The organism is Streptomyces sp. B3I8 (assembly GCF_030816915.1).
Classification (GTDB): Bacteria; Actinomycetota; Actinomycetes; order Streptomycetales; family Streptomycetaceae; genus Streptomyces.
This window is the reverse complement of record NZ_JAUSYN010000002.1, coordinates 57,508-115,178: the sequence shown is the minus strand read 5'-3', so window position 1 is coordinate 115,178 and position 57,671 is coordinate 57,508. Positions and strand designations below refer to the sequence as shown.

The following is a 57,671-nucleotide window of genomic DNA, read 5'->3' as shown; positions in this document are numbered from 1 at the left end:
ACCGCCCGACCGGCGGAACGAACCTCCCACCCGGCACGCATCGCCCCACCCGTGCCGGGCGGACGGTTCGTCACAGGCCGGAGGCGGCGGCCTCGACCTCGCCGAGGACCCGCCGGGCGAGGGCGCCGAACTCCTCGGTGCCGCCCGCCCCGCTCCAGCGCTCGTACGCCGTCTTCAGCGCGAGCGCGCCGAGTTGGGCGGCCACTTCCGCGGTGAGGGCGGCCACCCCGCGGTCCGTCAGGGCCCGGGTCATTGAGGCGGTGAGGTGCAGGCCCTTCAGGGCCTCGCGTTCCTGGAGGTCGTCGTGGGCGTCGATGACGGAGCGCCGGCGGGCGACGAAGGGGTGGCGGGCGGGGGTGAACACCTCCTGCCCGAGCGCGTCGAGACCCTGCGCCACCGCTTCGAGCGGAGTGGCTGCGGCGGGCGCCGCGGTGATCCCGGCGACGAGCGGCCCGGTGAGCGGGTCCTCGCCGAAGAGCACCTCCCGCTTGTCCTGGAAGTGGCGGAAGAAGGTGCTCTTGGCGAGTCCCGCGCGCTGTGCGATGTCGAGCACGGTCGTGTGGTCGTACCCGCGCTCGTCGAACAGTTCGAGCGCGGCGACGGCGAGTCGTTGCGCGGCATTGGGTTCCCAGCGGGCCATGGACACAGCTTACGGGCCACGGGACTCGGTCCCATCGCCGTGTACAGTGATGGGACCAAGTCTCATCACTGATCGCTTCGCGTGGAGGTATGTCATGAGTCGAGCCGTTGTGCACGAGACGTTCGGGGGCCCCGAGGTGCTGGAGCTGCGCGAGGTTCCGGAGCCGCACGCGGGCCCCGGCCAGGTGCGCGTGCGGGTGACCGCGGCCGGCCTCAACCCCATGGACTGGGTGCTCACCTCCACACCGCCGGTGGCGGAGCGGTTCGGCCTCTCCCTCCCGGGCGGCTTCGGCACCGACTTCGCCGGTGTCGTGGACGAGGTGGGCGAGGGGGTCGCCGGATTCGCGGTGGGCGACCGGGTCCACGGGGGCGCGACCGGCCGCGCCGTCGCCGACCTCGTGGTGGTCGACCCCGCGGCGGAGTGGCTCTTCCGTACGCCCGAGAAGGTCGGCGACGAGGTCGCCGCCACGCTCTCCGTGGCGGGGCTGACGGCGGCGGCGGCGCTCGCCGCGATCGACCTGAAGGAGGGCGACACCGTCCTGGTCGGAGGCGCGGCCGGCGGTGTCGGTGTGCTCACCGTGCAGCTCGCGCGACGGGCCGGGGCCCGGGTGATCGGCACCGCCTCCGAGGCCACCTTCGGCTTCCTGCGTGAGTTCGGCGTCGAGCCCGTCACGTACGGCCCCGGTCTGGCGGACCGGGTGCGCGCGCTGGCGCCCGAGGGGGTGAGCGCGGCGACGGACCTGTTCGGCACCGAGACCGCCGAGGCGGCGCTCGCCCTCGGCGTCCCCGCCGCGCGGATCTCCACGATCGCCGCGGGCACCGACGTGCCCGAGGGGGTGCGCCCGACCGGCGGCTTCCAAGCACGGCCCGAGGACCTGGAGCGGATCGCCGCCGCGGTCGCCGCCGGTGAGATCACCGTGCCCATCGCCGCCACGTTCCCCGTCGAGCGGGTGCGGGAGGCCGTGGAACTCCAGGCGGGCCGCCACGTCCACGGCAAGGTCGTGGTCCTCCTCTGATCCCGCGCGGGTACGTGCCCGACGTGGGCGGTGTCCTCGTCGGGCCCCTGCCGGGACCTCCTCCGCCGTGCCCCGCCGGCGGGATCCCGTCGGCTCCCGGGCATCCGGTACGTTTGTGCCTGCCGGCGGTGGCCAAGCGGTGGAGGGAGAGGTCGTGAGCGAGGTCCGCACCTTGACGGCCCGTGGTGCCGCGCGGCGTACCGCGTTGCTGGACGCCGCCATCGCCGTCGTCGCCGAGGGCGGTTCGGGCAGCCTGACGCACCGGACCGTGGCGGCGACCGCCAAGGCGTCCCTGGCCTCCGTGACGTACCACTTCTCCTCGATCGAGGAACTGCGCCGTGCGATGTTCGAGCGGGCGCTGCAGATCGTCAGCGACCAGCTCACCGAACCGCCGCCGACCGTGACGGCGGAGGAACTGCCGGGGTTGGTGGCGGACTACGTGGTCTCGCTGGTCACGGAGCACAGGGACGCGGCCGCGGCGGTGCAGGAGATGGTGGTCGCGGCCACCCACGACCCCGCGCTGCGGCCCACGTTCCACGAGTACCACGCGAGGATCGCGGAGATGATGGCGCCGTGCGTCGGCGGGGTCACCGCAGGGTTCGCGATGGCGGCCGTCCTCCAGGGTCAGGTCCTCACCGCTCTGACCTACCCCGATCTCGACATCGACTGCTTCCACGCGTCCGTTCTCGACCTGATCCGGCGCCTGGGCGCGCACCCGGCGGCGTAACGGCCGAGGGCGCGCACGCGCGCTGTCCGGCACGTGCCGGTCCTCGTGTTCCCCGGCTTCCCGTTTCCCTTCGCGCCCCGCGCGGTGCGGCGGCGTCCCGCCTTGGGGGCGTCCGCTCGCGGTGCCTTTCCGTCCCTCCTGCTGTGCTCTCCCCGCCGCCGCGCTCCGGCTCCTTCGCATACCCGCGACGCGCACCGGTCTTCTTCTCCCGCGCTCGACTCCGTCACGTCGCCGACCCCCGGCCTTGCATCTGTACATCTGTACCTGTTACATCTGTACCTGGTACATGCGTACCAGGTACAGATGTAACAGGTACTGCGGCAGCAGACGCATGAGTGAGAGGCCGTTCCCGTGGCACAGCACCTTTTCGATTCCTTCGACCTGCGAGGTCTGCGGCTCCCCAACCGCGTGGTGATGGCGCCGATGACGCGCGCCCGGGCGCTGGAGGAGGTCCCCGACGACCTCACCGTCCGTTACTACGCACAGCGCGCGAGCGCCGGTCTGATCGTCTCGGAGGGGGCGCCGATCTCCAGGGAGGCGACCGGCTACCTTTTCACGCCGGGCCTGTACACCGCCGCGCAGGTCGCCGGCTGGCAGCGCGTCACCGACGCCGTCCGCGACCGCGGCGGCCGCATCTTCGCCCAGCTCTGGCACGCCGGCCGGGCCTCGCACGTGTCCCTGCAGGCGGACGGGCGGGCACCGGTCAGCTCCGTGGCCAGGGCCTCGGGCGACGTGGCCTTCGCCTACGGGCCCGACGGCACCCCGGGGAGAGTCCCGGCATCGACACCGCGCGCGCTGGGCACCGCCGAAGTCGGCCGTGTGGCGGCCGACTTCGCCGCCGCCGCGGCAGCCGCGGACAAGGCAGGCTTCCACGGCACGGAGCTGCACGCCGCCACCCAGTACCTGTTCGAACAGTTCCTCAACGCCGAACTCAACGACCGCACGGACCGGTACGGGGGCCGCGACGTCGCCGACCGGATCCGCTTCACCCTGGAGGTGACCGACGCCGTCGTCGAGCGGATCGGTGCCTCCCGGGTGGGCATACGGTTCTCCCCGTTCAGCACGGTCGGCAACATGCCTGCGGACGACCGGACCGAGGAGACCTACCTGGCCCTGGCCGAAGAGCTCGCGGCCCGCGACCTCGCCTACGTCCACGTGCACGACACGAGCGGCTTCGCGGACGACGGCGGCGAGCCGCGGAAGCGGCTGCGCGCGCTGCTGCGCGACATGCGTGCGCGGATGCCGGGAACGCCGTTCGTGCTGGCAGGCGGCATGACCCGGGAGAGCGCCGACGAGCTGATCGGCGCCGGCATCATCGACCTGGCGGCCTTCGGACAGCCGTACATCAGCAACCCCGACCTCGTCGAACGGTTCCGCACGGGAGCCCCGCTCACGCCCCCGGACCGCACGACCTACTTCGGCGGCGACGCGACCGGCTACGTCGACTACCCCGCGGTCACCGACCCCGGCGCATGACACCGGACGGCGCCGGGCGACACGCGTCGGGTATCCGCCGATGCCCGATGCCCGATGCCCGATGCCCGATGCCGGGCCCCGCACCGCGCACACCACCGGCACACCGCACACGGCACACAGCCGGAACGACACCCGACCTCCCACACCGCAGCCCCACACCCTCGCAGGAGCGAACAGCGTGCACATCCTCGTCATCGGCGCCACCGGATACGTCGGACACCGCGTCTCCGCTGCCCTGGCCCGCGCCGGACACACCGTCCTCGGCCTGACCCGCGACGCCTCCGGCCCTGCGGCCCGTGAACTGATGCGGGACGAAGTCACCCCGGTACAGGGCGACTTCGCCGTTCCCGAGACCTGGCGCGAGCACCTGGACGGCACGGACGCCGTCGTCCATCTCCTCCTGGACATGAACGACCCGCTGGGCACCGACCGCCGGCTGTTCGCCGAACTCGCCGCCGCCCAGGAGCGGTCCGGGCGCCGCCACCACCTCGTCTACACGACCGGCATCTCCTCCTACGGCCGTACGGGCCTGCCCCTCATGGACGAGAACACCCCCGGCAACCCCGAGAGCCCCCTCGGCTTCCGGTTCCTGCTGGAGAAGGAACTCGCCGCCGGCCCGCTCGCCCACACCGTCGTGCGCCCCGGCTTCGTGTACGGCGGCCCGGCCACCACCTCCATGACCGGACACTGGTTCGTCGCGGCCGAGGCCGGAAAGCCCGTCTTCTACGGCGACACCGCCAAGCGTTACAGCTGGGTCCACGTCGACGACCTCGCCGAGGCCTACGTCCGCGTCCTCGAGAACCCGGCGGCGGTCGACGGCGAGGTGTTCGTCATCGCCGACGACCAGCGCCTGCGGACCCTGGACGTGCAGCGGTCCGTGATCGGGGCCGCCGGCTGCACCGAGGAGATCGGGCTGGAGCCCGCGGAGGCGGGCGGCATGATGCACATGGCCGCCGACCAGGACGAACTCGTCTCCAACGACAAGGCCCGCCGCCTCCTCGGCTGGCGCCCCCGGCACGTCGCCGTCACCGACGATCCCGCGCTGCTGTACCGGGCGTGGAAGGCCGGGCTGCGGGACGACTGACCGGTCCGGCGCCACGCCCGACCGGACCGCGGGCCCGGTGGTCACCGTCGGCCACCGGGCCCTCTCCATGCGCCGCGGAACGGGAACAAGAACCGCGACCGGAACAGGAGCCGCGACGAAACGACTCAGCCCAGAAGCTCGACGTACCCCTCGCTCCCGTGGACGCGGATCCGCTGCCCGTCCCGGATGAGCCGGGTGGCGCCGTCCACGCCCACCACCGCCGGCAGGCCGTACTCCCGGGCGATGACCGCGCCGTGGGTCATCAGGCTGCCCACCTCCGTCACCAGCGCCGCGATCCCGACGAACAACGGTGACCAGCTCGGATCCGTGAAGACGGTGACCAGGATGTCGCCCGCCTCCAGCTCGGCCTCCGCCATGTCGCGGACGACCCGCGCCCGGCCCTCGACGGTCCCGGTGGAGACCGGCAGGCCCACCAGGGCCCCCTCCGGCACCCCCTCCCGTCGGTAGGAGGCGGTGACCGACTCGCCGTCCGAGGTGAGCACCCGCGGCACCGTCAGCGCGTGGTACGACCGGAACTCCTCCTCGCGCCGCCGGATCAGCCGCTCGTCCACCCGTCCCACGCGCACGGCCTCGTGGAACTCTCGCAGGGTGAGGTGGTAGACGTCCTCCCGGTCGGTGAGCGCGCCGGCCGTCACGAGCCGGTCGGCCTCGGCGAGGAGCGCCTGCCTGTACAGGAAGAGGCGGTTGACGATGTCGTACTTCGGGTACTCCCGGTAGCCGACGAAGGTACGGACCCGGTCGATCACCACCTTGGTCTCGGCGGCCTTGCGTTCCCCGTCCGGGAGGGCCCGCAGGCGTGTCAGTACGTCCTGTTCCTTCCGCCGCGCCTCCTGCCGTCCCTCCTCGAAGCGCCGTGCGGCGGCGCCCGGTGCGGAGTTCCTGACGTGGTCGAGGAGGACGGGCAGGAGGGTGGAGGGACGCTCGCTCCACCGCTCCCTCGTGAGGTCGATCTCGCCGACGCAGCGCATGCCGTACCGGTCGAGGTAGGCCCGGAGGGCGTCCCGGGCGGCCGCCCCGCCCGGAAGATCCGCCAGCCGGTCCAGGAAGCCGGCGTCCTCGGCCTTGTCGACGGTCCGCAGGAACGCTGCCACCTCCGGGTGCGGGCGGATCACGTCCGCCACGTCGAGCAGGGCCAGCCCCATCTCGGAGGTGATGTTGCCGGGGGCGGACAGGATGAGCGTGTCGGCCGCGTTCTGTTCCCCCAGCCACTCCAGCAGCTTGTCGTTCAGCCACCACGTGGCCTCCATCCCCGCCATGACGACCCGCATGCTCGGCGGATGGGACAGGACCCGTTTGTGCTCCTTGACGGCCACCTCCAGCAGGTAGTCGAACAGCGCCGGCCCGCTCTTGTCGGCGAGGTCGCGCCGGAGGGCGGCCAGTGACGCCCTGCTGTGTTCGACCAGCTCGGTGAGGAGGGCCGGATCGGCCGGCGGCGGGGGCGGCGGGGTGCTGTCGGCCGCGGGCCCGGAGGGGGCCTCGTCCGGCAGTGTCGGGAGGAAGCCGTCGCGGTCGAGGACGGTCTCCAGCGCGTCCCGGGTCACCGGATCGGACCTGCCGACCATGTCCAGGAAGGCGGCACGGCGTGCGGGCGGGATCAGATGCGGGGTGGCGTCGACGAACAGCCGGCCGCCGGCCTCCAGCATCGGCGCCATGGCCAACAGCTGCCACACCGAACGCCCGAGGGCCTTCATCGGGTCGGTCATCATCTGCTGGTGGCCGACGGAGAGGTAGACGTGGTTCCCCCCGTCGACGTTCTCGGGGAGCGGGAACAGCGTGGTGATCGGCCGGCTCTGCACGATCGCGAAGCCGCCGTCGGCCAGGCACCATTCGATGTCCTGCGGCCGGCCGAACCGCGCCTCGATCCGCCGCCCGAGCCCTACCAGTTCCCTCACCTGGGCGTCCGTCAGGGCAGGCTCCTTCTGCCGCCGCGGCTCCACCTCCACCGTCCGCGTGCCGCCGCCCGGCACGGCGTGGACGGCCCGTTGCTTGGCGCCGATCGACCGGGCGACGACATCGCCGTGCCGCACCGTGAACACGTCCGGGGTCACCGTGCCGGACACCAGCGCCTCGCCCAGGCCGTAACCGGCGTCCACGGTGGCGACCGTGCGGTTTCCCGTGACCGGATCGGCCGTGAACAGCACGCCGGCCGCTTCGGCGACGACCATCCGCTGCACGACCACGGCCATGCCGACCGCCCGGTCGTCGATGCCGTGGTGTCGCCGGTAGGCCACGGCCCGCTCGGTGAACAGCGAGGCCCAGCACCGGCTGACGTGCCGCAGCACCTCCGCCGGCCCCAGGACATTGAGATACGTGTCCTGCTGGCCGGCGAACGACGCCGTCGGCGAGTCCTCCGCGGTGGCGCTGGAGCGGACGGCGTACGCGGCCCGCTCACCGGTCCGGGCGAGCGCCCCGGTGATCGCCCCGGCGACCTCGTCCGGCAGGGGCGTCTCCTCGATCGCCCGGCGGATCCGCGTGCCGAGTGCGCGGAGCGTCTCCCGGTCGTCCGGGTCCACGCGCGACAGCCGCTCGATCCCCTCCCCGACCCACGGCGCCCGTTCCAGCGCCCGCCGGAACGCACCGGTCGTCACGCAGAACCCCTCGGGCACCCGGACGCCCTCGATCCGGGACAGTTCGCCCAGGTGCGCTCCCTTGCCTCCGACGAGTGCGACGTGTTCCCCGTCGACCTCTCGCAGATCCCACACGTACCGCTCGCTCACTGCGACAGCTCCGTTTCCGCAGGTGGTGGCCTCGGCCGCAGATTGTCCGGTACGACGGGGGCCTTGCCGCAAGCCCCCCGGTGAGCTATACCTTGTAAAAGGCGAGGAGAAGCAGACTCCTCGCCTTCGTCGTGCCCCGGTGTCCACCCGTGTTCCTCGGGCACCCTCAGGTCAGCACCAGTCGGCGGCGGCCGTCGATCAGCTCCCGGACCGCGTCGAGATGGCCGACGTGACACGCGGTCTCGGTGATGACGTGCAGCAGGACGTCGCGCAGGGTGTGCAGGTGCGGTTCGCCGAACAGGTCGTGCGGCCACCAGACCGGGGCGGCGTCGGCGGAGGTGACGGTGATGAGGGCGTCGGCGAGTTCCGCCTCCCGCCGGTACCGGTCGAGCACCTCGGCGGCCGGCAGCTCCGGGGCCACCCGCCACGCCTCGTCGCCGCTCGGCAGGGCGCGGATGACCTCCTCGTCCCCGGCGACGACCGCGCGGAACCAGAACCGCTCCACATCGAGCGTCAGATGCTGGACCAGCCCCAGGCAGTGCCACCCGGAAGGCAGCACGGGCCGTCGGAGGTCCCTCGCGGCCAGCCCGTCGAGGGTGTCGAGGACATGGCGTCGCTGCCCGTCCAGACTCCGCAGGAGCGCCCGCACCTCGCTGCTCGCCGCACCGCCCGGAGCCGTGTCCCGTACGTTCTCGGTGTTGTCCGCGTTTGCTGTCATGGTCACCCAGCATCCCCCACGCGCCGCCGCCGCGCCGGTGGTCGGCCCGGATGCGTGACGCCCGTCGGCGGGCGCGGGCTCAGGCGGTGGGTGCCAGGGCGGTGACGCTGCCGCCGAGGGCAGCCGAGAAACGGTCCGTCACCTCCTCCAGGGCCCTGGCGGTGGGGGCCGGGACCACGAGCGGGTCGGTGCCGCGGGCGATGTCCCGGTCGAGGGTGAACCAGCCGGGCACGATGTGGGTGGCGCCCATGGAGCTGAGGACCGGGCGCAGCGCGTAGTCGATGGCCAGGACGTGGGCCTGGCTGCCGCCCGTGGCCAGGGGCAGGACGGTCTTCCCGCTCAGCGCGTACTGCGGGAGCAGGTCGAGCAGCGACTTGAGCAGGCCCGAGTACGCGGCCTTGTAGACGGGGGTACCGATCACCACCCCGTCCGCACGTGCGAACAGCTCCGCGACGCCGGTGATGGCCGGGTGCCGGACGTCCGCGCCGAGCAGGACGTCGGCGGGCAGGGTGCGCACCTCCAGCGGTGTCACCTCGTGCCCCTGCTGCCGCAGGCGTTCGTCGAGATGGCGCAGGAGGCGGGTGGTGCGGGAGGTGGGGGAGGGGCTACCGGAGACGGACAGGATGGCGGCCATGGGGTTACCTTCCGGGGCTGGGGCTGGGGCTGGGGCTGGGGCTGGGGCGGAGCGGGAGGGCGAGGGGTGCGGGGCGGCCGTTCACCACGCGCTGGACTCCACGGTGACCAGCGGCCGCAGGCCGTTGCGCACGGTCTCCAGGAAATCGACGAGTTCGGCGGCCACCGACCGGTGCTGGAGGTCGTTGAGGACGTCGTGGTGGGCGCCGTGGACGACCGAGAGCCGGGCCCGCGGCGCGGACTCCGCCGTGCGCCGCAGGCTCTCGTGGTCGGCCAGGGGGTCGGCGTCACCGACGAGGAACAGGACCGGCAGATCGGTGCGCACCTCCAGGGCCGCCGCCGACACGGTGTCCGGCAGGGCCCGGCCGAGCGAGCCGCGCCGGACGTCCGGGTCGTCGGTGAGCGTGCCCCGGTGGGTGGGGCAGGCGGTGCGCACGTCGAGCTCCTCCTCCCAGCTCCCGGCGGAGCCCGCGCCCCGGCCCGGCAGACCGGCCAGGACCAGCGCGTCGGGCCGTACGGTGGCCGCGGTCCCCGCCCGGCCGAGGAGCGCGGCCACGGCCGCGGCCCCCGAGTCGGCGCCGACGACCACGAGCGGCCGTACGACGTCCTCACCGCCGGCGCTCCCCTCCGCGACGGTGCCGGTGACGGCGGCCTCGAGCAGGGTGCTCAGCTCCACCGTCGCGTCGTCGCCGTCGAGGGCCGGGGCGTTCAGGACGCGTACGCGGTAGGCGTCCGCGGCGAGCCGCCTGCCGAGCCGGCCGTAGGTCGCCAGGGTCTCGCCGCGGCCGGGGACGACCACGACCGTGCCGCGCACGCGCAGGCCTTCCGGTGCGAAGAAGTCGCTGTACTGGGTCATGTCGAACTCCCTGCGGGTGCGGGAACGGGAAGGCTGGAGTGGGCGGGCGTCCCGCCCGGGGCGGGTGCGACCGCGGTCGTGATGAGGGACGTCGTCGTCCGGCCCCGGCGCCGGGGCCGGCGGCCGGGCCGGGAACGGGGTCCGTCGCTGGTCATGAGCACGTCTTTCGTGTCGGGGGCGGCCTCAGCCGGCCGCGAGCGCCCGCTCGCGGGTGTGGCGGTTCGCCGGGACGGGCAGGCCGAGGTTGCCGCGCAGGGTGTCGGCGGTGTATTCGGTACGGAACAGGCCGCGCTTCTGCAGCAGGGGCACGACGCCGTCGACGAAGAGGCTGAGTTCCTCCTCGGTGCGGAAGGCGAGATTGATGCCGTCGAGGGTGCCGGCGTCGAACCACCGCTCGATGGTGTCGGCCACCGTGCGCGGATCCCCGACGAACGGCGACCGGCGGAACTGGTTGACACTCTCCGCGACTTGACGCAACGTCAGATGCTCGGCGCGGGCCCGCTCGATGAGCTTCGCGGCGCCGGTGCGGCCGCCCTTCTCGGCGAGGTGGGCGACGTCCGGGAAGGGCGCGTCCAGATCGTGCACGCTGAAGTCGTAGGCCCCGAAGGAACGGCCGAGCAGCGCGAGGTTGCGCGCGAAGTCGTTGTCCTCCTCGAAGATCTCCCGCTCACGGCGCCGGGCGGCCTCGTCGGTGGCGGCGACGATCGGCCCGCCGTGCAGGAAGATCTTGATGTGGTCGGGGTCCCGGCCGTACGCGGCGGTGCGCCGCTTGATGTCGGCGTAGTACTCCTGCGCCTGCTCCAGGGTTCCGCCGGGTGCGTAGATGCCCTCCGCGACCCGGGCGGCGAGGTCGCGGCCCTCCTCGGACACCCCGGCCTGGAAGATCACCGGCTGGCCCTGCGGGGAACGGGACAGGTTCAGCGGACCGGCCACCGAGAAGTGCTCGCCCACGTGGTCCAGGGAGTGCAGCCTGTCCGGGTCGAGGAAGACACCGCGCTCGACGTCGGCGGGGAAGGCGTCGTCCTCGTAGGAGTCCCACAGCCCCCGGGCGACCTCGACGAACTCCAGGGCGCGGCCGTATCGGGTGGCGTAGTCGAGGTGCTCGTCCAGCCCGAAGTTGCGCGCGGTGCCGGTGTCGAAGCTGGTCACCACGTTCCAGCCGGCCCGTCCGCCGCTGATGTGGTCGAGCGAGGCGAACCGGCGGGCCAGGTTGAACGGCGAGTTGTAGGTGGAGCTCGCCGTGCCCACCAGCCCGATGTGCCGGGTGTGGGTGGCGACCGCGGACAGCAGCGTCAGCGGTTCGAGACGGTTGAGGTAGTGCGCGGGGTAGGTGGCGTTGATGAACTGGCTGTCGACGATGAACAGCGCGTCGAACAGGGCGTGTTCGGCCGCCTGGGCCAGCCGGATGTAGTAGTCGATGTCGATGCTGGCGTTCTTCGCGACGCGGGGGTCCTTCCACAGGCCGTGCTGGCCGGGGCCGCCGACGCCGTAGGGGTGGAGCGCGAGGTGCAGGGTGCGGGGCATGACAAGGTGTCCTTTCCTGGTGAGTCTCAGGTGTGCAGCAGCGCGCGCAGGGCGTCGCGTTCGGCGCGGTCCGCCGGTGCGCCGCGCAGGGTGGGCGCGGACCCGAGGAGCAGCCGCGTGTACGGATGCCGGGGCGCGGTGATGACGTCGCGGGTGGCGCCCGCCTCGACCAGTTCGCCCCGGTACAGCACCGCGACGCGGTCGGCGACCCCGGCGACGGAGCCCAGGTCGTGGGAGATGAACACGAGGGCGACGCCGTCGGCGCGCAGCCCCTTGAGGATCTCCAGGACCTGTACCCGGTTGGCGGAGTCCAGGGCGCTGACCGGCTCGTCGAGGATGACCAGCCGCGGCCCGGTGACCAGGGCGCGGGCCACCGCGACACGCTGGCGCTGCCCGCCGGACAGCTCGCCCGGCAGCCTGCCGAGGAGGTCCTCGTCGAGCCGGACGCGGGGGAGGAACTCCCGCACCCGCGCCGCCGCCTCCTCACGGGTGGCGCCCCCGATGAGCAGGGGCTCGGTCAGGGAGGTCTCGATGCTCAGGTCCGGGTCGAGACTGCGCAGCGGGTCCTGGAACACGTACTGGACGACCCCTCTGCGGCGCAGCGCGCGCCACTGGCGGGTGCCGTGGGCGGTGACGTCCTCGCCGTCGACCGCGATCGATCCGGCGGAGGCGCGCACCAGGCCGAGCGCGGCCCGCGCGAGGGTGGACTTGCCCGAGCCGGTCTCGCCGATGATGCCGACGGTCTCCCCGGGGGCGACGCTCAACGACACGCCGTGCAGGGCGCGCCGGCGCCGGCGGCGCACCCCGTAGTGCACCTCGAGGCCGTCGATCTCGAGCACGGGACGGTCCGGCCCGGTGGTGGTGTCGTCGCTCACGCGTCCTCCTCCGGGGTGAGGAACTTCTCCAGGCCGTACTGCTGGTGTTCGGCGATCAGCAGCCGGGTGTAGTCGTGCCGCGGACGGTGCAGGACCTCCTCGGTGGGGCCCTGCTCCACCACCTCGCCCCGGCGCATGACGAGCACCTCGTCGCACAACTGGGCGACGACGGCCAGGTCGTGGGAGACCACCACGAGGGCGAGGCCGGCGCGTGCGCGCAGTTCGGCCAGCAGGTCGAGGATCTCGGCCTGGACGGTGACATCGAGGGCGGTCGTGGCCTCGTCGGCGATCAGGACGCGCGGGTCGGCGGCGACGGCCGCCGCGATGAGCACCCGCTGGAGCATGCCGCCGGAGAGCTCGAACGCGTACTGAGAGTAGACGAGTTCGGGGTCCCGCAGGTGTACGGCGCGCAGCAGCTCCAGCGTCCGGTGGCGGGCCTCGCGCCGGCCCGCGCCCTTCTTGACCCGGACGACCTCGGCGACCTGCCTGCCGACCGGGATCGAGGGGTTGAGGTAGGAGGCCGGGTCCTGGAAGACCGCGCTGATGGTGGCGCCGCGCAGCGCCGTCCACTCGGCGGGCGTCAGACCGACGGTGTCGCGGCCCCCGATCTCGACCGAGCCACCGGTGATCTCGAAGTGCGGGGGCAGGATGCCCAGCGCGGCGCGGCAGGTGAGGGTCTTCCCGCTGCCGGACTCGCCGACGATGCCGATCGTCCGGCCGGGGGTGAGGGTGAAACTCACCCCGTGGACGATCTCGCGGTCCCCGGCCCGGTCACTGATGCGCACATCACGCACGGCCAGCGCGGGAGCCACCGGCGGTGCGGAGGCGGGCGGTGGTACGGGGGGTACCGGTGACGCGGGCGTCACCGGTGGTGCGGGGGCGGGCGGCTCGGCGGCGCGGTGACCGGCGGCCGGCTTCCGGGACAGGGTGCTCATCGTGCGCCTCCGGCGGGAGCGGGATCGGCCTGGTCGATCCGGCGGGCGGCGCGCGCCCGGCGGCTGCCCAGCAGCGCGCGGCCGGCCTCGCCGGAGACGTCGCGCAGGACGTCGGCGAGGACGTTGCAGGCCCAGACGGTGACCATGATCAGGAGTGCGGGGGTGACCGGCGCCCACGGCCGCTGGCCGAGATAGCCCAGGTCGGAGGCGAGCAGCCCGCCCCACGTGGGCGCGGGCGGCTGGACGCCGATGCCGAGGAACGTAAGGCTGGAGACGATCACGAAGCCGGTGCCGACGGTCTGGGCGAGCGCCACCGCGATCGGCGGCAGCACCTTGACCCAGACGTGACGGCGTACGACCCAGCCGATCGTGGCGCCGGAGACGAGCGCCGCCTCCACGTACGGCGACCGCGCCACCGCCAGGGTGGCTGCCCGCGAGACCCGGTAGAACAGCGGGGAGACCAGCACTCCGGTCACCAGCATCGCCTGGGTGATGCCGTTGCCGAGCAGGGCGACGACGGCGACGGCGAACAGCAGGAAGGGCAGCGCGACGAGGGTGTCGGCCAGCCGCAGGGTGATCCACTCGAAGGCCCGGCCGAGGTACACCGACAGGATCCCCGGGACCACCCCCACCACCAGCGCGGTCAGCGCCACCTCCAGCGAACCCAGCACACTGACCCGGGAACCGTCGAGCAGGCGGCTCAGCACGTCCCGGCCCAGGTAGTCGGTGCCCAGCCAGTGGGCGCCCGAGGCGGCGGCGAGGGGGTGGTCGCCCCCGGCCAGCGGATCCTGCGGGGCGAGCAGCGGGCCGAACGCCGCGAGCAGCGCGATCACCGTGAGCACGCACACGGCGACACGGCCGGACGGCAGGGACAGCACACGGCGCACCATGGTTCACACTCCCCTCTGCGACGCGGGCGTCACACGCGCCAGCACCAGGTTGACGACGAGGTTGAACGCCACGACCAGGACGATCGACACGACCAGCACGCCCTGGACGGCGGGCACGTCGCCGGACTGGGCGGAGTCGTTGGCGAACCGGCCGAACCCCTGCAGCCCGAAGATCCACTCGGTGACGACGGAAGCACCCACGAGCGAGGGGAACTTCAGCCCGAGGGTCGCCAGCGTCGGCCCGAGGCCGTTGCGCAGGACGTGGGTGAAGAAGATCCGGCGCGGACTCAGGCCCCGCACCAGCGCGCCGGTCACGTAGTTCTCGCGGTACGCGGCGACGAGACTCGTACGCAGTTGGCGGGCGACGTCGGCGACGACGTCGAAGCTCAGGGCGACTGCCGGCAGCGTGATGTGGGCGAGCCACGGTCCGATGCCCTGGCCCGGCTCGACGTAGCCGGCGGAAGGGAACAGCCCCAGCCCGACCGCGAGGACCGCCACCAGGAAGATCCCGACCACGAAGGCGGGCATCACGGAGATCACCGTGACGAAGCCGGTGACGACGCGGTCGACCCAGGTGGTGCGGCGCAGCGCCGCGAGCGTTCCCAGGGCGAAGCCCGCGACGACGCCGATGGCCAGGGCGAGGACGGCCACCGACAGACTCACGCCGAGGCCGAGCCCGATGAGGGTGGAGATGTCGGCCCCGTTGGTCCAGCTCGCGCCGAGCTGTCCGTGCAGCACGCCGCCGATCCAGTCGCCGTACTGCACCAGGAAGGGACGGTCCAGGCCCCACTGGGACTCGACCCGGGCGATCGCCTCGGGCGTGGCCTGCTCGCCGAGCTGGATCCTGGCCGGGCTGAGCCCGCTGAGCGAGCGCAGTGCGAAGGTCACGAGGGTCGCGACCAGGAAGACGGGCACGAAGAGCGCGGCCGACCGGGCGACGGTGGCAAGGACGCGGCCCGCGGCGTGCCGCGCCCGGGTCCCGGCGGCCGTGCGGCCGTCGGCGGCCGGGGCCGGTTGCCGCGCCTGCGCCTGTGTTGTCGTCATGGGATGCCCCCTCTCGAAGTGGGCTCTGGGCGGGTGAACGGTGTGCGGGGATGGGACGGGAGTGGGGGACGGGGTGTCAGTGGCCGCCGATGGTCACGCCGGTCCAGTCGAGGTGGGCCGGGTTCTTCGGCAGGTCGGAGACGGACGTGCTCTTGGCGATGAGGTTGGGCTGGGAGTAGGTGAAGACCAGCGCCTTGCTCTTCAGCCCGGCCCGGGTCGCCGCGCGCAGCACCGTGGCGTAGTCCGGCGAGTTCAGCGGCGTCCGGCGCACCTTGGCCGCGGCCGCCTCGAAGCCGGCCGGCTCGTAGGGGGAACTGAGGTTGAGCGGTCCGTGCGGGCCGAAGTGGGCGGTGAGCGTCTGCAGCGCCGAGTCGCGGCCGGTCGTCGAGTACAGCGAGAACGCCAGGTCCTTGGCGAAGAACGGGGTCGCCCAGTTCTTGTCGATCTTGATGGTGACTTTGATGCCGACCTTCGCGAGCTGCGACTGGACGATCTCCGCCTGCGGGTCCTCGGCCGGAACGACCAGGTCCAGCTGGAGATCGCCGGCCTTGTGACCGGCCTCGGCGAGCAGTTCTCTCGCCTTGGCCGGGTCGTAGGGGTAGGCATCGGCGGACGCGGGGTCGTAGGCGACGTAACCCTTGGGGAAGGGCTGGTCGGTCGTCTCGCCGTAGCCGAAGGTCAGCTTGTCGACGAACTCCTGGCGGTTGACCGCGTACCGGACGGCGTCGACGACCCTGTCGTCGTCGAACGGTGCCTTGTTGACGTTCAGGCTGATGTTGGAGGCGTTGAAGCCGGGCTGGACGAAGACGTCGAGTCCGGCCTTCTCGGCGGCCTGTGCCTGACTGGGGTCGATGTCGGCGAAGTTGTAGACGCCGGTTCGCAGGCCGGAGACGACCGTGGCGGCGTCGGGCGCGGAGGTGAGTTCGACGCGGTCGATGTGGATGTCCTTCGCGTCCCAGTAGTCGGGGTTCTTCTTCAGCACCGCCTTGGTGCCCGGGACGATCTGCGTCACGAGGAACGGGCCCGCGCCGACCGGGTCGCGGTCCAGCGCGCTCGCGTCCCGTGCCGCCTTGGGGCTGGCGATCTGCAGTACCCGCTCACCGAGCAACTGGGGTATCTGGTAGTCGACCTGGTTCAGGTGGACGACCGCGTCCAGACCGTTGGCGTCCACCGACTCGATGGACGTCAGATCGCCGAACAGCGCGGAGTCCTTCTGCTTCTTGGCGCGTTCGATCGCGGCCTTCACCGCGGTGGCGTCGACCGGCTCGCCGTCGCTGAACTTCAGATGGGGGCGCAGGCGGAAGGTGATCTCGTCGCCCCTGGCGTTGTACTTCCAGCTCTCGGCCAGGTCGGGGACGGCGTCGCCCTTCTCGTCGGTGCGGGTCAACGAGGCGTAGACCAGAGCGAGTTCGCGGAACTGGGCGCCGCTGCCGCTGACCACCGGGTCCCAGTGGGAGGGGAAGTAGGAGGAGGCCCACTTCAGGGTCGCGGTGCCGCTCGCGGCGGCGGTGTCGCCGCCGCAGGCGCTCAGGGCAGGGGTGAGCACGGTGACGAGGACGGTCCCCAGCGCGGCGGCGCGCAGCCGGCCCCGTCGGGCGGGGCGCGGGTCCGGGCCGGGACCGGGGTGGATGAATGGTGCGAACATCGCGAATTCCTTCTTCGAGGGCGCGGGCCGGGGCCGGGCCGTGTCCGGCGCGCGGTGCGGGAACCGTGCGCTCAGGGACGAACTCGGCTGCGGGGACGGGCTCGGGAAACGGGGCGGTGTGCCACAGCGGCGTCGTCGTGCGCCGGGGCGGACGGGATCGGGCGCCGGATCGGGCGCGAATCGGGCAGGCCGGTCGGCCCGGTCGGCCCGGTCGGCGCGGCGCGCACGGGGCCGCACCATGCTCAGGGGCGCTCGGGAGCGTTCAGGTCATGAGGGGCCGGCATCGCGCCGGCGGGCACCGGCGGACGGGGCGAGCGGGAACGGCCGTTGCCGGGAACACGGGCGCGAAGGCGGACGCCGTACGGCCGTGCGGCGGGAGGCCGGGGCCGGCGGGGAGCGGAACCGGCGCCTGTGAACCGTGGGTGGCGGGCGGTCAGCGACAGAGAGCGCTGCAGGTGCGCCGCAGGTCCACGTAGCGGCACACCACACCGGGGTGCGTCGTATGCATGGTGCTCATCCTGGGGCGAGCCGTGACCGGCTGTCAATGGACACTAAAAGGTGTCTCATTGGGCGGGACGGGCCGTCTCCGCAGATCGAAAGGGTGGTCAGGGCCCCGACGGGGGAGCGAGGTGGGCGGCCGGATGGGTCGTGGCCTCCTCGGGGTGCAGCCACAGCGGACCCCCGGCGGTGTCGATCCGCACGGCCCGGGGCGGGGGCCACGCCCCACGCGTCAGCAGCTCCCGCTCAGGGCCCGTCAGACTGCGGTACCGGGCGAGGGCGGCCCCGGCCGGCAGGGGCGCGGGGTCCGCCGACAGCCCCGGGCACACCGCTTCGACGGCGTGTAGGTACTCCTCGTACGGCCGCCAACCGGGCACGGCCCGCAGCGAGTCGACGGTACGGACCAGCAGTGTGGGCAGGGCGTAACGGCGACCGCCGTCCGGGGTCTCCTTGGCGGCCCCCGGATGCGGGGAGTCCCCGCCCGCGGACAGCACCTGGGGCACCGGTCGGCGCGTCTCGGCGTGATCGGCGCGCACCCGGTCCCGTACGGCGGCCGAGGCGGCGTCCGCGGCGAGCCGCTCCACGTCCAGGCCCGGAACGCCCCGCACGGCGGCCAGGGCCAGCTTCGGCGAGTCCGCGGGCTCACCGAGCACGAAGACACTCTCCCGCAGCCGGCGCAGCACCCGCTCGGTGACCTCCGGCCCCTGTGCCTCGGCCGCCTTGGCGACGAGCGAGGCGGGCCAGGAACTCACCGCCACGCGGCTCAGCCGGAACGCCCGGGGCGCACGGGTGTGACGCGCGATGTCCTCGACGTGCCGGGCGTACCAGAGCGTCTCCGCGGGCGGGTCGGGGGCCGGGTCGTCGTCGTGGTCGAAGAGGATGCCGTACACGCGACGCCAGCGGACCCGGCCGTCCAGCGCCGCGCGCAGCCTGCGCAGCACGGGCTCCGAACCCCACGCCCACGGACACAGCGGGTCGGTGTACTCCACCACCTCGACCGGCGCACGGCCCGCCACGACGGTCATGCGGCGGTGGCCCCCTCGCTCGCCGGCCGTGCGCCCGCACCGGCGGGCAGCGGCGCGGCCGGGGCCCCGGACAGCAGCGAGGTGAGCGTCGTGGCGCGCAGCAGGGCGGCGGCCTCGTCCTCCAGCCTGCGCCACACCCCGGGCAGCCCGGCGGCGGGTCCGGGATAGCCGAGCCCGGTCAACGGCTCGCCCCGCAGGGTGATCAACTCGCCGTCCACGGCGTGGGCGACGTCGAGGAGCGTGATGGTCTCGGCGGGCCGGCCGAGCCAGTACCCGCCCTCGCAGCCGCGCTGACTGCGCACCAGTCCGGCCCGGCGCAACTCGCCCACCACGGACTTCAGGAAGCGGAACGGGATCTGCTGCGAGGAGGCGATGGCCTCGCACGTCAAGGGGCGGGAGGGTTCGCGGGCGAGTTCCAGCAGCGCCCGCGCGGCGTAGTCCGCCTTCGCGGAGATGTGCATGGGCCCATGATGCCCGAGCGGTCCGCCGCCACGCGGGCCCGAGCGCGTCTCACCGCCTCATTGCGGGAACATTGCCGCAGGTGAAGGCCAATGGACACCTCTTGACATCCTTTTTCGGACAGCTTTAGCGTCCGAGCCATGAGTGAGCCGTTGACCACCCCCGGCGAAGGTTTCCATCCCCACCTCGGTGACGCGGCGGGAGCGCCCACCGCCCCCCTGCGCACGCGACTTCACCACATCCGCGCCGACGCCCTCGACGGGGGCACCGCCCAGACCTCGGGCATGCGCCGGTTCGCGGCCATCAGCGGGACGACGGTCGGCTCGGAGAAACTCTGGATGGGGCAGACCCATGTCGCCCCCGCCACCTCGTCCTCCGACCACCACCACGGCGAGTCCGAGACCGCCATCCATGTCGTCAGCGGCCACCCGGAGTTCGTCTTCGTGGACGACTCCGGACCGCGGCCCGAGGAGGTGCGGCTGCGGACCGCGCCCGGCGACTACATCTTCGTCCCGCCGTTCGTCCCGCACCGCGAGGAGAACCCCGATCCCACCGAGGAGGCGGTGGTCGTCATCGCCCGCAGCACACAGGAGGCGATCGTGGTGAACCTCCCGCACCTGTACGCCCTGGGACAGCAGGACGGCGCACCGGGACCGACCGCACCCCCGTCCTGATCCGGCCCGACCGCCACATCGCACTGATCTCCGGCGCCGGCGGCCTCGCCTCGGTCCCGGCCCGACTCACCGCCCGCGCCCGTTACTCGTAACAGCTCCCCGAGCACAGGACGGTGACGGTTCCGTTCCGCCCGTCGGCGGCGGAGGGGACGGCGGGGGAGGTGCCGGTCTCCCAGGGCATCGGGAGCGCCGGAGCGAGCCCGTGCCAGGGGTTCCCGTACGCGGCGGTGGTTCCCGCCGGCGCGACGCCGTGCCAGGGGTTCCCGTCCTGGGCGGAGGCGGTGTTGCTCTGTCCGTCGGTGGCCGAGGCGGTGGCAGGGACGTTGCTCGTCTCCCACGGCATCGGCATCGCCATGGCCGGTGCCCCGAGGGCCCCGCACGCGGTCGCTGTCAGAATGCACACGGTCAGTGCGCGCCTGCGCAGATTCATCCATCGCTCCGTTCTTCCGCCACCTTTCCGCCGTTTCGCGCGGTGGCTGATGCGGAGACACTGACACGGACCTACGGGAGCGACCAGGCTTTCGAACCTCTTCGAAACGTCTGCCCGTTCCCGGCGAGCAGGCCGAAGGCCAGAGGCGTCGCCGAGTGCGCCACGTGCTTGCCCTCGCGGTGGCTCACGATCAGTCCCGCGCCGCGCAGGACGCCGACCTGGTAGCTCGCGCTGGCCGGTGCGAGTCCGAGGGTGTGGGCCACCTCGGTGGTGGTCCGCGTACGGTGCGAGGCCACGTCGGTGAGCACCGCGCTCCGTGTCCTGCCCAGCAGTTGCTCCAGCCGTTGCTCGCCGGACCGCACGATGTCGAGCGGCTGCCGGGCGATGGGGTACACCAGGACCGGATCGAGCCCGGGGTCCGCGAGGGCGGTGGGCCTGCGCCAGCAGAAGTACGACGGGACGAGCGTCAACCCGCGCCCTTCCAGGTGCAGTTCACGGTCGGTGGGGTAGTCGACCTCCAGATGGGGCGGGTTCCACCGGGCGAACGGGCCGAGGCTGTCCAGGAGCGCGGCCGTCCCGCCGCCGAGCACGGAGCGCGCCCGGACGGCCACGTCGTCGCCGACGGAGGACCGCACCTGCTGCCAGTACGGTCCGAGCAGCGCGTGGAAGGAGTCGCGCAGGAGGGCCGTGACGAGTGTGGCGGAGGCCGTCGCGGGTACGCGCGGGCCCCTCGTCCCTCCCGGCGGGGGTGTCGCCTCGGAGAGCCGGGTGAGTTCCGACTCCAGCCGGCCGCGCGGGGTCGTCCGTACGCTCTCCAGCCCCGCCTCCAGCCCCTCACCGGTGACCGGCGGCGTCAGGAGGTCGGGGATGTAGCCGGCGGTGGGCACGAAGGCGCGCAGCATGTCCAGGGCGCGGGCGCCGCGGGGGTCCCGGGTGAGCCGCCCGGCGGTCTCGCGGCGCCAGTGGCCGAACTCCAACGGACCCTGCCCCGTCTGCCAGCGGCAGACCGCGCACATCAACTCCCACAGCGGGTCCGGCTGTTGCGCCAGCCGCACGTTCTGTACATCGCGCCAGCCGAAGTGGATGCGTAACAAGTGATTCCTCGGGGTCGTGGTGAACACGGCTCGGTGAGGGGGATCGTGATGATCCTGACGCAGCGAGTTCCGGACCGGAAGCCCGGCGCGCGGAGAGGACGGTCTCCTTCTCGATAACCTGCCCTGTATGACTCCCGGTCGCGGCTCCGGCGGTGCGCCGGAGCCGAGCATCCACCAGCTCCGGCTGCTGCTCGTCCTCGCGGACGAACTGCACTTCGGACGGGCCGCGGCACGCGTCTACGTCACCCAGCCCGCCTTCAGTCAGCAGATCAGGTCCCTGGAACGGCGGCTGGGCGTCCCGCTCGTCGAGCGGGGCGGGCGCGCCGTGCGGCTGACCGCGGCCGGACACGCTCTCGTGGAGGAGGCGAGGACGGTGGTCGACGCCATGGCGCGACTGCGCCGGACCGCCGACCGGCACGCCGGCGCGGCACGCGGACGGCTGCGGATCGGCAGTCTCGGCGCCGAGGCCGGCATGCCCCACGCCCAGGCCGTCCTCGCCCGGCTGCGCGGTGAACACCCCGACCTGGAGATCGAGGTCCGCAACCTCACCTTCACCGACATGTTCGCCACCCTGCTCGCCGGGGAGGTGGACGCCGCCTTCCTGCGTGGCCCGCTCCCTCCCGGCATGCAGTCGCTGCGCCTGGCGGCGGAGGCCCGGGTGGTCTGTCTGTCCGCCGACGACCCGCTCGCCGACCGGGACACACTCACCCTCGCCCAGCTCGCCGACCGTGCGGTCGTCGACATGCCGCCGGAGGTGCCCCGCCCGTGGTGGGACCACCTCACCGTCAACCCGCGCCCCGACGGCACCGCGGTGCGGTTCGGGCCCGTCGTCAGGGACACCGAGGCCATGGTCCTCGCCATCACCCAGGGCCGGGCGATCACCTTCCTCCCCGCCGCGGCCCGCCGGCTGTACCCGAGGGCCGGCATCACCTACGTGGACTGTCCCGAACTCGGCGCCTCGACGAGCGAACTGGCCTGGCTGCCCGGCAACCGTGACGACCCCGCCGTGACCGCCCTGCGCGAGGCGGCACGCCACGTCGTGGGGCGGTAGCTTCGCCGGGGCCGTCGGCCGGTGGTGCGGCGGGGGAACCCGATGCCGGCGGGGCGGCACGGGTGTTGCCCGGTCAGGCCGTCGCGACGCACCCGATGCCGGCGACATGAACCGCAGGGCGGCAGCGGCCGCCCTCGACGTCCACCCGCGCACGCTCGACCACCGCCTGACCCGGGTCCGCCGACTCACCGGTTTCGATCCCGCCTCCACCCGAGGGGTGCGCATCCTCAGCACACTCGTCGCGCGACGGCCGGCGGGAGCGTGGCAGTGAGACCGCCGCCTGCCACCGTGCCCGCGCCCCGTCCGTGTTTCCATGGCGGGGTGAACGAGGCCGACGAGGTGAACGGGGTGCATGCGGCGGACGGGGTGCCGGCGAAGGGGGTGCACGCGGCGCGCTCCGGCGCCGGAGCGGAGCGGACGGGGCTGCGGATCCGGCCGCGGACCGAGGAGGATGTCCCGGCGTGCGCGCGGGTCCTCGCACAGGTCCACCGGGCCGACGGCTATCCGGTCGACTGGCCCGACCGGCCCGCTGTCTGGCTGACGCCGCCGCACCCGCTGGGCGCCTGGGTGGCCGAATTCGACGAGGACGTCGTCGGCCATGTCGTCCTGTCCCTCGGGGGTGAGGGAGACCTGGCTCCCGGAGTGTGGGGCGCGCGCCACGGGACGGAGGGGGCGTCGGCGGCGGTGGTCGGCCGGCTGTTCGTCGGACCGCGGGCCAGAGGGCTCGGTGCCGGCGCGCTGCTGCTCGACCGGGCCGTGCGGGAGGCGCGACGCCGTGACCTGCACCCGGTGCTCGACGTGCTGTCCCGCGACACCGCCGCGAGGGCCCTGTACGAGCGGCTGGGCTGGGAGCTGATGGCCACGGTCGAGCAGCGGTGGGGCCCGTCCACGCTCGTGACCGTCCACTGCTACGCGGCGGCTCCCTGACGCCTCGGGCGGGAGTTCACTCCGCCGCCGGAGGGGAGGAGAAGAAGGCGACCATCCGCTCCAGGCCCCGCTCGCCGAACATCGTCTCCAGGGAGGCGGCGGACTCGGCGGCCGACGCCTCCCCGCGCGGGAAGAGCGCCTCCTCGTAGGCGGCCAGGGCGGCCTCGGTGTCGTCAGGGTGGGCGACGAGGGTCCGGGCGAGTTCCGCGCCGTCGAACATGGCGAGGTTGGCGCCCTCGCCCGCGAAGGGGGACATCAGGTGGGCGGCGTCGCCGAGCAGCGTCACGCCCGGGACGCGGTCCCAGCGGTGTCCGACGGGAAGGGCGTGGACGCGGCGCGGGGTGAGCGTGTCCGCGTCGGCGACCAGACCGCGCAGCCCCTCGTCCCAGCCGTCGAAGCGGGTGAGAACCGCGGCCCTGGCGGCGGCCGGGTCGGCGAAGTCGACCGTGTCCAGCCAACCCTCGTCGGCCCTGAGCGCCGCGTAGACGTGAAGACTGCCGTCCGTCTCCCGGTGGGCGAGGAAACCGCGTCCGTCCCCCAGGGCGAGGAAGAACCCGCCGCCGACGACCGCCGCGCCGCGCGGGTGCCGGGTGTCGGCCTCGAACAGGTCGGCCTCGACGAAGGAGACGCCGGTGTAGCCGGGGACGGCGTCCGAGAGCAGCGGGCGGACCCGGGACCAGGCCCCGTCCGCGCCGATCAGCAGGTCGGTGGTGAGGGCGGAGCCGTCGGTGAACGTCACCTCGTGGCGCCCGTCGCCCAGCGGCCGGGCACCGGTGACCTTGCGCCCCCAGTGGACGGTGCCGTCGGGCAGTGAGCCGAGCAGCAGGTCGCGCAGGTCGCCGCGGTCCACCTCCGGGCGGTCGCCGCAACCGTCGTCCTCCTCGCTCACGTGCACCGTGCCGTCGGGGCCGAGCAGGCGCATGGCCTGGCCGCCCGCGTGGACGATCTCGCGGAAGGCGTCGTACAGGCCGGCGGCGTGCAGCGCCTTCTGTCCGTTCTCCGCGTGGATGTCGAGCATGCCGCCCTGCGTGCGGGCCGCGGCCGAGGCCTCGCGTTCGAAGACCGCCGACTCGATGCCGTTCACGTGCAGGACGCGGGCGGCGGTCAGGCCGCCGAGCCCGCCGCCGATGATCGCTACGGGGAAGTGCGGGGTGTTCATCGGAACCTCCGGGAGGAACGAAGGGGGGAAGTGAGCGCCGGGGCACGCCTGTGTGCCGCTCCGGCTCGTCGAGGGTAACGAACATGTTCGTCACGAACAAGTTCGCTCACATCCTCGCCGGATCAGGACGGGGCGCGCGGGATGCGCGGGCGGGGGCGGCTCCCGGTCGGCGGGCGGGCGGGTGCCCTCCGGCTCAGTCCTCCGTGCCCGGTACCGGCGTGTACGTGATCCCGTTGACGAGGACGTCGAAGTTCCAGCGCATCCGGTCCCGCGCGAGGCCGCCGATCAGGTCGGGCATGTGTGCGGCGATCGCCGGGTACGTCGTCGCGTCCGCGGCGCGGAGGGCCCGCACGGTGGCGTTCCAGTCCTCCTCGAAGGCGGGGTCGTTCTCCTGTGCCCCGTGCTCGGCGGCGGTGGCCGTCGCGTCCTGGAGCAGTTTGTCCACCCCCCAGGCGACCTGCCCGCGTTCCGCCCCGCTGCGCGACAGGAGGGCGAGGACGCGGTCCACCAGGCGCAGGTAGTTCTCGCCGCTCGGGCGGGCGACCAGCGCGGACCGCGCGAGCTGCGGATGCGCGAACAGCACCAGGGTGTACGACGTCATGACGGCGCGGAGCTGCTCGCGCCAGTCGTCACCGCCGTCCCGTCCGGTCAGGTCGACCTCTCCGAGCAGGGAGTCCAGCACGGCCGCGTGCAGTTCGGCGGTGTTGGCGACGTAGACGTACAGCGACGCCGGGCCGGTGTCCAGCTCCTGCGCGAGGCGGCGCATCGTCACCTTGTGGAGCCCCTCCGCCCGCATGATCCGCACGGCGGCGTCCACGATCACGCGCCGGGACAGGGCGGGCTTCGCCGGCCGCTCCCGGCGGCTGACCGGCTCTCTTCTGGCAGTCATGGCCGCGATCGTAACGAACGTGTTCGCTCGGGCGGAGTGCCAGGTTCCGGCCCCGCCGCGGCATCACGCGCGGAGAAGGATGCTTAACGGCACGTGAGTTGGAAACGATTATCACGACCTGATCATCGGGGACGGCGTGGTGATCGGGCGACGTCCGACCACCGACGCCTGACACGGGGAGGTACTTCGTGAAGGACGCGCCCTTGTATCTGAGGCCGCGGGTCGACCCACCGCTCGCCTCATTGCTCGGGAACGCGCCGTTGCTGCACTCCCTGGCCGACGCCCTGGGATCGCCGCTGAACGTGCTGCTCCCGGAGGTGGTCGCCGCGAACGCGGAGCGCTTCCGCTCCGTCTACCGGCGCCACCACCTGGCCGGGCGGGTGTACTTCGCCCACAAGGCGAATCGTTCCAGCGCTCTGGTGCGCAGACTCGCGGCCTGCGACCCGGCCGCCGTCGGCATCGACGTGGCCTCTCTGGAGGAACTGCGCCACGCGCTGAGCTGCGGCTTCACCGGGGACCGCGTGATGGCGACCGGCCCGAAGGACCCGGAGTTCCTGTGGCTGGCCGCCCGGACGGGTGCGACGGTGAACGTCGACTCGCCCGGCGAACTCGACCAACTGGCAGCGCTCGTACGGAAATACGGACTGGCCAGGACGGACGTACTGGTGCGGCTGTCCGGGTTCGAGTCGGCGACCGGTGCCGAACCCGGCGGCGCCGGCACCCGGCTGCTCTCGCGCCGCAGCCGGTTCGGCACCCCGGTCGCCGAGGCGGACGGGCTCTGGGCGGCGCTGGAACGGCATGCGGACAGCCTCGAACTCGTCGGCCTCGCACACCACTTGGACACCACCGGCCTGGAGGAGAAGGGCCGGGCCCTGGAACGCTGCGTGCTGCTCATGGACGAGTGCCGCGCACGGGGTCTCGCGCCACGCGCGGTGGACATCGGCGGCGGCTTCGGCGTCGGCTACGTCGAGGACGCCGGTGAGTGGGAGCGCTGGACGACCGCGCTGAGCGAGGCCGTCCTCGGCACCCGCCCGCCGCTGACCTGGCGCGGCCACGGCTACGGCCTGCGCAACGAGGCGGGCACGGTGCGCGGCACCGCCGCCCTCTACCCCGCCCACCGGCCCACCGCGGGCCCCGGCTACCTCGACGCGCTGCTCTCCCGCCCGGCCCCCGTCCTCGGCCGGCCGGCCGCCACCCTGCTCCTGGAGCACCTCCACGACCTGTACGTCGAACCCGGCCGCGCCCTCGTCGACCAGTGCGGACTGTCGCTGGCGCGGGTCGAGGAGGTGCGGCCCCTGGGAGGCGACGGCCCCGGCCGGTACCTGGTACGGCTCGGCATGAACGCGGGGGACGTGAGCCTGGAGGAGCACGGGGTCCTCGTCGATCCCGTTCTGCTGCCGCGCGGCGGCCCGCCGCACCAGGAGGCGGCGGGCGGGGAGCCGGTCGGGGTCCACCTCGTCGGCAACCTCTGCCTGGAGGCCGACCTGATCACCCGCCGCCTGGTGTTCCTGCCCCGGCTGCCCCGGCCGGGGGACCTGATGGCCTTCGTCAACACCGCCGGATACGTCATGGACTTCCACGCCCACCACGCGCAACGCAGGCCGCTCGCGCGGTCGGTGGCGGTCACGGAGGAGGGCGGGACCTGGCGCTGGTGCCCGGACGAGAACTACTGGCCGCTCACACACCCGCAGGGAGTGCCGTCATGAGGTACGACAGCATCACGGAAGCCATCGGCAACACCCCGCTCGTCCGCATCGACCCGGCGGTGCACGGTCTGCGCCACATCGACCTCTACGCCAAACTGGAGATGCTCAACCCCTTCGGCTCCGTGAAGGACCGGCCCGCCTGGCACATGGCCCGCCCCCACCTTCAGGAGGCGGCGGGCGGCGACGGAACGGTCGTGGAACTCTCCAGCGGCAACACGGCCAAGGCGCTCGCGCTGCTGGCCGGGATGCACGGGCTGAAGTTCAAGAGCGTGACCAACCGGATGCGCGTACCCGAGATCAAGGAACTGCTCCTGCTGCTCGGCGCCGAGATCGAGGAACTGCCCGGCCGCAGCGAGTGCCTCGACCCCACCGACACCGACGACCCGCTCACCCGCTTCCACCAGGCGCTCTCCGGGCCCGGCACCACCTATCTGCACACCGACCAGTACTTCAACCCGCGCAACGTCGAGGCGCACGCGGCCGGCACCGGGCCCGAGATAGTCAAGGACCTCGACGGGCGGGCACCGGACTGGTTCGTGGCCTGCGTCGGCACCGCGGGCTCCTCCACCGGCGTCGCCCGCGTCCTGCGTGAACACGACGCCGGCGTACGGGTGCTGGGGCTGGTCGCCGACAAGTCCGACTTCATCCCCGGCATCCGCACCCTCGACGAGGTGCACCAGGTCGGCCTGTTCGACCCCGCCACCTACGACCTGCTGGCGCCCGTCACCTCCCAGCAGGCCATCGACGGAATGATCACCCTGATCCGCCGCTGTGGCCTGCTCTCCGGACCCACCGGCGGCGCCGCCTACTACGGGGCCGTGCGCCAACTGGCCGGCGTGGACGCCGAACTGGAGGGCACCGGACGCCGACAGACCGCCGTCTTCATCGTCTGCGACCGGGCCGAGAGCTATCTGAGCTATGTGCGCCGGCGCCGCCCGGAACTGCTCGGCAGGGCACGGCGCGGGCACTCCCCGGCCGCACTGGACGACGACGACATCAGGGCGCGGGGCCGCGCGGTCGGCGTCGAGGACGCGCGGCGCTGGATCGCCGAGGGCGAACCCCGACCCCTGGTGGTGGACCTGCGCGGCCCGCACGCCTACGCGGCCCTGCACATCGAGGGATCGGTGAACATCGTCGACGAACTCTTCGAGGAACTGGTGCGCGGCGGGCTGCCGTTCAGCAAACGTACCCCTGTGCTGCTCGCCTGTCCGGTGGGGGAGAGGTCGCTGCGCTACGCCGCGCTGCTGTCCGGCATGGGCCATCCCGACGTCAGAAGCCTCGCGGGCGGGATCGTGGCCTGGCGGGACGCCGGTGCGCCGTTGGTGAGGGAGTGACCCGTGCCCGAGGAGACACCCGGTGAACTCCGGGCCTGGCAGGAGAAGTTGCGGACACAGTTCCCGATCGTCACCGCGCACCCGGACCTGGCCTACCTGGACAGCGCGGCCACCTCGCAGAAGCCGCGGGCGGTACTGGAGGCCGTGGGGACCTACCTCACCACGTCCAACGCCAACGCCGGCCGCGGCACGTACCCCTGGGCCAACCGCACCACCGAGCTGGTGGAGCGGACCCGGCGGCGGATCAAGGAGTTCCTCGGCGATCCGCGGCCGGAGCACTCCGCCGTCCACTTCACCAGCGGCACCACCGAGGGCCTGCGTACCGTCGCCCGCGACTGGCTCGTGCCCTACCTGAAGGACGGCGACGAGATCCTCGTGCCCTTCACCGACCACCGGGCCAACCTGGACCCCTGGCTCGAGGCCCAGCGGCTGCTGGCCGAGCGCGGCACCGACGTGCGGGTGCGGGCCCTGCCCGTCCAGGAGACCTCCGGGGAGTACGACCACCGTGCCCTGGCCGCGGTGACCGGCCCCCGCACCCGGTTCGTCGCGGCCACCCACGTCCATCACGTCTACGGCGGCGATATGAACGTGCACCGGCTGCGCGCCGCCGTCGGCCCCGACGTACCGATCTGCCTGGACGCCGCGCAGAGCGTCGGCCACCTCCCCGTGCGGGTCGACGACCCTGCCCTCGACGTGGACTTCGTCGTCTTCTCCGGGCACAAGGCGATGGCCCTGCCCGGTACGGGAGCCGTGTGGGCGCGCAACGCGCGGGGCCCGGCGCTCCGCCCCGGGGGCTGGCAGGGCACCCCCAACACCGTGGGCATCGTCTCGCTGCTCGCGGCGCTCGACTGGCTCCAGGAGGCGGATCCCGCGCGCATCGACCGCCATGTCACCCGGCTGGCCACCCGCCTGACCGACCGGCTGGGACGCCTGGAGGCGTACGACGTCCAGGGCTGCCCCGCGAGTCTCACCGCGGACAGCACGCTCCCCGTGGCGCAGCGGCGGCACGGCATCGTCACCTTCCGGCACCGTGACATCCCCGCCGACGACCTGGGCTTCATCCTCTACAGCCACGGCTTCATGGTCCGCGCCGACACCCTCTGCCAGGCCGGCGCCGACGGGAACGCCGGGTCCGTACGGGTCAGCCTGCACGTCCACAACACGGACGAGGAGATCGACCGGCTGCTGGCGGTGCTGGACTCCCTGGAGTGAGGAGGGCGGAAGCGCGACGCCGGCCGAACGAGCGTCGGCCGGCGGAGCAGAATGCTATTGATAACCGTTTCCACCTGTAGATTGTGTGGTGACCCGACAGGCGTGACAGGCACAACAGGCAAGACAGGCGCGAGACGGACGAGGTGGCGGCCGGATGGGTGTGAGCATGGGAACGGCCAGGATGTGGGTGGAGCGCTGGGAACGGCAGCAGCAGCGCTACGCGGTCGACCGCGAGGAGCGGTTCGCCGTGATCGCCGACGTCACGGAGCATCTCTGCGCCGGCCGTGACCGGCCGCTCCTGCTCGACCTGGGCTGCGGCCCCGGCTCCCTGTCCGCCAGACTCGCCCGCCGCCTGCCGGACGCGGAGATCGTCGCCGTCGACATGGACCCCGTACTGCTGGAACTGGGGCGCACCCATCATTGCGACGCGGCCCGGTACGTCGACGCGGTGATCGGCGAGGACGGCTGGACGGACGCGCTGGGGCTGGACCGCGGCGTGGACGTCGCCGTCTCGACGACGGCACTGCACTACCTCCCCGCCCCCGACCTGCTGCGCGCGTACCGGGGCCTCGCCGCGCTGCTCCGCCCCGGCGGAGCGCTGGTCAACGGCGACCACTTCCCCCCGGAGGAGTCGCCCTGCGCGGACCTCACCGCCCACGTGGGGCGCCGCCGGGCCGAGCGGACCGGGGCGCACGGGCACGAGGACGAGGACTGGGAGTCGTGGTGGCGCGCGGTCGCCGCCGATCCCGAGCTGACCGATCTGTACCGGCAGCGCGAGAAGGGCCGCGCGTCCTCGGGCGACGGCAACCAGCACCTCTCCGTGGCCAGGCACACCCGGCTGCTCCACCGGGGGGGCTTCCGCCATGTCACCCCGGTGTGGCAGGCGGGCGACAGCCGGGTGCTGGTGGCCCTGAAGGCCTGAGGGCCCGCCGTACGACTGTGCCGCCCCCGCAGCCCCGCCGGGCCCGGGGCCATGCCCCCCCGTGACGCGATGCGCGGTGGCCGTCGGACGCGGCGCCTCAGACGGTCCTGACGGTGGCGCCGTCCCCCTTCAGCGCGGCGACCTCGTCGGCGGGGGCGCTCGCGTCGGTGACGAGGAGGTGCACGAGGGAGGCCGGCCCGACGTGGGCGTGGGCGGTGCGGCCGAGTTTGCCGCCGTCGGCGGCGGCGACGACCCGGCGTGCCGAGGCGATGACCGCCTTCTTCACGGCGGCCTCGTCGAGGTCGTAGGCGGTCATCCCGTCGGCCGCGGACAGACCGCAGCAGCCCAGGACGGCCGTGTCGAAGCGCAGCGCCGACAGGGAGGCGAGGGTGAGGGGGCCGGTGAGGGCCCCCTCACCGACGCGGGGCCGCCCGCCCGGGACCAGGAGCGAGGTCGGCTCGGGGGAGTCGCCGAGAATCCCGATCGCCCGCAGGGACAGGGGCATCACGGTCACCTGCCGCCCGCGCAGCAGCCGTGCGACCTCCAGTCAGGTCGTGCCGCTGTCCAGCAGGACGGTCTCCCCGTCGGTGAGGAGCGACGCCACCTCTGCCGCGATGCGGCGCTTGGCGGTACTGGTTCACCTCGGGCGGCTCACGTGACGCGGCCAGGCCCGCCCTTCCCCTCACCGTCCGCTACACCGCCACCCGCACCTCCCGGGGCTGACGCACCGGCCGTCGCCCGACCCGTACCGGCGCCGGCCACGTGCGGCTGACGGTGAGGGCGCTCGGCGCGCGGGAGTGGGAAGTTCACCCGGCCGGGAACTCACGGCCGTCCCGGTCCGACTACTGGGGCGGAACCTCTCACTCCGCCGACGCCCCTGCGCAAGGAGCCCGTATGTCGCTGAACCGGCCGGTCGCGGCCGCCCTGACCGCCGCCCTGTGTCTGCTCACGGCGGCGTGCGGCTCCTCCTCCGGCGGAGATGAGGAGAGTACGAGAGCGGACGGGGCCGCGGGTGCCGGGTCCGGCTATCCGGTCACGCTGGACAACTGCGGACGCAAGGAGACCTTCGAGAAGGCGCCCAGCCGGGTCGTCGTCATGAACGGCGCCTCCGTCGCGGAGGTCTCCACCCTCCTCGCCCTCGGCCTGAAGGACCGGATCATCGCCAACCAGCAGAGCTGGGGCATGTCCGAGGTCGCCGGCCGGGCCGCCGCCGTCAAGGCACTGCCCACCGGTGACATCAAGCTCAACGAGGCCTCCGACATCCCCCGCGAGGCCATGTTCGGACTGCGCCCCGACCTCGTCCTGTCCGTCACCACGTACGGCTTCGACCAGAAGAACGGCTTCGCCACCCGCGAGCAGCTCGAACAGGTGGGGGCCCACACCTACGTCTCCCCGCAGGGCTGCGACGACGACCCCTCCAGGATGACCGTCGCCGACAGCTACCGGCTGCTGCGCGACATGGGAAAGATCTTCCACGTCGAGAACCGGGCCGAGAAGCTCATCGCCGCCTCCAGGAAGCACATCGCGGCGGTCTCCCGGAAGGTGGAGAAGGCGGCAGCGAAGAGGGGGCAGGAGAAGCCGAAGGTCATGGTCCTGTTCTCCGACATGGCCATGGGCAACAACGCCTTCAGCTCGGTGTTCGCCCGCGGCATCGTCAACGACATCCTCGCCCGGGCCGGCGGCACCAACGCCTTCGAGGGCGCCGCCACCACCCTCTTCGCCGACCTCAGCAAGGAGAAGGTGGCCGCCACCGACGTCGACGCCGTCGTCGTCCTTGGCTTCAACGATTCCGACCCGGCGGCGTACGCCAGGAAACTGTTCAAGGAGTTCCCCCAGTGGCCGGCCGCCAGGAACAACACGTACGTGACGCTGTCCGACTCGATGTACCTCGGCCCGAGCAACGACCTGGCCGTGGAGAGGGTCGCGAAGCTGCTGCACCCCGACGCGTTCTGAGCAGGGTCAAGGTCCCGCTGGCCTTCGTACTCCTGCCCGTCCTGCTGGTCGCCGTCATGATCGTGGCGATCAGCGTGGGCGCCGTGAACGTCCCGCTCGGCGACGTGTGGGGGATCGTCCTGCACCACGTCACCGGCCTCGGAGCGGCATCGTCCGACCCCGCGCTCGACCAGATCGTCTGGAACTTCCGCACCCCGCGGGTGGTCCTGGCGGCTCTGGCCGGCGCGGGCCTGGCCGTGACCGGCGCGGTGCTGCAGACCGTGGTGGCCAACCCCCTGGCCGACCCCCTCGTGCTGGGCTTCTCCTACGGCGCCACGCTCGGCGCGGTCCTCGTCCTCACCCTCGGCGGGGGCGCGGCGGTGGCCGGGCTCGGGGTGTCCGCGGCGGCCTTCGTGGGCGCGGTGGCCGCCGGCGCCCTCGTCTTCGCGCTCGGCCGGAGCCGGGGGCGGCTGGCCCCGACCCGGCTGGTCCTCGCGGGCGTCGCCGTCGGCTACGTCTTCCTCTCCGCGACCAGCTACGTCCAGCTCCACGCGACCCCCACCGAGCTGCGGACGGTCATGTTCTGGACGCTGGGCAGCGTCGCGGGCGCCCAGTGGGACCAACTGCCCACGGTCACCGCGGTGGTCCTCACCACGACCGTGCTGCTGACCGGGTTCGGCCGCCGCCTCAACGTGCTGCTGGCCGGCGACGAGTCGGCCACCGCGCTCGGCACCGACGTCAACCGGCTGCGCGCCGTCCTGCTGGTCCTCACCGCGCTGCTGACCGGCACGATCATCGCCGTCGCCGGCACCATCGGTTTCGTCGGCCTGATGATCCCGCACCTGGTGCGGCTGACCACCGGAGCCGACCACCGGCGCCTGCTGCCCCTGACCGCCCTGCTGGGTGCCGTCTACCTGGTCCTCGTCGACCTGCTCTCGCGCACCCTCGACCGCCCCGAGGAACTGCCCCTGGGCATCCTCACCGCGCTGCTCGGCGCCCCCTTCTTCCTGTGGCTGCTGCGTCGCGACAAGGGACTGGACTGACCGCATGGGAGACCCGATGGAAGAGCGCATGGACCTCACCGTCGACCGGCTCCACGTCGTCCTGCGGCGCCGGCCGATCCTGCGCGACGTCAGCCTGGACGTCCGCACGGGCGACGTCGTCGGCCTCGTCGGCCCCAACGGCAGCGGCAAGTCCACCCTGCTGCGCACCGTGTACCGCTCGCTCCGCCCGGCGGACGGAGTGGTCAAGGTGGGGGAGGACGACGTCTGGGAGCTGTCACCGCGGACGGCGGCCCGCCGTACGGCCGCCGTCCTCCAGGACCCCGGGGGCAACACCACCGGGCTGACCGTCGCCGAGATCGTGGCCCTCGGACGCGCCCCGCACCACGGACTGCTCGGCCGGGACGGGCCGTCGGACCACGAGGCCGTGTCCGACGCCATCGACCGCTGCGGGGTACGGCCCCTCGCCGACCGGGAGTTCGCCTCCCTGTCCGGCGGCGAGCGCCAACGCGTACTGCTCGCCCGGGCGTTGGCCCAGGAGCCCGGACTGCTCGTGCTGGACGAGCCGACCAACCACCTGGACGTCCGGGCCCGGTTCGAACTGCTCGACCTGATCCGCGCGACCGGCGTGACCACCCTCGCCGTCCTGCACGACCTCGATCTCGCCGCCCGCCTCTGCGACCGCCTGGTCGTCCTGCACGACGGAGCCGTGGCGGCGGCCGGCCCCGTACTGGAGGTGCTCACCCCGGACCTCCTCGCCGATGTCTTCGGCGTCCGCGCGCACACCGAACGCCACGCCGACGGCGTCGTCCGCCTCACCTACGCCGCCCGGCCCCTCGCACACGATTAAGGCCTGTTGCGAAGTCCCGTCGTCCGCCCGCGGGGCAGGCGGGACTTTCGCAACAGGCCTCAGGCGGGTTGAGGGGTCAGCCGCCGTGGCGGACGACCCGGGTGGGGACGGTGACACGGCGGGCGGCCGGCGGGGCCGCGTCACGGTGTTCGAGGCGGTCGATGAGCAGCCGCGCGGCCTGCCGGCCGACCTCGTCGGCGTCGTACGAGACGAGGGTCAGCGGCAGACCGAGGACGTCGGAGAGGTCGAAGTCGTCGAAACCGGCGACCGGCAGAGTGACGCCCGCCTTGTACAGGGCGCGGATCGCGCCCTGGCTGATGCGGTTGTTGGTGCAGAACAGCGCGGTGGGCCGCTCGGCCTGCCCGAGCAGTTCGACGGTGGCCCGCTCCGCCGCGGCCGAGTCGACGAGGCCCTGGCGGATGAGGGCGTTGTCCGGCTCGATGCCGACCTCCTCGTGCGCCGCCCAGAACCCGCGCAGCCGTTCGGCTCCGGTGTAGAGCGCCGGCGGATTGCCGAGGAACGCGACCCGGGTGTGCCCGTCGGCCAGGAGGCAGGCGGTGGCCTCGCGCGCGCCGTGGAAGTCCTCGACCAGGACGCAGTCGGTGTCGAGCCCGGCGGGCGGCCGCGCCGCGAAGACGACCGGGACGTGCCGCATGGCCGCGACCAGGTGCTGCTGCCGGCTGCCCGCCGGGACCACGATCAGCCCCTCGACCTGGTGGTCGACGAGCCCGTCGATGAGCTCCGGTTCCCGGTCGGGCTGCTCGCCGGAGTTGCTCAGCAGCATCCGGAAGCCGTACTCCGTCGCGATCTCCTGGACGCCGAGCGCGAGCCGTGAGTAGAAGGGGTTGGCGAGGTTGGTGACGACGAGGCCGATCATCCCGCTGCCCCCGAGGCGGAGACTGCGCGCCGTCTGGTTGCGGCGGTAGCCCAGCCGGTCGACCGCCGCGAAGACCCGCTCACGCGTCGCCTCGGACACGCCGGGGTCGTTCTTGAGCACGCGCGACACGGTCATGGCGCTGACCTTCGCGAGCCTGCCGACGTCCTGCATGGTCGGCACGCTGCCCCGGCGAGCGGTCATCCCCCTGCCCCTTCCTCCGTCTGCCCGCCCCGGCGCCCCGGTCCTCACGGGGTGTCGTCCGGTGCGCCCTGTGCCCAGCGGGCGGCCCCGGTCAAGGGGGCCTCCTCGGGATGCCGGGCCGGTCGTACGGGTACGTCCGGTCCGCCGGCCGAGGCCAGCCCCGCGGTGAGCGCGGGGTGGATCAGGTGCCACGAGCGGGCCATGGAACCGCCGATGACCACCGCGCCTGCGCCGAAGCGGTCGATCCAGGGAGCCAGGGCCAGTCCGAGTGCCTCGAAAGCGTAGCGGAACGCCTCGGCCGCGGCGGCGTCGCCCTTCGCGGCGAGGGCGGCCAGCTCCCGGACGTCGGGGAGGGGGCGGCCGTCCGCCACGGGGGAGAGGCGCGCGTAGTGGCCGCGGATGCCGCGGCGCGAGACCGTGTCCTCCAGCGGCCGGCCGTGCACCGTCAGCCGGTGCACATGTCCGTGCGGCGGGACCAGGGGCCCGGTGTGGACGGGGCGGCCGGCGGACAGGAACGAGGACCCCACACCCGTGCCCAGCGTCAGGCACACGACCCGGTCGTGCCCCGCGGCGGCACCCGAGTCGTACTCGCCGAGCGCGAACGCGTCGGCGTCGTTGAGGAAGCACAGCCGCCGCGCACGGCCGGGCAGACGTGCGCGCAGCCCGGCCCCGACGTCGACGCCGGACAGCGACTCGAACTTCCCCACGCCGGTGAAACGGCCGACGCCGGTGGCGTAGTCGAACGGACCGGGGATCGCCACGCCCCAGCGCGTGCCGTGCCCGGCGGGCAGTGCGAGGGCGGCCCGGGCGACGGTGTCCAGGAGGTCGCCGGCCGCCGCGTGCGCGTCGAGCGGCGCGCGCAGCACCGCGCCGGGGACGGGCGCGCGGGCGGCGGGGTCCACGAGCGCGGCGGTGACGTGCGTACCGCCGATGTCGAGAACCGGCACCGGCACCGAAGCCGGGGCCGAGGTCCGCCCGGCGGGGGTCCGTCCGTTGGCGTCCCCGGTCACGGTTCCACCACCAGGGCCTTGACGATCCGCACCTCGGCACCGCCCAGCGCCCGGACACGGTACGCGCCGACCGCGGCGGGCACGGTGAGGGTCTCGGCGAAGGCCAGCGTGTGCGTGCGGCCGTCGTGCGTCTCGACGACGGCGCCCTCGCCCGCGGCGACGTTGAGGATGTGGAAACGGCCCGCGGTGTCGTCGGGGACGGCGTGGCCCGACGCCACGACGAGGCGGTGCACCGCGTAGAACATCTCGGGCAGCGCGCCGATGACCTCCTCGCGCCACCCCTCCCCGTCGCGCAGCGTGCGCGGCTGCTGGACCAGGTCCTTCGTGACGTCCGCCCCGCGCCGGGCCGGGTCCAGGTTGGCGAAACCGTGCGCGTAGGGCAGCGGGCGGGAGGCACCGGCGGCGTCCCTGCGCAGCCAGTCGTAGAGCCGCAGGGAGTACAGGTACGGCGTCGCGCTCACCTCCAGCACCAGGTTGCCCGCGCCGGAGGCGTGCGGGGTGCCCGCCGGGATCATGAACAACTGTCCCACGTCCGCCGGGTGGGACTGGACGTACTCCTCGACGGGCAGCGGTGTGCCCTCGGTGATGGATTCCTCCACCTGGTGCCGCATGGTGTCGAGGTCCGCGTGCTCGGTGAGACCGAGCAGCACCCGGGAGCCGTCCTCCCGCGCCGTGACGTAGTACGTCTCGTGCTGGGTGTACGGCCAGCCGAACACCTCCCGCATGTACCGCTCCCGCGGGTGCAGGTGCAGGGACAGGTTGCCGCCGCCCATGGTGTCGAGATAGTCGAACCGGATCGGGAAGGACGTGCCGAACCGGCGGTGCACGTCCTCGCCGAGCAGATCCCGGGGGTGCTCGACGCACAGGAGCTGGAACGGGAGCTCGACCTGTGCGCCGCCCCTGTCCCCGACCAGTACGCCCGCCTCGGGCGCGATCAGTTCGTAGCCGAGGGCGGTGTTGCCGGCCTGCGGGGTGAAGCCGAGTTCGCTCGCCGCCCACTGGCCGCCCCACGGTGTGGAATTGAAGTAGGGACGGGTGCGCACCGGGCCCCGGGCCAGGTGCGCCAGCGTGCCGCGCAGCGCGGTGCCGTCCAGCGAGGCGGGGCGGGCGGGGTCCTGCGTGTCGATCCACTGGTCGACCCGGCCCGCGAGCGTGTCACGGTGCCGGTCCTGCACGGGCCAGTCGGTGTAGAACAGGCGCACGAGATCGCCGGGTCCCGCGGGTCGCCCCAGGTTGACGCCGACCGGCAGCTCGCCCCGGGACACGGCGGCCTCGGCGTACCGCTTCGGCAGGTCCGCGTACCACAGCACGTCCGGCCCGCACAGCGAGGCGCCCGGACCGTACACGACCAGCACTCCGTCCCCGGAGGGGCGCACGGGGTGCGGAACGGCGTCGAAGAGGTCCTCGATCCGCGCCGTGGACAGGGGTGTGAAGAACGGGTCGTCGGCGGGGACGGGGCGGGCGGCGATCCGCTCCCCGGCCGCCGGCGCGTAGTGCGCGCGGACGTCCAGCAGGTCCACCGCACGGCCCGCGGCGCGCACGGCGCCCGCGAGACCGTCGGCCAGTGCCGCCCAGTCGAGGGCCGCGGGGCCGTCCACCGCCAGGACCAGCGGGCCGGGCGGCAGCTCAGCGGCCGGTGCGGACCAGCCGGCGGTCACTTCCCCGGCGGCCGGCGGGTAGCTGGGGAGGGGGTCGTACGAACGGGACACGGGCACAGCGACTCCTTGCTCGGCTCCACGAGGTCAGTTAACGATAACAACGCTTGGCCGGGGATGTCCATGGAGGTTGTGTCGCTTTTCCCGGAGGGGTGAAAGCTTGTGACCATGCATTTTGTCTGACCCGGCTCGTCTGGACAGATTCTCTTCGCCCTGAAGTCTTGCTACCGCCGGAATGGTGTCGTTAACCTCCACGCAACACGTACCGGGCAGCTCCGGGATGTTCTCCGGTGGCACGCGCCCTGTGCTTCACATCCGGCCACGCAATGGCCCGATTCCGTGAAGGTGATCAATGTCAGCATCGGGCAGGACCAGCCGTGCGGCGGCGCCGCTCGCCCGGCGCCGCTTCCTCGCCGGGGCGGCCGCCGGTGCGGCCGCCCTGACGGCGGCGGGCTGCGCGCGGGGCACAGCAACGTCCGCGCAGCCGGGGACCACGAGCATTTCCAACGACAACGCCACCTGGGACGACGGGTACCGCGCGGCCGGCCGTGAACTGAAGAAGATCACCGGCTACTCGCTGCGGCCGCTGTCCAACCCGTCGGTCACCTCCTACCAGCAGGTCGTGCAGATGACCCTGCAGACCTCGAAGTCCTCCGACCTCGTCAAGTGGGCCTCCGGCTACCAGCTCAAGCGCCTCGCCCGGGCCGGCGGACTCACCGACCTGGGCGGCGTCTGGAAGGGTTACGCGGACAAGGGCTGGGTCCGCAGCGAGTCCCGGGACGCCTTCTCCTACCGCGGCACGGTGTACGGCATCCCCCTGTACGAGTCGTACTACGTGCTCTTCTACAGCGTCCCGGTGTTCAAGAAGCTCGGACTCTCCGCCCCGGGAACCTGGGAGGAACTCCTGCACTGTGCCGAGGTGCTCAAACGGAACAAGATCACCCCGTTCCTCGCCAGCCAGGTGGGCGGCTGGCCCGCGATCGAGTGGTTCCAGGAACTGGTCAGCAAGACCGACCCGCACTTCTACCAGCGGCTGGCGGCCGGCCAGGCCTCGTACACCGACGAACCGGCCCGCCGGGCGATGGACCTCTGGCACGACTTCATGCGCAAGGGCTGGATGACACCCCCCGACTTCGACCAGGCACGCGGCCCCGGCGCCCTGAAGGAGGGCACGGTGGGCATGTTCCTGCACGGCACCTGGCAGTCGGCCGGCATGGCCGCGGCGGGCCTGAAACCGGGCACCGACTACGGCGCCTTCATCCTGCCGACGGTGCGCCCCACCACCGCGAAGAGCGTGATCGCCGAGTCGGGAGTCTTCGCCGTCCCCAGCCACGCCTCCTCGCACACGGCGGCGATGGCGAACATCGCGTCCTGGCTCGACCCCTCCGTCCAGCGCGTCTGGAGCGACTTCCTCCAGGACAGCTCGGCCAACCCGACGGTGCGCTCGAGCAACCCGGTGGTGGCCGCTCTCCAGCGGGACATCGCCCGCGACCACCGGCTGCCGCTGGTCCGCTACTGGGAGGCCGGCCCGCCCAGCCTCATCCAGGGCAACACCGACGACCTCGGCGGATTCATGGCCGGACAGACCTCCCCGGCCACGACACTGCGCCGGATGCAGGACCGCGCACACGACGAATGGGCCGCCTGGAAGCGAGACGAAGCATGAGCACCTCCCTGACGGACCGACACCCGCCGACCGCGGCCGGCGGTACGGCGGCACCCCGGCGCACGAAACGGCGCACGCCCCTCGGCGGCTCCCGGCACGGTCTGCGCGAACGCCTGATGGCGGGGGGCTTCATGGCCCCGGCCGTCCTCCTGGTCGCGCTGTTCCTGCTGGCCCCGTTCGTCTGGACGATCTACCGCAGCTTCTTCGGCGACTCGCGGACCTCGCCGTTCAGCTGGTTCGACAACTACACGCTGTTCGCCTCCGACCCGGCCCTGTCCCGCTCCATCGAGAACACTCTGCTGTGGGTGGTGGGCACGGTCGCGCTGCCGTTCGTGCTCGGCCTCGCCATCGCCTGCCTGACCGACTCCAGCCGCTTCTCCCGCCTCGCCCGACTGTGCGTCGTCCTCCCCTACGCCCTGTCGGGATCCGCGGTGGCGGTGGTGTGGAACTTCATGCTCACCACCGACGGCGCCGTCAACCAGGTCCTGACCAACCTGGGACTCGACTCCCTGGCCCAGGGATGGCTGCTGACCTGGCCCGGCAACACCCTCGTCATGATCCTCGCCAACGCCTGGCAGGCCACCGGCGTGGCCGTCATCCTCTTCCTCGTCGGACTGCAGTCCATCCCGCCCGAGACCCTGGAGGCAGGCGCCCTGGACGGCGCGACCGGCTGGCAGCAGTTCCGCCACATCGTCCTGCCCCAGCTCCGCCCCGTCTCGATCATCGTGATCGGGATGAGCCTGGTCAACGGACTCAAGTCGTTCGACCTCATCTGGGTCCTCACCCAGGGCGGCCCCGGCCGGGCCACCGAGACGCTCGCCGTGTCCATGTACAACGAGACCTTCCTGGAGCTGCGGCCCGGCGCGGGAGCGGCGATCGCGGTCGTCCTCACCGTGATCGTGCTGGCGGCCTCCTGGCTCTACCTGCGCCGCCAGCTCGACGTGAAAGGCGTGTGACCATGTCCCTCGGCCGCGTTCTGCGCAACACCACCCTCGCGGTACTCGCCCTGCTGTGGCTGGTCCCCACCTGGCTCCTCGTCGTCAACGCGCTCGTCCCCGCGACGAGTTACTCCGGCAGCCCGCACTGGCTGCCCCAGGACTTCGGGCTCTTCGACAACATGTCCCAGGCCTGGGACAAGGCCAACCTCGGACCGGCGCTCGGCAACAGCCTGGTGTACGCCGTGGTCAGCGCCGTGGCCGCCGCGGTGCTCGCCGGCTTCGCCGCCTTCGCCACCGTCGTCATGCCCGTCAGACGGCAGGCGGTGTGGTTCTGGGTGATCTACTCCGGCACCCTGCTGCCCCTCCAGGTCTTCCTGCGGCCCCTGTTCCTGTCGTACGCGCACACCTCCCTCTACGACACCCAGTTCGGGCTCGTGCTGATCTACACGGCGATCGCGATCCCGTTCGCTTTCTTCGTCATGCGCAACTACACCCTGACGCTGCCGCGCGAGGTCGTGGAGGCCGCGCGCATCGACGGCGCGTCCTGGTGGCGGGTGTACTGGCAGATCCACGTCCCGCTGACCCGGTCCGCCATGATCGCCGTGTTCGTGTTCCAGTTCGTCGCGGTCTGGAACGACCTGATGTTCGGCATCACCATGGTCACCAGCCGCAACATCCGGCCCGTCATGGCCGCGCTCGCCGATCTGCAGGGCAACTACTCCAACGTCGGGCCGCCCGTCGTGCTCGCCGGCGCCCTCCTGGTCTCCCTGCCGACCCTGGTGCTGTTCTTCTCCGCCCAGCGGTTCTTCGTCAGCAGCCTGAAGATCCACCGCTGATCCCGCACACCCTTCTCGTCCTCGTAGCATTCCTCCTCGTCTCAAGGGACACATCGATGCCGCGCTCACTGCTCCTCCGTGCCACCGCCCCCGTGCTCTGCGCCGGACTGCTCTGGACCGCCGCCCCCGCCCACGCCCAGGACACCGCGCACACCAAGGGCTCGGAACCCGCCCGCCCCGTCTCCTCCGGCACCTGGGCCGACCGCGCCACCGGCGCCTACCGCGCACTGCAGGACAACCTGTACCAGGGCCCCGGCAGCCACGGGCTGTACCTGGAGCAGACCCCCCGGCAGGCCACCGACCAGGAGCACTCCTACCTGTGGCCGTTCCGCGAGGCCGCGCAGGCCGCCGTGGACATGCAGGAACTGCCCGGCACCGGGTCCGCCTACCGGCAGGACGCCGCCGAGCGGTTCGACACCGCGCAGCTCTACCACACCGGCGGCGAGCGCCCCGGCTACGCCTCGTACCTGCCCGCCCCCCTCGGCGGGGGCGGTGACGTGTACTACGACGACAACGCCGTCGTCGCCCTCACCCAGCTCGACCAGTACGAGGCCACCGGCGACAAGCGCCTGCTGAAGCGGGCCGAGCAGGTCGTGCCCGTCGTCTCCCGGGCGTGGGACGACGACACCGCCAAGGCGTGCCCGGGCGGCATGGACTGGTTCGACTCGCCGAACAACACCATCCGGGCCACCAACGTCACCGCCCTGTCGGCCCAGCTCGCCGCCCGCCTCTACACCCACACCCACGACCGCGCCTACCTGGACAGGGCCGAGCAGTGGTACGGCTGGGTGCACTCCTGCATGCGCAAGGCGCCCGGCCTGTACGTCAACGACCGCGGCGACGACGGCAGCACCAACGAGACCCTGTGGACCTACAACTCCGGCGCCATGATCGGAACCGCCACCGCGCTCTACCGCGGCACCGGCGACACCACGTACCTGAAGAACGCGGTGGAGGACGCGACCGGCTCCCTGGCGTACTGGACCGAGGGCAGCAGGCTCCACGACCAGCCGGCCGTCTTCAACTCCTTCTACTTCAAGGACCTCCTCGACCTGGACGCCGTCCGGCACGACCCGGCCTACCTGAAGGCCATCAGCGCCTACGCGGACAGCACGTACAAGTCCAACCGGGACCCTGCCACCGGGCTGTTCCGCTTCCAGCCCTCCAACGGCGGCGACTACGACCCGGCGGCACCGGCCGCGACCCTCAACCAGTCGGCCATGGTCCAGATCTTCGCCACCCTCGCCGAGACCACCCACCAGCCCCGTCGCCACGCCTGACGCGTCGCCGGCACGCCTGACGCGACGGACCGTGCCACCGCACTCCCGCACCCTCGAGGCAAAGGACCCCACGCACCATGCCCAAGCCACCGCTCACCCGGCCCTCCTGGTGGGACGCCGACCTCGCGCGCGACCTGCTCAAGGAGCGCGTGGCCACCACCGCCGACCTCGGCGGCGCGCGGGTGCGGCTGTCAGGCGAGCCCCTGCTGCGCCACGACGACAGGGGCGGCCTGCTGCAGTCCGTCCGCCTGGGGGTGACCCACCCCGACGGCACCCGCCTCGCCCGGCACCTCACCACCGCCCGCGTCACCACCGCCGGGGGCACCCCTGTCCACTGCGCCCTCCTTCCGGGACCGGACGGCGACACCCGCCTTCTGGTCCCGGAGGTGGACGCGCCCACCACCCTGCTGATCGAACTCCCGGAACTCGAAGAGGGCACCCACCTCACCTTCGAGGCGCACCCCCAGCGCCACTGGACCCTGCACCTGGTCCAGCACTCCCACCTGGACATCGGCTACACCGACCCCCAGGGCAGGGTGATGGCCGAGAGCCGCGCCTACCTCGACTCCCTCCTCGAACTGTGCCGAGACACCGACGACTGGCCCGACCCCGCCCGGTTCCGCTGGGCCGTCGAGGGACTCCACTCCTTCCAGGACTGGCGGGCGCACCGGCCCGGCCGCCAGGTGGAGAACCTCCTGGACCGGGTCCGCGAGGGGCGCGTCGAACTCACGGCCCTGCCGTTCAACCTGCACACCGAGACCTGCTCCACCGACGAACTGCACGAACTGCTGCGCCCCATGGCCGAGTTGCGCGAGCGGCACGGCATCGACGTCACCACGGCCATGCAGACCGATGTGCCCGGCCAGGTGGTGGGGCTGCCCGACGTCCTCGCGGACCACGGCATCCGCCACCTGTCCGTGGCGCACAACTGGGCGGGCCGCGCCGTGCCCCACCTCGTCGGCGGGGAACACCTTCCCCGGCTGTTCCGCTGGCAGGCGCCGAGCGGCAACAGCGTCCTGGTCTGGCGGACCGACACCCCGCACGGCCTGGCCTACATGGAGGGCTCGATCCTCGGCTTCGACGAGTCCTACGACCACGTCGACGACCTGCTCCCCGCCTACCTCAGCGCCCTGGCCCGCCACCCCTACCCCCACCAGGGGCGCGGCATCCCCGGCTTCCCCGCCCTCGACCTGCCCGGCACGGCCGACCCCTACCCGTGGGACGTCCTGCACCTGCGGGTGCTCGGCAAGTTCGCGGACAACGGCCCGCCCCGCCGCGTCATCTCCGACACGGTGCGCCGCTGGAACGAACAGTGGGCGTACCCGCGACTGCGCGCCTCCCGCAACCAGGACTTCTTCGAGGACGCGGAGAAGCGCGTGGGGGACCGGCTGGAGACCTACCGGGGCGACTGGACCGACTGGTGGGTGGACGGCGTCGGCGCCGGCGCCGTCCCGCTGGCCGCCGTCCGGCGCGGACAGGCCGCCCTCGCCGAGGCGCAGACCGTGGCCGCGTACGCCCACCTGAAGGGCGTACCCGAGAGCGCGGCCGTCACCGCGCGGGCCCCGGCCGTCTACCGCTCCGCCTCCCTGTTCAACGAACACACCTGGGGCGCGGGCGACCCCTGGACCCACGGCGAGCACGGCCACGGCTCCGGCGAGAAGCAGTGGCACTGGAAGTACTCCCAGGCCGTGCGCGCCCACGACGACGCCGAGACCCTTCTGGACGCCGCAGGCGCCCTGCTCGGCGAGGCCTTCGCACCCGGCCCGGACGCGCAGGCGTCCTTCTACGTCGTCAACACCTGCGGCTGGCCGCGCACCGAGACGGCCCGGCTCTTCCTCCCGGAGAGCACCGTCGCGCTCGGGGACGCGGTCCGGGTCCTCGACGCCCGCACCGGCACCGCCCTGCCCTTCGCCGAGGAGGCGCAGAGCAACGACCGCCACCGCGCCGCCGGCCGCTTCCTGAACGTGCCCGTCACGGACGTCCCGGCCTGCGGGGCCGTACGCCTCGACGTCGTCCCCGCCGCCGAACCCGTCGCACGGGGCGAGGAGAAGACGGAGCCGACGACACCCGCCGACGCCACCGTTCTGGAGAACGCCCACCTGCGCGTCACCGTCGACCTGCGCCAGGCGTGCGTCTCCTCGATCACCGACCGGGCCACCGGCCGCGAACTGGTGCGCCAGGACGCCGTGGTGGGCTTCAACGGCTACGTGTACGACGAGTACGCCACGGCCGGCGGGTTCAACCACCAGTCCAGCAAGACCGTCGCCGACGACTCGATGCACCTGCTCGCCTCCCGCAGCACCGCCCCGCCCGCCGCGCTCGTCGAGCGCACCACGGACGCCACCGGACAGACCCTCGTCTACGAATGCGCCCCGGCCGGCACCCGCAGACTCCGTACGACGCTGCGCCTGCCGCACGACGCGGCCCGCCTCGACATCGAGAACCGCGTCGACAAGACGGCCACCCTCACCAAGGAGAGCGCCTTCTTCGCCTTCCCCTTCGCCCTCGACCACCCCGCCGTACATACGGAGGCCACCGGCGGTGTCCTGGGCGCCGACCGCGAGACCGTGCCGGGCTCGGCGGCCCACATGCGGGCCGTCCGGCGCTGGATCAGCCTCAGCGACGGCACCCACCACGCCGCCCTGGCGACGGCCGACGCCCCGCTCGTCCAGCTCGGCGGCATCGCGATCCCTTACGTGCCCTATCCGCAGTCGCTGCCGAGGGAGGAACCGGCCACCGTCTTCTCCTGGGTGCACAACAACATCTGGGACACCAACTTCCCCGCCCAGCAGGCGTTCGACCACGTCTTCCGCTACAGCGTCGGCTTCACCACGGCCGAGGGACACCCCTCGGTCCACGCCGCCCGCGTCGCCGCCGTCACCAGCCACCCCCTGGTGCCCGTCCGCGCCCGCGCCGCGACCGGTGGCGACTCCCCGGCGTGGACACAGTTCCTCGGCCTGGACGATCCCCGGGTACGGCTCGTCGGACTCACCGTCCCGGCCGACGGCCAACTCCTGGTGCGCCTTCAGTCGGTGGCCGACACCCCCGTCACCTGTCGCCTGCGCACCCCGTTCCCCGTGGCCCGCGCCGCGCACACCACCTACCTGGGCCGGGCACCGCGCGACCTCGCCCCGGAACCGGACGGCGCGATCCCGGCCGACCTCCCGGCGCTCGGCACCGCGGCCGTCCTCCTGCACCTGTCCCCGGCCGGCACCGGAAACGACGGCTGACCCGCCCGGCGCGCTCCCGCGGCCGGTATGTGCTCCGGCCCAGGGGAACGTCCGAATCCGTGTGCTCCGGGGGATCGCCCCCTGCCCGCGCTCCGCCCTTCACTGGGGGAGACGTCGGGCAGGGAGGCAGGAGGACAGGGATGCGGCAGAAAAGAACCGTCACGGCCGACGGCGGGAGCACGCGGTGACCGGGCCGAGGCCGCTGGACGAGGACGCCTCGGCCCTGGGCGGCTTCTGCCGCTGGCTGGGGGTCAGAAGGGGGCTGCGCTTCTCCGACTACGGGCAGCTCCACCGCTGGTCGGTGACCGATCTGCCCGGCTTCTGGTCCGCCGTGCAGCAGTACCTCGGCGTGCCGTTCCGCACCGCCTACCAGGCTGTGCTGGAGGAGGACCTGATGCCGGGGGCCCGTTGGTTCCCCGGCGTCCGCACGAACTACGCCGACGGACTGCTCAGGGAAGGTGACCCACGGGAACCGGCGCTGATCACTGTCCGCGAGGACGGCACCGCTCAGCCCCTGGCCGCCGGTGAGTTCCGTCGCCAAGTGGCCGCTTTCGCCCGCTCGTTGAACTCCCTCGGCGTCGCTGTGGGCGACCGCGTGGCCGGTTGTCTGCCCAACAGCGCAGAGTCGGCGGTCGCCTTCTACGCGGCCGCGAGCATCGGCGCGGTCTGGGCCTCGGTCGGCTCGGACTACGCACCGGAGGCCGCGGCGGCCCGGCTCGGCCCGCTGGCCCCCAAGGTGCTGATCGCCGCCGACGGCCACCGCCACGCCGGCGTCGACCGCGATCGCGGACCGGCCCTGACGGCGCTGCGCGAGGCGGTCGGCCCCGCACACACGGTCGTCGTGCCCCGGCTGCGCGCCACGGTGCCGTCCGACTGCCTCGACTGGCGCGAACTGACCGCGGGCGAGGCCGCCCTGGAGCCCGTGGCCCTGCCGTTCGACCACCCCCTGTGGGTGCTGTTCTCCTCCGGGACCACCGGCGTCCCCAAGGGGATCGTGCACGGCCACGGCGGCGTCCAGCTCGAGATGTACAAGACCCTCGCCCTGCACTGGGACCTCGGCCCCGGCAGCCGGCTGCTCTGGGCGACCTCCCCGAGCTGGGTCGTCTGGAACCTGCTCGTCTCCGCGCCGCTGGTGGGGGCCACCGCGGTGCTGTACGACGGCAGCCCGACCCACCCCGACCCCACGGCCGTGTGGCGGGCGGTGTCCGCACACCGGGTCACCCACTTCGGGACGAGCCCGGGCCTGCTCGCCGCCTGCGAGCGCGCGGACGTGTCCCCGGGCCGGCTCTGCGACCTGTCCGCCCTGCGGCAGATCATCGCCACCGGCTCGCCCGTCCCGGCCCGGGCCCACGCGTGGGTCACCGCCCGGGTGGGCGACCACGCCCCCCTCGTCCCCGTCAGCGGCGGCACGGACGTGGTGGGAGCCCTCGTCGGCGGCGCGCCCACCGTCCCCGTGGTCCCCGGCGAGATCTCCGCGCCCTGCCTGGGCGTCGCCGTCGAGGCCTGGGACCCGCGCGGGCGGCCGCTGGTCGACGAGGTGGGCGAACTCGTCGTGACCCGCCCGATGCCCAGCATGCCCCTCGCGCTGTGGGGCGACGCGTCCGGGGAACGCCACCGGCAGGCGTACTTCGCCACGTACCCCGGCGCGTGGCGGCACGGCGACTGGATCACGCGCACCGAACGCGACTCCGTCGTGGTCCACGGCCGGTCGGACGCCACCCTCAACCGCAACGGCGTCCGCATGGGCAGCGCGGACCTCTACGCGGCCGTCGAGGACCTGCCCGAGATCGGCGAAGCCCTTGTCATCGGGACCGAACTGCCCGACGGCGGCTACTGGATGCCCCTCTTCGTCGCCCTGCGCGAAGGCGCCGTGCTCGACGACGCCCTGCGCGACCGCATCCGCCGCGAGATACGGCACCGGGCCTCGCCCCGGCACCTGCCCGACGAGATCATGGCGGTGCCGGCCGTCCCGCACACCAGGACCGGCAAGAAACTGGAGGTCCCGGTCAAACGCATCCTCATGGGCGCGGACCCCGGCACCGTCGCCGCGCCGACCGCCGTGGACGACCCCGCGGCATTGGAGTTCTTCGTACGGCTGGCGAAGCACCGGGCACGGCGCGCGTGAAGCGGACGGGCGCGGCGGGTACGGCCGCGGTAGGTACGGCCGCGGTAGGTACCGGCCGTACTCGGGGCCCCGTGGCCCCGGAGCGGCCGGCTGCCCTACGGTGACCGGTGACTGGTGGCAGGGCGGCCCGGCTCCGGGGGTATCGACATGACACGGCACACCTTCCTGCGTCTGCTGGCCGAAGGGGCACCGGCCTCCGCCTACGCGGACGCCCTGCGGGCCGCCCTCGCGGCCCCCGGCGCCGACGCGGACACCCTGCGGGAGGAGTACCGCCTCGCGCTGCGGCTGCGCGACCGGTACGGCGCCCGGCACACTCCGCTCACGTCCCGACGCGCCCGCCCCGCATCCGAACGGGACCTGCTGACCTCCGCGACCGAGCTGACCGGGGCCACCGGCGACACCGACACCGTGCTGACCTCCGTCGTCGCCCGCGCCCGGCGGCTCCTCGACTGCGACCTCGCCTACCTCAGCCTGAACGACCCCGCACGCCCGGAGACCCACGTACGGGTCATGGCCGGGGCGACCACCGGTGACTGGAAGGGCGTACGCATCCCGTTCGGCACGGGCATCGGCGGCCGGGTCGCCGAGTCGGCCGTGCCGCTGGCCACCCCCGACTACTTCCACGACCGGCGCCTCGACCACGACGCCGCCGTGGACAACTCGGCCCGCGCCGAACGGCAGAGGGCCATCCTCGGCGTCCCGCTGGTGCACCGCGGTCACGTCACCGGTGTCCTGTACGCGTCCAACCGCACGGCCGGCCCCTTTGCCGCGCAGGCGGTGCTCCGGCTCGCCTCGTTCGCCGCCCCGGCAGCCGCCGCGATCGCCCGCGCCCGACTCCTGGACGACGGGGAACGGGCCCTGCGGGAGGCCCGCGCGGCACACACGGCACTTCAGGCACGCGCCCGCGCCACCGCCCGCGAACTGGCCGCCCACGACCACGGCACGGAGCTCGTCCTGCGGGGCGGTGGACTGCGCGAACTCCTCGGCGGCGCCCGGGACTTCCTCGGCGGCTGCCTGGCCGTCGTCGACGGATCGCGCACCCCGCCGGCATGGACCGACGGCACGCCCGAGGACCGGCTGCACACGATGGTCCGGGCGGCGGGCCGCACGCCCGAGGGCACGAGGGGCAGCACCCGGGCCGACGGCTGCTGGGTGACGGCACTGCACACGGGCGACGACTCCCTCGGCGCCCTGGTCTGGGCACCGGACACACCCACCGGCGACGCCACCGACGCCGACCTGCGCCTGCTGCAACGCACGGCGGCGACGGCGGCGCTGCTACGGCTGTTCGCCCGGGAACTCGCCGCGGCGGAGTCACGTGCGGGCGGCGACCTCCTCGACGCCCTGCTCGACGGTTCCGACCGGGCCCGAGCGGCACTGGCCGAACGCGCCCGGCGCCTCGGTCGCCGGCCGCGCGAACCCCACGTCGTCCTCGTCGCCCACCCCGCCGCCCGCCGACTGCCGCCGCTGTCCGCGGCCACGGCCGAACTGGCCGCCGCCCGCGGCGGCCTGGCCACGGTCCGGGACGGCTACGCCGTGCTCGCCCTGCCCTCGACGGACCCGGCCCCGACGGGCCGGCAGCTCGCCGCCTCCCTCTCCCTCCGGCTCGGCACCCCGGTCACCGTCGGCGCCGCCGGACCCGTCACCGACCCGGCCGACCTCCCGCACGCCCACGGCGAAGCCCTGGCCTGCGCGCGGGCACTGCTGCGACTGGACCGCACGGGGGAGTCCGCGACCGTCCCGGACCTCGGCTACACCGGACTGCTGCTCGGTGACACCGCCGCCGCGGGCGACTTCGTCGACCGGACGCTCGGGCCGCTCCTGCGTCACGACGCCCGGCGCGCCACCGAACTGCTCACCACCCTGGAGACCTACTTCGCCACGGGCCGCAGCCCCCGCCCGCAGCGCGGACCGCCTGCACGTGCACCCCAACACCGTCACCCAGCGACTGGACCGCGTCCGGCGCCTCCTCGACCTGGACTGGTCCGACCCGGAACGCACCCTGGACCTCCAACTCGCCCTGCGCCTGCACCGGATACTGCGCCCCGCCACTCCCGGGGACGCCGGCCCGTCCGCTCCCGGTGACGCCGACCGGCCCGTCCCCCGAGACGCCGACCCGTCCGGCCCCGTCAATCGTCGGTAACCCGGCAGCGGGCGTTCAACTCGCCGCCACCGTGCGGCCGTGGCGGGTGAGCAGCGTACGCCCTGCCCGAGCACACCGATCCTCTCCTCCCCGGACGGAGCCGTCATGACGGACCGATCACCACACCCCCTGCACAGACGCACACTGCTGCGCGCGACCGCCGTACTGCCCGCGGCCGGTGTCGCGGCCGCGGGCAGTACAGCCGTGGCCGCCACCCCGGCGCAGGCGGACGCCCCCGGCCGCGCGGGCCGGTTCGACAGCGAGAGCCCGCGCTTCACCCTCGCCGTCCTCCCCGACACCCAGTACCTCTTCGACGCCGACAGCGCCGACCCGGCCCCGCTGGCCGCGACCTTCCGCCACCTCGTCGGCGAACGGTCCACGCGCAACATCGCCTTCATGACCCACCTCGGGGACGTCACCGAACACGGCACCGAGGACGAGATCACGCGCGCCGCCGCCACCTTCCGCACGATCCACGGAAAGGTCCCGTACAGCGTCCTCGCGGGCAACCACGACATCAGCTCCGGCACCGACGACCAGCGCGGCGACACCGCCTACCTCGCCGCGTTCGGGCCCGCGCGCTACGCCTCGATGCCGACCTTCCGCGGCGCCTCGCCGGACGGCTACAACAGCTACCACGTGCTGCGCGCAGCCGGCCGCGAGTGGCTCGTCCTCGCCCTGGACTGGCGGGTGTCGGACAAGGGCCTGAGCTGGGCGCAGGGCGTCCTCGACGCGCACCCGACCCTGCCGGCCGTCCTCACCACGCACGACATCGCCTGGGCGGACGACGACGGCAAGGCCCAGCTCTCCGACAACGGCACGCGCCTGTGGAACGGGCTGATCCGCGGCAACGACCAGATCTTCCTCGCCCTCGGCGGACACTACTGGCCGCCCGGGCGCACGGTCCTGACCAACGACGCCGACAACGATGTCCACGTTCACATCACCAACTACCAGGACCGCTACTACGGCGGCGCCGGAATGATCCGCACCTACGGCTTCGACCTCGTCCGCGGCGTCGTCGACGTGGAGACCTTCGCCCCCTGGCTGCTGTCCCGCGACCCCGAGGAACGCAGCCCGCTGGAGGCCGAGAACCTCGAACTGACCGGCCCCGTCGACCGGTTCACCCTGGACATCGACTTCGGCCGCAGGTTCCGTCGCTTCGCGCCCGTCACCCCCGCGAAGCCCCGGCCGCCCGCCGCGGTGATGCCCCGCGGCACCCTCGCCTACTGGCGCTTCGACGCCGCCGGCACCCGGGCCGGCGGCACCGAGGGAGCCACGGTGGCCGACGGGGCCGTCGTGCGCGACCTGACCGGCAACGGCAACGACCTCACCGTGCGCCGGCTGGCGGGCGCCGACTCCGACACCCTGACCTGGTCCGCCGACCACCACCCCGGCCAGCCGGCCCACGCCAGCCTGCGCTTCGACGGCGGCAAGGAACCCGACCGCGGCGCCATCCTCACGACCTCCGCGCGGGCGGCCCTCAACAGCGAGAAGTTCCTCCACGGCTACACCATCGAGACCTTCCTCCGGCTGCCCGAGCCCTTCGAGGGGGACCACGCCTGGATGGGCATCCTGAGCTGGGAGGGCCGCAACGGCGACGCGGGCAAGACCACGGGCTGGTCACCGCTGGAGCCCACCTGCAGCCTCAACGTGTCGCCCGAGCGGTTCCTCCAGTTCGTGGTCTACCCGGAACGTCAGGACGCCGACCCCACGTCATGGAGCCACGCGGTGCCCGTCGGCCGCTGGATGCACATCGCCGTCGTCAACGACGGGCGCCGCACCGTCCTGTACGTCGACGGCTCGAGGATCGCCCGCAATCCGACGCAGCCGTCGACCGGCATCGCCACCCTCGGCAAACCCTTCGTCCTCGGCGCCACCCAGTCCGACGAGCGCTACGGCCAGGGCCTCTACGGCTCCCTGGGCGACACCCGCATCGTCAACCGCGCCCTCCCGGTGCGCGACTTCCTCACCCCGTTCGACTGACGCGCACCGTACCGGGGCCCGGGCGCCGCTGCGGGTAGGGGAGTCCGGGCACCTGGAACCCGAGGAAGGGCAGGCGCGCGGCGACCTCGGCCGGGCTCCGGCCCGTCCGGCTCGCCACCGCCAGCAGTTCCCCCGTCCCCCAGTGGCGCCCGCCCCGCCGGTCCACGGCCTCCGCCAGACCGAGGTCCGCCACCTCGACGTGCGGCGAGACCATGACGTGCAGGCCGAGGCGGGTCAAGCGCTCCGCGATCTGCTGGGGACTGCGGCCGGTGGCCCGCGCGCAGCGCAGCACGTGCACGAGCGACGGCGACCGCTCCCAGGTCAGCCAGGGCCCCCGGCCGTCGCAGTGCGCGCTGAGCAGCACGATGTCGTCGTCCTCGAACCCCCCTGCGTCCGGCACCTCGCAACTCCCGAACTGGAAGGCGCCGTAGCCGAGTTCGCGGCAGCGGCCGGCGACCTCCTCCGGGGTGCGGCCGAGAACCCTCGCGGCGAGCAGCACGTGCCCGAGGCCCCACTCTCGCCCCACCCAGGGGGCGCGCCCGTCGGCGTCGCGGCTCGCCAGCACCGCGTCGTCGGGGTGCGGGGTGAACGCCGGCGCGTACCCGAGGGCGGCCATCCGCAGCGCGACCTCGTGCGGGCTGCTCCCCAGGACGTCGGCGACGGTCTGGACGTGCCGCGCGCCGACACCGGTGAGCGGGAGGTACGGCCGGTCGGAACGGGCCTCCTCGTGAATCATCGCGAGGTCGCCGGGGTGCGCCGTCTCCGGCAGCCCGGAGGGCACGTCGGGATACCCCAGCGCGCGCAGCCGGCGGGCGGCCTCGGCCGGGGCGATGCCCTGCTCGTGCGCCCGCCGCACCACGTGCGGGACGGGGACGGCCGCCTCCGGCGGGAGCCAGCCGGTGTCGGTGGTGGCGAGGAGGGCGTCCTGCGCGGGCACGGTGTCCGGCAGCGGACCGTCCGGGACGACGACGTCGGTGTACCCCAGTTCCCGGTAGCGGTCCGCGACCTCCCGCGGGTTCGCACCGGAGCCGGCCGCCGCCCGGACGACCCGGCCCCACGGCACGGTGTCCTTCAGCACGGGTGCGGCACCGTCCCCGTGCGGGCTGACGAGCCGGATGTCGTCCGACGTGATGTCCCGGTCGGGGACATCGGGCAGCCGGGTGTAGCCGAGCTCCCGCAGCCGGGCCGCGACCGACGCCGCGCTCCTCTTCTGCTCGTGCGCCCGGAACAGCACATGCCCGGCCGGTACCGGCTCCGTGCGCGACAGCCAGGAACCGTTCTCGCCCCGCACGGGTTCGCCGTCGATGAGGTCGACGTCCCCGGCCGAGGCCTCCTCGGGCAGTGCCGTCTCCGGGACGGTGAAACCGAGCGCGCGCAGCCTGCGGGCGACGTGCGCGGGGGACTCACCGGTCCTCGCGGCGGCCATGACGACGTGCGGGAACCAGTTCCGGTCGTCCTGCGCGAGCCAGGAGTTCCAGCCGCGTTCCACCAGCTCCACGTCCTCCTGGGTCACCGAACGCGGCAACTCCCCCTCGGGCAGCGACCGGTAGCCGAACTCGCGCAGCCGCGCGGCGACCTCGTGCGGGGCACGCTCCAGCTTCCGCGCCACCCGCAGCACGTAGTGCAGGGGCACGGGGAGGTCCGGGCGGAGCCGGTCGCTGTAGCCGGGCTCCTGGCCGAGCAGCGTCAGATCGGCGGCGGTGATCCCCATGACGACGGGATCGACCCGGTAGCCCAGCTCGGTCATGCGGGTGCGTACCGCGACCACCGCCGCCAGCTCCCGCTCCGCCTCCTGCGGCTCGCCCCACGCGTTCGCGGCCTTCAGGAGGTGCAGGACGCCCACCGGGACGTCGTCGGGCAGGAGCCGGTCCTCGGCGCGGACCAGGTACAGGTCTGCCGTCGTCAGTTGCTCCGGAAAGCTGTCCGGCGCGGGTCCCGGGTGGCCCAGTTCGGCGAGCCGGGCCGCGATCCGGGCGGGCGGCTGCTTCAGCCGGTCCGCCGTCCACACCACATGGGCCCGCAGCAGGGCGGTGTCGTCGGGGCCGAGCCAGGGCGGACGGCTGTGGTTGCCGATGCCGAGCAGGGGCAGATCGTCCGGCCTGGCCGCGGCCAGCAGGCCGGCGGGGGGTACCCGGTATCCCAGCTCGGCGAGCCTGGACCCGATCTCCCCGGGATCGCGGCCGAGCTCCCCGGCCGCGTACAGGACGTGGCCCAGCGCCACGGGTTCGTCCGGGTCGAGCCAGGGCTTCCGGGCATCCAGATCGCGGCTGACGAGGCGCCGGTCGTGGTCGTCGAGGTCGGTCGCGGGGCGGGGCATGCCGGTCTCCTGGGGCGGTGTGCGGTCGGGACGGGGAGAGGGGGAGGGGCGAGGGCGGGTCACTCGGCGACGCTGACGTAGCGGTCCCGGTCCCGCTTGTGCGTCTTCTGCTCGGACATGTCCACCCGCACGCCCGCCGGTTCGAGGGCCTCCCACAGGCGCAGCATCATCGCGTCCCCGAGGTAGCCGCCGCGCAGGTCCAGGTAGCGCAGATGGGTCAGCGGCTGCCCGCTCAGCAGGGCGGCGGCGCCCTCGTCGTCGAGCGTGCCCATCGACAGGCGCAGGGCCTCCAGCCGCGCCACCACCGGGGCCTGGGCCACGGCGCCCGCGATCTCGTTCTGCACGGGACTGTTCTGCAGCCCCAGCTGACGCAGGGAGGGCAGCCCCGCACCGCCGAGCAGCGGCCCCAGGTCGTCCAGGGTCGTGTCGCCGCCGTAGTGCTCCACGCCCAGCCACAGCTCCAGGCACTCCAGGGCGGGCAGGTCGGACGCGGCGACGTTGCGCACGATCGCGGCGGGCAGCCCCCCGCTCTCGAAGCGCAGGGTGCGCAGCCCCTCGTGCCGCGTGACCGGGAACTCGAGGTTCTCGCTGCCCCGTACGCCCAGCTCCCTCAGCCGGGGGTAGGCCTCAAGCAGCGGGCCCAGGCCGCTCTGATGGATCCAGGAGATCTCGCACTCCTCGGCGACGACGTCCCCGAGGAACACCGCCTCCAGCGAGGTCAGCCGGTCGCGCAGGGCGACGAGCCGGTCGATCACCTCCGGCTCCTCCTCCTCGGAGCCGAACCACGGGCCGCCGAAGACGAGCGCACGCACCCGCTCCTGCTCGACGGTCGCCACGAAACGGTCCCAGTAGTCGTCCTGGAACTCGTCCTCCTCACATCGCAGGCGCCACGCCACGGAGGACACGTCGTCCGGCAGCGGACGCAGGTCCCCGGGCGGCCCGAAGGTTCGCACCTGAAGCCCGTGGAACGTCTCCAGGTGATCCACGTCGAGCGGGTGCCGCTCCGCTCCGGCCAGCAACTCCATGACGATCCTTGCCCGTTGACGACTTACCGGCGTTCTTTCTAGCAGCAGCCCACGACAGCGGGAGCACGGACGTGCCGCCGACGGCCCCCACCGTCCACGCCCGCCGCGCCCCGCCCCGCACGACCGGGCCCGGCCCGGGTGGGGAGAGCACCGGGAACGGCGTGGGCACAGGCTCGCCGCCTCCCCGGTTCTTCTCCTCAGCCTCCGTGCACCACGGCCGACAGATCGCCGCGCCTGATCTCCAGGACGTGGTCCTCGGGGAGCGTGGCCCACCGGGGCGCCGCCTGCGGCCGGCCGGTGGACGCGACGACCACGGAGTCCGCGTGGCGGCGGTGGTCGAGGGCGAAGAAGTCCGCGTCGCGGCGCCGGACCACCTCCGGGTGCGGGGAGTGCGCGGCGTAGGCGTACAGCGCGTCGGGGCGAGGAGCAGGCAGTTGAGGCCGGCGAAACGGGTGGCCCGGGCCCGGATGCCGGCCGCGGTGGCCCGGATGGCCGGAGGGAGACACATGCCCTCGTCCAGGCGGCGCCGGACGGCCAGGTAGGCCCCGGACCTGGTGCACCGCCCCCTGCACGACTGGCCGCTGCGCCGCACCTACGCCCTGCTGTGGCCCGACATGGCCGGGTCACCGCCGTGGCCACGGTCCTGTCGGAAGTACGTCACGCGGTCGGCGTCCCGCGGACCGAGGAAGGACCGGGCGGCCCGCACGAGTGAGGGATCCGCCACCTCAGCCCACCGGGTCCCGGAGTGGTTCGGTCAGGATCTCGTACGCCGATTCCGCCAGAGACGCGGACACGGTGTCCGGCTCCGTCACCGGGCCGCCCGGGATACCCGCGAGGAAGTGCGGCGGGCCGTCGGTGACCTGGACGAGGGTGACCGGCACTCCGTCCTCGGGGCCCGTCGTGATCTCGTACGTCGGGGTGACGAGGCGCAGGCGCAGGCCGAGGAGTTCCGCGGCGACCCACAAAGTCACGTCACCCGCCGGACCCGTGTGGTCGCCCCGGGTCCGGATGGCCGCCGCGAGCCGCGCCACCGTCGTGTCCGTGCCGAGGCCGCCGATGTGGTCGGCGTACCGCCCGGGGTGGCCGGCCAGTTCGGCGGCGGTCGCCGCGCGCATCCTCTCGATGACGGCGCCGGGCCCGTCGGACTCCGCCAGGCCGAGCCTGCCGCGTACGTGCGGCCCCGCGACCTCCAGGACGGCACGGAAGAAGCAGTCGCCGTCCCCGAGCACGTCCCGGGGTGTCACACCGGTGCTGTCGAGCCGTGCCCACTGGTGGGCGGTCAGCAGCCGCTGCCCGCCGCCGTACCGGGGGACGGGGCGGCTCGTGTCGTACGCACCGGCCGGCGGGGCGGGAGTGAGAACGGGAACCCCGGCGGCTTCGGAGACTTCGGTGGCCGCGGTCGCCCGGGTGGCCACGGTGCTCGTTCCGCCGACGGTGGCCCCGGTTCCCGGTGGGGCTTCGGTGGTGCGGAACAGGATGTCACCGGTGACCCACCGGACGCCGCCCGGTCCACGCACCTCCAGTACGGCCACGGCCCGCACCCGGTGACCGTCCATGCCCTGGCCCTTGGCATTCTCCATGGGTGTGCCGAAACGCAGCAGTTCGCGGCGCTGACTGGACGCGGTCGCGGTCTGGCCGGCCGACGCGTGTTCGCCGCCCAGCGGGACGGACACCCCGCCGCGCGGGCCCGGGCCGCCGGAGTACTCGAAGGTGGCGCCGGTGGTGACGACCGTGTCCGCCTGCGTCTGGAACCCGTCCGCGGAGAGCTCGATCCGGTCGATGGCGGTGTCCTTCGTCGTCACTTCGGCACGCGGTGCGTACAGCCGCACCGACACGGAGGTGCGGTCGCCGCCCCGGTCGCCCAGGTACGGTGCGGTGGCCGCGGCGTCCAGGAGCGTCAGTCTGCCGTCGGCGGCCAGGCTGGTCAGACGGATGAACATGCCCTCGGCGGACCTGGTGGTGCGCGGGTTCAGGTCCTGCCGCAGCGAGGGGTCCACCACGCGCAGCGCCTCGCCCAGCCGGTCGATGCCCGCGAAGTCGTACACCTGGAAGGGCCGGGACGGCACCCAGTGGTCCCCGTCGAGCAGCTCCCGCAGGCCGGGCGGCAGTTCCATGTCGATGACGGTGTCCCCCGGCGCGGCCTGCGGCGGCGCGATCCTCGGGTCCGAGGTGAACAGGCCCGGACCGCCGGTGAGCGCGGGGCTCTCACCCGTCGTCTCCGAGGAGTTGAAGCGGAGGAACACCTCCGCCGGTTCGACGCCCGTGCGCGCCGGTGCCCAGGGCAGTCCGGACAGGGCACCGGAGGAGAGAACGGCCAGACCGGCCACCGGAGCCGTGAGGGAGGCGAGGCCGTCGCCGAGCGAACCGATCAGCTTGCCGATCAGCGCGCCGTCCAACGGCCAGGAACGCACCGTCACGA

The 57,671-nt window shown here is 73.3% G+C and carries 47 protein-coding genes and 2 pseudogenes (1 of these 49 running past the window's edge); 24 read left to right on the top strand and 25 right to left on the bottom strand.

Features of this window, described 5'->3' with window-relative positions:
* Positions 1-70 precede the first annotated feature (70 nt).
* Positions 71-640, bottom strand: a complete 570-nt coding sequence (locus QFZ64_RS02745; protein WP_307061923.1) for a TetR/AcrR family transcriptional regulator — start codon at positions 638-640, stop codon at positions 71-73.
* 94 nt (positions 641-734) lie between these two features.
* Between QFZ64_RS02745 and QFZ64_RS02740 the strand changes: the two genes are divergently transcribed.
* The 4 genes from QFZ64_RS02740 to QFZ64_RS02725 all read left to right on the top strand — a co-directional run bounded on the left by QFZ64_RS02740 (position 735) and on the right by QFZ64_RS02725 (position 4,942).
* Positions 735-1,655 carry an NADP-dependent oxidoreductase gene (locus QFZ64_RS02740; protein WP_307061921.1) on the top strand — a complete coding sequence of 307 codons (921 nt, stop codon included), beginning with the start codon at positions 735-737 and terminating at the stop codon, positions 1,653-1,655.
* A 154-nt stretch (positions 1,656-1,809) separates the two neighbouring features.
* Positions 1,810-2,382: a TetR/AcrR family transcriptional regulator gene (locus tag QFZ64_RS02735; RefSeq protein ID WP_307061919.1), complete on the top strand. Its 573-nt coding sequence runs from the start codon at positions 1,810-1,812 to the stop codon at positions 2,380-2,382.
* 351 nt (positions 2,383-2,733) lie between these two features.
* A complete protein-coding gene (locus QFZ64_RS02730) occupies positions 2,734-3,858 on the top strand; it encodes an alkene reductase (protein ID WP_307061917.1) in 1,125 nt (374 codons plus the stop codon).
* 178 nt (positions 3,859-4,036) lie between these two features.
* Positions 4,037-4,942, top strand: coding sequence for an NAD(P)-dependent oxidoreductase (locus tag QFZ64_RS02725; protein WP_307061915.1), 906 nt, complete (start codon positions 4,037-4,039; stop codon positions 4,940-4,942).
* Between the two features lie 125 nt (positions 4,943-5,067).
* On the opposite strand, the gene rph is transcribed toward QFZ64_RS02725, so the two are convergent.
* From rph to QFZ64_RS02665, 12 genes are all read right to left on the bottom strand, one after another.
* Positions 5,068-7,680: a rifamycin-inactivating phosphotransferase gene (rph, locus tag QFZ64_RS02720; RefSeq protein WP_307061913.1), complete on the bottom strand. Its 2,613-nt coding sequence runs from the start codon at positions 7,678-7,680 to the stop codon at positions 5,068-5,070.
* 166 nt (positions 7,681-7,846) lie between these two features.
* Positions 7,847-8,398: a DinB family protein gene (locus QFZ64_RS02715; RefSeq protein ID WP_307071543.1), complete on the bottom strand. Its 552-nt coding sequence runs from the start codon at positions 8,396-8,398 to the stop codon at positions 7,847-7,849.
* 79 nt (positions 8,399-8,477) lie between these two features.
* Positions 8,478-9,032, bottom strand: a complete 555-nt coding sequence (ssuE, locus tag QFZ64_RS02710) for an NADPH-dependent FMN reductase (protein ID WP_307061912.1) — start codon at positions 9,030-9,032, stop codon at positions 8,478-8,480.
* Positions 9,033-9,113: 81 nt separating this feature from the next.
* On the bottom strand, positions 9,114-9,887 hold the full coding sequence (locus tag QFZ64_RS02705; protein WP_307061910.1) for an alpha/beta hydrolase: 774 nt from the start codon (positions 9,885-9,887) through the stop codon (positions 9,114-9,116).
* A gap of 183 nt (positions 9,888-10,070) precedes the next feature.
* Positions 10,071-11,411 (bottom strand): LLM class flavin-dependent oxidoreductase, encoded by a 1,341-nt coding sequence (locus QFZ64_RS02700; protein WP_307061908.1) that lies wholly within the window; start codon positions 11,409-11,411, stop codon positions 10,071-10,073.
* A gap of 26 nt (positions 11,412-11,437) precedes the next feature.
* Positions 11,438-12,286: an ABC transporter ATP-binding protein gene (locus QFZ64_RS02695; RefSeq protein ID WP_307061905.1), complete on the bottom strand. Its 849-nt coding sequence runs from the start codon at positions 12,284-12,286 to the stop codon at positions 11,438-11,440.
* A complete protein-coding gene (locus tag QFZ64_RS02690) occupies positions 12,283-13,221 on the bottom strand; it encodes an ABC transporter ATP-binding protein (RefSeq protein WP_307061903.1) in 939 nt (312 codons plus the stop codon). Before QFZ64_RS02690 ends, QFZ64_RS02695 begins: the two co-directional genes overlap by 4 nt.
* Complete coding sequence (locus QFZ64_RS02685) at positions 13,218-14,111, bottom strand: ABC transporter permease (RefSeq protein WP_307061901.1); 894 nt, start codon at positions 14,109-14,111, stop codon at positions 13,218-13,220. The genes QFZ64_RS02690 and QFZ64_RS02685 overlap by 4 nt, the downstream gene beginning before the upstream one ends.
* Positions 14,112-14,114: 3 nt before the next feature.
* Entirely contained in the window at positions 14,115-15,155 is a 1,041-nt protein-coding gene (locus tag QFZ64_RS02680; protein WP_307061899.1) for an ABC transporter permease, read from the bottom strand.
* 76 nt (positions 15,156-15,231) lie between these two features.
* Positions 15,232-16,800, bottom strand: coding sequence for an ABC transporter substrate-binding protein (locus QFZ64_RS02675; protein ID WP_307061898.1), 1,569 nt, complete (start codon positions 16,798-16,800; stop codon positions 15,232-15,234).
* Between the two features lie 605 nt (positions 16,801-17,405).
* Positions 17,406-18,323 (bottom strand): DsbA family protein, encoded by a 918-nt coding sequence (locus QFZ64_RS02670; RefSeq protein ID WP_307061895.1) that lies wholly within the window; start codon positions 18,321-18,323, stop codon positions 17,406-17,408.
* Entirely contained in the window at positions 18,320-18,784 is a 465-nt protein-coding gene (locus QFZ64_RS02665) for an Rrf2 family transcriptional regulator (protein ID WP_307061893.1), read from the bottom strand. Before QFZ64_RS02665 ends, QFZ64_RS02670 begins: the two co-directional genes overlap by 4 nt.
* Before the next feature lie 138 nt (positions 18,785-18,922).
* Here QFZ64_RS02665 and QFZ64_RS02660 point away from each other — a divergent pair, with 138 nt between their 5' ends.
* Entirely contained in the window at positions 18,923-19,456 is a 534-nt protein-coding gene (locus QFZ64_RS02660) for a cupin domain-containing protein (RefSeq protein WP_307061891.1), read from the top strand.
* A gap of 82 nt (positions 19,457-19,538) precedes the next feature.
* Here QFZ64_RS02660 and QFZ64_RS02655 read toward each other — a convergent pair whose 3' ends face one another.
* Together QFZ64_RS02655 and QFZ64_RS02650 are read right to left on the bottom strand one after the other, a co-directional pair.
* Positions 19,539-19,886: a hypothetical protein gene (locus QFZ64_RS02655; protein ID WP_307061888.1), complete on the bottom strand. Its 348-nt coding sequence runs from the start codon at positions 19,884-19,886 to the stop codon at positions 19,539-19,541.
* A gap of 71 nt (positions 19,887-19,957) precedes the next feature.
* Positions 19,958-20,980, bottom strand: coding sequence for a DUF5937 family protein (locus QFZ64_RS02650; RefSeq protein WP_307061886.1), 1,023 nt, complete (start codon positions 20,978-20,980; stop codon positions 19,958-19,960).
* Between the two features lie 127 nt (positions 20,981-21,107).
* Here QFZ64_RS02650 and QFZ64_RS02645 point away from each other — a divergent pair, with 127 nt between their 5' ends.
* From QFZ64_RS02645 to QFZ64_RS02635, 3 genes are all read left to right on the top strand, one after another.
* Positions 21,108-22,031 carry a LysR family transcriptional regulator gene (locus QFZ64_RS02645; RefSeq protein WP_307061884.1) on the top strand — a complete coding sequence of 308 codons (924 nt, stop codon included), beginning with the start codon at positions 21,108-21,110 and terminating at the stop codon, positions 22,029-22,031.
* Between the two features lie 106 nt (positions 22,032-22,137).
* Entirely contained in the window at positions 22,138-22,302 is a 165-nt protein-coding gene (locus QFZ64_RS02640; RefSeq protein ID WP_373430534.1) for a helix-turn-helix domain-containing protein, read from the top strand.
* Positions 22,303-22,412: 110 nt separating this feature from the next.
* A complete protein-coding gene (locus QFZ64_RS02635; protein ID WP_307071542.1) occupies positions 22,413-22,958 on the top strand; it encodes a GNAT family N-acetyltransferase in 546 nt (181 codons plus the stop codon).
* A 16-nt stretch (positions 22,959-22,974) separates the two neighbouring features.
* Here QFZ64_RS02635 and QFZ64_RS02630 read toward each other — a convergent pair whose 3' ends face one another.
* Positions 22,975-24,117, bottom strand: coding sequence for an NAD(P)/FAD-dependent oxidoreductase (locus QFZ64_RS02630; protein WP_307061882.1), 1,143 nt, complete (start codon positions 24,115-24,117; stop codon positions 22,975-22,977).
* A gap of 193 nt (positions 24,118-24,310) precedes the next feature.
* Positions 24,311-25,006: a TetR/AcrR family transcriptional regulator gene (locus QFZ64_RS02625; RefSeq protein WP_307061880.1), complete on the bottom strand. Its 696-nt coding sequence runs from the start codon at positions 25,004-25,006 to the stop codon at positions 24,311-24,313.
* Positions 25,007-25,194: 188 nt separating this feature from the next.
* On the opposite strand from QFZ64_RS02625, the gene QFZ64_RS02620 reads away from it, so the two are divergent.
* The 4 genes from QFZ64_RS02620 (at position 25,195) to QFZ64_RS02605 (ending at position 30,180) form a co-directional block, all read left to right on the top strand.
* On the top strand, positions 25,195-26,712 hold the full coding sequence (locus QFZ64_RS02620) for a Y4yA family PLP-dependent enzyme (RefSeq protein ID WP_307061878.1): 1,518 nt from the start codon (positions 25,195-25,197) through the stop codon (positions 26,710-26,712).
* Complete coding sequence (locus QFZ64_RS02615; protein ID WP_307061876.1) at positions 26,709-28,046, top strand: pyridoxal-phosphate dependent enzyme; 1,338 nt, start codon at positions 26,709-26,711, stop codon at positions 28,044-28,046. The genes QFZ64_RS02620 and QFZ64_RS02615 overlap by 4 nt, the downstream gene beginning before the upstream one ends.
* Positions 28,047-28,049: 3 nt before the next feature.
* Positions 28,050-29,258 carry an aminotransferase class V-fold PLP-dependent enzyme gene (locus tag QFZ64_RS02610; protein WP_307061874.1) on the top strand — a complete coding sequence of 403 codons (1,209 nt, stop codon included), beginning with the start codon at positions 28,050-28,052 and terminating at the stop codon, positions 29,256-29,258.
* 154 nt (positions 29,259-29,412) lie between these two features.
* Complete coding sequence (locus tag QFZ64_RS02605; protein ID WP_307061873.1) at positions 29,413-30,180, top strand: class I SAM-dependent methyltransferase; 768 nt, start codon at positions 29,413-29,415, stop codon at positions 30,178-30,180.
* Positions 30,181-30,277: 97 nt separating this feature from the next.
* Here QFZ64_RS02605 and QFZ64_RS02600 read toward each other — a convergent pair.
* Positions 30,278-30,808: pseudogene (locus QFZ64_RS02600) on the bottom strand (DeoR/GlpR family DNA-binding transcription regulator); the annotation flags it as partial.
* Positions 30,809-31,074: 266 nt separating this feature from the next.
* Between QFZ64_RS02600 and QFZ64_RS02595 the strand changes: the two are divergent.
* Genes QFZ64_RS02595 through QFZ64_RS02585 form a run of 3 tightly spaced genes read left to right on the top strand, consistent with a single transcriptional unit; the run spans position 31,075 to position 33,963 of the window.
* Positions 31,075-32,133, top strand: a complete 1,059-nt coding sequence (locus tag QFZ64_RS02595; RefSeq protein ID WP_307061871.1) for an ABC transporter substrate-binding protein — start codon at positions 31,075-31,077, stop codon at positions 32,131-32,133.
* A gap of 32 nt (positions 32,134-32,165) precedes the next feature.
* Positions 32,166-33,155, top strand: a complete 990-nt coding sequence (locus QFZ64_RS02590) for an iron ABC transporter permease (protein WP_307071541.1) — start codon at positions 32,166-32,168, stop codon at positions 33,153-33,155.
* A gap of 28 nt (positions 33,156-33,183) precedes the next feature.
* A complete protein-coding gene (locus QFZ64_RS02585; protein ID WP_307071540.1) occupies positions 33,184-33,963 on the top strand; it encodes an ABC transporter ATP-binding protein in 780 nt (259 codons plus the stop codon).
* Between the two features lie 76 nt (positions 33,964-34,039).
* On the opposite strand, the gene QFZ64_RS02580 is transcribed toward QFZ64_RS02585, so the two are convergent.
* The 3 genes from QFZ64_RS02580 to QFZ64_RS02570 are packed head-to-tail and all read right to left on the bottom strand — an operon-like array spanning position 34,040 to position 37,766.
* Positions 34,040-35,041 carry a LacI family DNA-binding transcriptional regulator gene (locus QFZ64_RS02580; RefSeq protein ID WP_307061869.1) on the bottom strand — a complete coding sequence of 334 codons (1,002 nt, stop codon included), beginning with the start codon at positions 35,039-35,041 and terminating at the stop codon, positions 34,040-34,042.
* Between the two features lie 44 nt (positions 35,042-35,085).
* Positions 35,086-35,988 (bottom strand): ROK family protein, encoded by a 903-nt coding sequence (locus QFZ64_RS02575; RefSeq protein WP_373430720.1) that lies wholly within the window; start codon positions 35,986-35,988, stop codon positions 35,086-35,088.
* 59 nt (positions 35,989-36,047) lie between these two features.
* On the bottom strand, positions 36,048-37,766 hold the full coding sequence (locus QFZ64_RS02570; RefSeq protein WP_307061865.1) for a class I mannose-6-phosphate isomerase: 1,719 nt from the start codon (positions 37,764-37,766) through the stop codon (positions 36,048-36,050).
* Between the two features lie 292 nt (positions 37,767-38,058).
* Between QFZ64_RS02570 and QFZ64_RS02565 the strand changes: the two genes are divergently transcribed.
* From QFZ64_RS02565 to QFZ64_RS02530, 9 genes and pseudogenes are all read left to right on the top strand, one after another.
* Positions 38,059-39,372, top strand: a complete 1,314-nt coding sequence (locus tag QFZ64_RS02565; protein WP_307061863.1) for an ABC transporter substrate-binding protein — start codon at positions 38,059-38,061, stop codon at positions 39,370-39,372.
* A complete protein-coding gene (locus tag QFZ64_RS02560; protein WP_307061861.1) occupies positions 39,369-40,328 on the top strand; it encodes a carbohydrate ABC transporter permease in 960 nt (319 codons plus the stop codon). Before QFZ64_RS02565 ends, QFZ64_RS02560 begins: the two co-directional genes overlap by 4 nt.
* Positions 40,329-40,330: 2 nt before the next feature.
* Positions 40,331-41,146, top strand: a complete 816-nt coding sequence (locus QFZ64_RS02555; protein ID WP_307061859.1) for a carbohydrate ABC transporter permease — start codon at positions 40,331-40,333, stop codon at positions 41,144-41,146.
* 56 nt (positions 41,147-41,202) lie between these two features.
* Complete coding sequence (locus QFZ64_RS02550; protein WP_307061857.1) at positions 41,203-42,426, top strand: glycoside hydrolase family 76 protein; 1,224 nt, start codon at positions 41,203-41,205, stop codon at positions 42,424-42,426.
* Between the two features lie 77 nt (positions 42,427-42,503).
* Complete coding sequence (locus tag QFZ64_RS02545) at positions 42,504-45,656, top strand: glycoside hydrolase family 38 C-terminal domain-containing protein (RefSeq protein WP_307061855.1); 3,153 nt, start codon at positions 42,504-42,506, stop codon at positions 45,654-45,656.
* Between the two features lie 184 nt (positions 45,657-45,840).
* Positions 45,841-47,781 carry an acetoacetate--CoA ligase gene (locus tag QFZ64_RS02540; protein ID WP_307061853.1) on the top strand — a complete coding sequence of 647 codons (1,941 nt, stop codon included), beginning with the start codon at positions 45,841-45,843 and terminating at the stop codon, positions 47,779-47,781.
* A gap of 147 nt (positions 47,782-47,928) precedes the next feature.
* Positions 47,929-49,470, top strand: a pseudogene (locus tag QFZ64_RS02535) (GAF domain-containing protein); the annotation flags it as partial.
* Positions 49,471-49,552: 82 nt separating this feature from the next.
* Positions 49,553-49,924 (top strand): helix-turn-helix domain-containing protein, encoded by a 372-nt coding sequence (locus tag QFZ64_RS35260; protein WP_373430719.1) that lies wholly within the window; start codon positions 49,553-49,555, stop codon positions 49,922-49,924.
* 105 nt (positions 49,925-50,029) lie between these two features.
* The gene (locus tag QFZ64_RS02530; RefSeq protein WP_307061849.1) at positions 50,030-51,910 is read left to right on the top strand and encodes a LamG-like jellyroll fold domain-containing protein; all 1,881 of its coding nucleotides are present in this window, start codon (positions 50,030-50,032) and stop codon (positions 51,908-51,910) included.
* Here QFZ64_RS02530 and QFZ64_RS02525 read toward each other — a convergent pair.
* The 4 genes from QFZ64_RS02525 to QFZ64_RS02510 form a co-directional block, all read right to left on the bottom strand.
* Entirely contained in the window at positions 51,894-54,227 is a 2,334-nt protein-coding gene (locus QFZ64_RS02525) for a hypothetical protein (protein WP_307061848.1), read from the bottom strand. The genes QFZ64_RS02530 and QFZ64_RS02525 overlap by 17 nt on opposite strands.
* 59 nt (positions 54,228-54,286) lie before the next feature.
* Positions 54,287-55,252 (bottom strand): STM4015 family protein, encoded by a 966-nt coding sequence (locus tag QFZ64_RS02520; protein ID WP_307061846.1) that lies wholly within the window; start codon positions 55,250-55,252, stop codon positions 54,287-54,289.
* A gap of 197 nt (positions 55,253-55,449) precedes the next feature.
* The gene (locus QFZ64_RS02515; protein ID WP_307061844.1) at positions 55,450-55,758 is read right to left on the bottom strand and encodes a hypothetical protein; all 309 of its coding nucleotides are present in this window, start codon (positions 55,756-55,758) and stop codon (positions 55,450-55,452) included.
* Positions 55,759-55,977: 219 nt separating this feature from the next.
* Positions 55,978-57,671, bottom strand: the end of a protein-coding gene (locus tag QFZ64_RS02510; protein WP_307061842.1) for a hypothetical protein. 6,823 nt of this gene lie beyond the right edge of the window; only the last 1,694 of its 8,517 coding nucleotides appear in the window; the start codon falls outside the window, past its right edge; it ends in the stop codon at positions 55,978-55,980.

Bases quoted from the DNA above. Each gene is read 5' to 3' on its own strand.
- QFZ64_RS02645 (WP_307061884.1), top strand. From the start codon at position 21,108: ATGACTCCCGGTCGCGGCTCCGGCGGTGCGCCGGAGCCGAGCATCCAC.
- QFZ64_RS02640 (WP_373430534.1), top strand. From the start codon at position 22,138: ATGAACCGCAGGGCGGCAGCGGCCGCCCTCGACGTCCACCCGCGCACG.
- QFZ64_RS02595 (WP_307061871.1), top strand. From the start codon at position 31,075: ATGTCGCTGAACCGGCCGGTCGCGGCCGCCCTGACCGCCGCCCTGTGT.
- QFZ64_RS02655 (WP_307061888.1), bottom strand. From the start codon at position 19,886: ATGAATCTGCGCAGGCGCGCACTGACCGTGTGCATTCTGACAGCGACC.
- QFZ64_RS02700 (WP_307061908.1), bottom strand. From the start codon at position 11,411: ATGCCCCGCACCCTGCACCTCGCGCTCCACCCCTACGGCGTCGGCGGC.
- QFZ64_RS02715 (WP_307071543.1), bottom strand. From the start codon at position 8,398: ATGACAGCAAACGCGGACAACACCGAGAACGTACGGGACACGGCTCCG.
- QFZ64_RS02560 (WP_307061861.1), top strand. From the start codon at position 39,369: ATGAGCACCTCCCTGACGGACCGACACCCGCCGACCGCGGCCGGCGGT.
- QFZ64_RS02670 (WP_307061895.1), bottom strand. From the start codon at position 18,323: ATGACCGTCGTGGCGGGCCGTGCGCCGGTCGAGGTGGTGGAGTACACC.
- QFZ64_RS02740 (WP_307061921.1), top strand. From the start codon at position 735: ATGAGTCGAGCCGTTGTGCACGAGACGTTCGGGGGCCCCGAGGTGCTG.
- ssuE (WP_307061912.1), bottom strand. From the start codon at position 9,032: ATGGCCGCCATCCTGTCCGTCTCCGGTAGCCCCTCCCCCACCTCCCGC.
- QFZ64_RS02675 (WP_307061898.1), bottom strand. From the start codon at position 16,800: ATGTTCGCACCATTCATCCACCCCGGTCCCGGCCCGGACCCGCGCCCC.
- QFZ64_RS02545 (WP_307061855.1), top strand. From the start codon at position 42,504: ATGCCCAAGCCACCGCTCACCCGGCCCTCCTGGTGGGACGCCGACCTC.
- QFZ64_RS02550 (WP_307061857.1), top strand. From the start codon at position 41,203: ATGCCGCGCTCACTGCTCCTCCGTGCCACCGCCCCCGTGCTCTGCGCC.
- QFZ64_RS02680 (WP_307061899.1), bottom strand. From the start codon at position 15,155: ATGACGACAACACAGGCGCAGGCGCGGCAACCGGCCCCGGCCGCCGAC.
- QFZ64_RS02630 (WP_307061882.1), bottom strand. From the start codon at position 24,117: ATGAACACCCCGCACTTCCCCGTAGCGATCATCGGCGGCGGGCTCGGC.
- QFZ64_RS02625 (WP_307061880.1), bottom strand. From the start codon at position 25,006: ATGACTGCCAGAAGAGAGCCGGTCAGCCGCCGGGAGCGGCCGGCGAAG.
- QFZ64_RS02745 (WP_307061923.1), bottom strand. From the start codon at position 640: ATGGCCCGCTGGGAACCCAATGCCGCGCAACGACTCGCCGTCGCCGCG.
- QFZ64_RS02525 (WP_307061848.1), bottom strand. From the start codon at position 54,227: ATGCCCCGCCCCGCGACCGACCTCGACGACCACGACCGGCGCCTCGTC.
- QFZ64_RS02530 (WP_307061849.1), top strand. From the start codon at position 50,030: ATGACGGACCGATCACCACACCCCCTGCACAGACGCACACTGCTGCGC.
- QFZ64_RS02615 (WP_307061876.1), top strand. From the start codon at position 26,709: ATGAGGTACGACAGCATCACGGAAGCCATCGGCAACACCCCGCTCGTC.
- QFZ64_RS02520 (WP_307061846.1), bottom strand. From the start codon at position 55,252: ATGGAGTTGCTGGCCGGAGCGGAGCGGCACCCGCTCGACGTGGATCAC.
- QFZ64_RS02705 (WP_307061910.1), bottom strand. From the start codon at position 9,887: ATGACCCAGTACAGCGACTTCTTCGCACCGGAAGGCCTGCGCGTGCGC.
- QFZ64_RS02565 (WP_307061863.1), top strand. From the start codon at position 38,059: ATGTCAGCATCGGGCAGGACCAGCCGTGCGGCGGCGCCGCTCGCCCGG.
- QFZ64_RS02605 (WP_307061873.1), top strand. From the start codon at position 29,413: ATGGGTGTGAGCATGGGAACGGCCAGGATGTGGGTGGAGCGCTGGGAA.
- QFZ64_RS02585 (WP_307071540.1), top strand. From the start codon at position 33,184: ATGGACCTCACCGTCGACCGGCTCCACGTCGTCCTGCGGCGCCGGCCG.
- QFZ64_RS02660 (WP_307061891.1), top strand. From the start codon at position 18,923: ATGAGTGAGCCGTTGACCACCCCCGGCGAAGGTTTCCATCCCCACCTC.
- QFZ64_RS02685 (WP_307061901.1), bottom strand. From the start codon at position 14,111: ATGGTGCGCCGTGTGCTGTCCCTGCCGTCCGGCCGTGTCGCCGTGTGC.
- QFZ64_RS02555 (WP_307061859.1), top strand. From the start codon at position 40,331: ATGTCCCTCGGCCGCGTTCTGCGCAACACCACCCTCGCGGTACTCGCC.
- QFZ64_RS02580 (WP_307061869.1), bottom strand. From the start codon at position 35,041: ATGACCGCTCGCCGGGGCAGCGTGCCGACCATGCAGGACGTCGGCAGG.
- QFZ64_RS02690 (WP_307061903.1), bottom strand. From the start codon at position 13,221: ATGAGCACCCTGTCCCGGAAGCCGGCCGCCGGTCACCGCGCCGCCGAG.
- QFZ64_RS02665 (WP_307061893.1), bottom strand. From the start codon at position 18,784: ATGCACATCTCCGCGAAGGCGGACTACGCCGCGCGGGCGCTGCTGGAA.